This is a genomic window from Bifidobacterium primatium (assembly GCF_002802875.1).
In the GTDB taxonomy this organism is placed as follows: Bacteria; Actinomycetota; Actinomycetes; order Actinomycetales; family Bifidobacteriaceae; genus Galliscardovia; species Galliscardovia primatium.
Genome location: NZ_PEBI01000002.1, coordinates 13,353 through 71,023, shown reverse-complemented (window position 1 = coordinate 71,023; position 57,671 = coordinate 13,353). Strand labels below are relative to the sequence as shown.

The following is a 57,671-nucleotide window of genomic DNA, read 5'->3' as shown; positions in this document are numbered from 1 at the left end:
ATCGTGACCTTGCCGTTGGCGTCGGTGCGCATGTCGGTACGGTTGTAGCCGTCGTGTTTGTCGGCGTAGGCGGCGACCTCCTTGGCGGCGGCGCTGTATTGCGAGGAGGTGAGCTTGCCCCAGTCATGGTCAACGGCCTCGAACCGGGTGTTCGTCTTGAAACCGGCGATGGCGGTGCCGTCGGCGTTGAGTTTCATCTTGGCCACATAGGCCACGGAGTAGGTGTCGCCGGCCAGCGGACGGGCCGAGTCGCCGTCGCCCACCTTGGCGGATATGGTGAGGGACATGCCGCTGGTGGTCGTGGTGGCGTTCGCGGTCGCCCCGAATGGCGCGAGCGCCACCGCCAGCAGCATGACCATGCCGACGACTGCCCCGCACACGGCGACGATGCCGCGCGGCAGACGCCCGAACCCGCGATGAAAGAGGCCGCCGTCGGACCTCGTGATTACGTTATGCACGATGGGTTCCATGCTTCGGTCTCCTTCCGCCACGTTTGGCGTCATGTCCGTTGGTATGTTCCGTATGATATTCGTCGCCGTGCACGGCATCGGCGCTGCCGCTGCCAACGGCTCCGGGCAGCCCGGCACCGTCTCCCGGCCCGCCGCCCGCTCCCGCGGCGCGACGGCGTTTACGAAGTTGATGCGCCACCCCGCCGCCGATGAGCAGCACCGTCAGTCCGATGAGCGGGATGAGGTACTGGGGCGGGATGTGCAGCCCGAACTGGTTCGCCGCCTGCGATTCCATGTCGGGCGTGTAGGGCACGCGGTGCGCGTGCACGAGCAGTCTGTGGGTGTTGACGCCGTAGGGCGTGCACGTGATGAGCGTGGCCTGGTCCTTGCCGGCCGTGATGCCCAGTGACGTGGTGTCGGTGGGGAGCACCGTGCTGATGCCGTCCACCTTGTACGCGTAGGTTTCTTTGAGGATGCGGAAGAAGAACAGGTCGCCCTTCTTCATCTGGTCGAGGTCGGTGAACAGTTTGGCGCTGGGCAGTCCGCGATGGCCGGACACGGCCGTATGCGTCGCTGCCCCGCCGACCGGGAACGATGTGCCTTCGAGATGGCCGATGCCGACCTGCAGCACTTTTTCCGCGGTGCCGTGGTAGATGGGCAGGGTCTCGTGGAGGCGTGGCACGGTGATATAGCCCATCATGCCGTGGCCGTCGATGTTGAGTATGGATTGGTATTGCTTGTCGGATGCGGCCGTGTTGACCGCGCCGGCGAGCGCGTTCGTCGCCCCGCCCGAGGCCTGCTGCGCGAGGTGGGTGTTGTAGTCGCGTGCGGCCTGCAGCACTTTGGCATACTGTTCGTCGCTCATGGCGTTGACGGCGGCGTCGTAGCTGCCTACGGCGCGGCTGGCGTTGCGCATGATGAGCATGTTGCTGATCGTCGGATAGAACAGGACGAGCAGTCCTCCGATGATGACCAGCACCGGCAGTATGTCACGCAGTTTCTTCATGGTCGGGGTTTCTTGAGGTGGATTGGGTGGTGAGTGGTGAGGAGAGGTGGCGGGTGCGGAGGTGCATTCCTCGCGCTCGATGAATCGCGCTCGCATCGCCTACGGGCAGTCCACTGGACTGCCCGCTTAACGGCTCAGCCCCCTGATCTCCAGGGGGAGCCAAGTCACACACCTCTCGGCTTTGGCTCCCCTCATGATTGAGGGGAGCTATCAGCGAAGCTGACTGAGGGGAGTTGATTACCCGCGCTTACGCACCCGTCAGGCGCGCTTGCGGCGGAGGGCCCAGGCGACACCGAAGGCGACGATGAGCACGCCGACCACGGTGAACGCGACGGTACCCATGCCACCGGTGCCGGGCAGCGTCACGCCGGACTCGTTCTTCACCGGGATGATGGTCTTCTGGCCTTCGGCATCCGTCTCGGCCGATTCAGTGTAGCCGTCATTACCGGCGTTGTTGTCGTACGTCACGGCGACGGTGGCCTTGGCAGGATTGCCCTCGCCGTTGTCGCCTTCGATCTTGATGCCGATCTTGTTGGCGAGCTTGTTGTAGTCCGTCGGGGCGTCGGTCTCTTCGAGCAGGTAGTTGCCGTTGGCGAGACCCTTGAAGGTGAGCTTACCGCTCTTCGGGGTGGCGATTTCGGTGGCGGCGGTTTCGCCGGTCGTTGCCACACGGTAGACGGCGGCGGCGGTGTCGCTGCCTGCCGACTCCTGCACGACCTGGATTTCGGTGCCCTTGGCGTCCTGCAGCTGGAACTTGGCGCCGTCCAGACGCTTGGCATTGTCACCGTACGTGCCGGTGTACTTATCGATGGTGAAGCCGTAGGTGTACGTGCGCACGGTGCTCGGCTGGGAGTCACCGAACTCGGTGTTCTCCGGGTTGGTGGTGTAGTAGACGGAAGCGGAGTTGGTGTTGCCTTCGCCGGCGACGACGGCGTACTTGTTCAGCGTGGCCTTGTAGGTGACGGTGATGGCCTTGCCGGCGTTGGCCTGCTGCTTGGTCTTGAAGTTGGTCATGGACACGGTGAGCTTGTTGCCATTGTCCGCGGTCGGCTTGGTGACGGTGTAGTCGGTGTTCTCGACCAGAGCCGCATCGACGCCTTCGACCTTCACGGAGTCGATGGCATCGAAGGTGAGGCCTTCGGACAGCGTATCGTTGAAGTCGAAGGTGTAGGAGTCGTAGGCGCTCATGTCGGGGATGGTGGATTTCAGCGTGAAGGTGAGCTGCTGGCCGACCTTCGCGTCGGTGGCGTCCTTGTCGCCGTCCACCTTCTTGGTGACGGTGGGCAGTTCGCCTTTGATGGTCTGCTCCGCTTCCGCTTCATGCACGGAGACGAGCGAGGCGTACTTGCCGTTCGCGTTGACGACGGAAGCGCCCGGCACGGCGACCACGTAGTAGCCGTAATCCAGCCCGGTGAACTTGGCGGTGTACTTGCTGTCAGTGGCGGTTTCGGAAATCTTGGGAGCCGAAGCCACAGCCGCGATGCCGTTCTTCTGCGCCCAGTTGGAGGCCTTCTGAGCGAAGGTGTCGAGAGCGGTATCCTTCAGGCCCTTCACGTAGTCGGAAGCGCACTGGTCGAGGGCGTCGTTGTCGGAGCAGTCCGTCGCGCCACTCGTGCCTTCCGTGGTGGTGGTGGTGGTGAAGAACGTCTTCCAGCGGGTGTCCAGCTTGTAGGTCACGACCTTGCTGGAGCCGCTGCCGGTCACGCTAGCGTCGAACATCTTGTAGGCATTCACGGTCTTTCCGGCGAACTTGGCGTCGGCGGTGCTCACCGTCAGGGTGGCTTTCTCGCCGGCCGCGTTGGCGGCTGCACCGGTTGCGGCGGCCAGGCCGAGCGCCGTGGCAGCGGCCGCGACGGTGGCGATGGCCTTCTTCATCAGTGAGTTCATCACTGTTCCTTTCTTCTTGATGGACATATTGGACAGGGGGAAATCTTGTTATTGAGGGGTGGGGGCTGTGGAGGTGTCGAATCCGACTTACGTCACCGAATCGAACCCCCTCAGTCCGCCTTCGGCGGCCAGCTCCCCCTGATCTCCAGGGGGAGCTAAGTCACACACCTCTCGGCTTTGGCTCCCCTCATGATTGAGGGGAGCTGTCAGCGAAGCTGACTGAGGGGAGTTGAACCCGCACGGCTACGGTCAACATCGCAACGGTCGGAGGCCGATTCCGCTTCGGTTACGCGGCATGGGCGCCTCGCTTTCTGCCGCCTCCGGCTCCCACACCGCCCGCGACGTACCTGTTGCGCAGGTACCAGGCGCTGCCGGCGGCGACGAGCAGCACGCCGAGGAGCAGCAGCCACATCACGCCTTCGCCGCCGGTGTTGGGCAGCGGCGAGGAGTTGGTAATGGTCGCCACGTTCTCCTTGGTGTCGTACTGCACGTCCACCGCATACCCGGCTTCGGCCGGTTTCCTGCTCGACCCGTCGGCGAACGTCATGCCGACCTCGGTGACGGTGTACGTGTAGTACCGCACGATGTCGTCGCCGTTCGCGTCCTTGCCGTCCACGAACGCGACCGGCAGCTTCTTCGAGATGGTCTTGCGCCACGTGTCGCTCCACAGCGACCCGTCGCTCGAATCCATGGTCTCGTGCAGCGGCATCTCAACCTCGCTGGTGGAGCAGTCGGCTTCGTAGCAGTCGATGGTCTTGGCTTCCACGCGCTTGCCGTCGGCGTCCGTGTAGTAGGCGCGAATCTCCAGTTCGATGGATTCGGGCTTCTCCAACGCACCGTTCTTCCATACCTTCTGCAGAGTCAGTTCGGTGGTCTTGCAGCCGTTCTCACCGCACGGGTCCTGGCCGTCGTCCGGCTCGGGCGTGTATCCGCCGGTGTTGTCGGACGCGGCGGCGTCGAGCATGAGCACGGCCTTGGATGCGGAAACGTAGGCACCGAGCGACTTTGACGAGGCATCGCCCGTCGTAACGGTCGCGTCCTTGATGCCCACCCAATCGGTCTTCGCATCGCCGGCCGCGTCACTGCCCGCCGTGGCGGCGTCGTACGCGTTGACGACCTTGTAGTAGTCCACGTCCCAACGGTCGAGTTTGGTCGCGTCGTCGGTCGTCTTGTCGGAGATCTTCGTCGCCTTGCCGTTCACGTCGACGTTCGCCGCGCCGGCCTTGCCGTCGGCCGTGCGATACACGCTATACGTGTTGTATCGGCCGTCATCGTCCGGTCCCACGATCTTCTTCATACTGTTGAAGTTGTAGTTGGATGCGAGCGTGGTGTTGCCGAACGGGTCGACGAGTTTCGTGGTGCCGCGGATGGTGTCGGCGTAGGTCATGTGGTCGTTCTGCAGGACGCCTTCGGCGTTGAGGCCGGCGAAGCCGCCCGCATAACCGGTCGAAAGATTCGCCTGGCCGTCGGTCGTCTGCGTGGCGCCGCCGCCGAACACGTCGTATCCGGCCGGCGCGATGCCGGTGACGGAGGAGTCTACGGCCTTGGTGCGGTTGCCCTTGATGAGCTGCACCTTCAGGTTCTCGCGCGTGTTCTCGTCCTGGATGATGCCATCCTCGTTGCACGGCAGTTTGATGACGGAGTCGCCGATGGTGATGATGGCCACGTCGGTCTGCTGCTGGTTTTCGGTGCTCTTCTTGGAAAGGCTTACGCCGATCTTGAATCCGAAGAGGTTCACGTACAGTACGTCGCCCTTGGAAAGCACCTTGAGGTTGAAGAGGCTGTCCTTGCCACCAAGCTGCGGGAACCATGAACCCAGGTCAATGACGTCGATCTTGTTGAAATACAGCGCCTTGACCAGCAGGTTGACGATTTGAAGCACCAAATCGATGAGCGGCGAGCTGGCGTCGAGGTCGACGAGGTACGCGTGCGTGGTCTCGCCGACGAAGCCGCCGGCGATTTCGGCGCTGGACGTCTTCTTGAGGTTCGTCACCGTGGAGTCGGCGATGCGGGCGAGGTCGGCGTAGCCGGCGAATCCGCCGACGACCTCGCGGCCGGTGGCCGAGTCGGTGCCCTTGGTGTTGGTGTATTGCCGGTCTCCCGCGTGGGATGCGTCGACGGTGAAGCCGGCGGCGATGCCCGCGACGGACGAGTGTTCGGCGTGGGAGCCCCAGATGTCGAGCACGCCGACGGATGCGCCGAGCAGCTTGGAGACGCTGGCGTTGTCGACGTCCACGGTGCCGGCCTTGCCGAGGTGTCCGACGAAGCCGCCCGCATAGTTGACGCCCTTGACGCTGTTGAGGTTGGTGACCTTGCCGTAGTCGACGGTGCCGTTGATGAGGCCGCCGCCGAAGCCGCCGGCCGCGCCGGTGAACCGCTTGGAGTCGAGGATGCCCTGCTTGCTGGCGTCGTGGGCGCGGATCTGGATGCCGTCGGCCACGCCGTTCACGTTCGCATGGTGGATGAACGTGCGGAAGGCGTCGAGCGCGCTGATGTTGCCGGCCTTGATGAGGCCGAGCAGGATATCGGTGCTCTGGTCGGTGGAGCCTGCCGTGCCGTCGGTGCCGGCCACGGACGCCACGGACGTGGTGTCGGCCTGGCCGAAGAATCCGCCGGCGTACTGGCCGCCGTCGACGCCGCGCAGTCCGTCCACGGTGAGTGTGTCGAGTGCGGAGGTGCCGCCGGTTTCGGTGCCGGCCACGACGGCCTTCATCGATCCGGCGAAGCCGCCCGCCGCACGGGCGTACTTGGTGGTGCCGCCGCTCTTGTAGGAGCCGTCGACGGTGAAGCCCCAAGCCTCGCCGCTGCCGCCGTCCTTGACGGATGCCACGGAGGCGCCACGCACGGTGGAGACCGTGGCGTCGAGCACGGAGACGAGACTGCTCGGCGTGGAGATCAGCGTATCGAGCAGCTTCTGCAGGATGCCGTCGGTGGCGTTGGTGTTGGCTTCGGCCATGCCGGCCGCAGTGATGAGACCCGCGTAGCCGCCGACAGTGTTGGTGCCGGAGACGCGACGCAGGTTGGTCACGTGGGCGCCGGTGGCCTTGGCGCCGGGGTGCGTGGCGGTGAGGGTCCAGCGGTCGTTGGCGTTGGGGTCGGTGTTGACGTCGAAGGTCTTGTCGCCCCAGATCTGCGCGCCGGAGGCGTAGCCGACGTAGCCGCCGGCGAAGCCGTTCATATGCGTCAGGTCGGTGCCGGTGGCCGTGACGGTCATGCCGCGACGGTAGCCGGCTACGGACGACGTCTTGACGACGGGCACGAACACGTCGAGCGCGCTGACGAGCTTGCCGAGGTTCGCCTTGATGATGCCGAGCACGTTGACGCTGCCGAGTTCGACGGCGCCGCCGGATTCCATGCTGCCCGCGAAGCCGCCGGCCGCGCGCATGGCCTTGACCTGCTTGGTGTCCTGCGTCTGGCCGTTGGTGATGGTGCCGGCGCGCATGAGGCCCACGTGGCCGCCGGCGATGCCGCCGTCGGACGTGTTCGCGCCGGAGGCGTACGAGGAGCGGCCCGCCACCACGTTGGTGCCGTAGATATAGGTGTCGATGGCCTTGTTGAGCGTCTCCTGATCGGTGATGGTATTGGCGTTCTTCAGGAGTTCGGCGAATTCCTTGCCGTAGCCGCCGCGGGAGCCGACGGCCTTGGCCCAGGCCTGCCAAGTGGCGTAGTCGAGGTTGCGCAGCGGTCCGGTGACCTGCGTGTTCTCCTCGGTCGGGTAGCTCACCTGCAGTGCGCCGAGCAGGTTATCGACCGAAACGAGGCCGAAGATCAGGCTGAGGCTGCCGGTTTTGGCGGTGCTGGCCGCGTGCATGAAGCCGGTGTAGCCGCCGGCCATCTCCGCGCCGTAGACGGAGCGGATACGCGCCGCGAACGCCGTGCGCTGGGCGCCCGTGTAATGGTGTTCGCCGTCGTTCTCGCTCTTCCATGAGGCGTTGTTGTTGCCCCAGATGTGGCCGCCTTCGTTGTCGCCCACGTAGCCGCCGGCCACGCCGCGCAGCGTGCTGGGGTCGGAGGCCGCCTGCGCGCGGACCACGCCGCCGCAGGGCACGGCGTCGGTGGACGAGTTGCGCACGGTGGGTACGAAATCCTGCAGCAGCGAGGCGAGCGTGCCATTGGTCTTGATGAGCCCGCCGAACAGACTGCTGTCATTGAGCACGCTGGCCACGTCGCCGGGGGCGATGCCGCCCGCGTAGCCGCCGGCCGTCACCTGGCCGATGATGTGCGAGAAGCTGTGCGCGTTGGAGTCCTGGATGTGGCCGCCCTTGACGCTGCCCGCGAAACCGCCGGCCTCGCCGATGGCGTTCTTCGCATCGCTGGTGTCGCTGGCGATGACGGCGTAGCCCGCGGCCGCGCCGGTCACGTCGGAGTGTTCGATGGTGGAGACCACCACCGACAGGACGTCGGTGATGTTGGCGAGCTTGAGCGCGTTGCCGAAAATCTTGAGGCCGCCGCCCACGGATGCCGCGGAACCGATATCCATGCGGCCGATGTAGCCGCCGGCAAACCGCTTGGCCGTCACCGCGTACGTACTCTTCGCCGCATCGAAGTAGGGGCTGCCGTCGGTGCCTTCGAGCGCGTTCGGCTCCTTGACAGTGGTGTGGCGCAGCTGCGTCACGTCGGAGTCGGAGACCTGCACGCCGGAGCCGTAGCCGATATAGCCGCCGGCCGAGCCGGACTGCGAGTCGGTGTCCGCGATTTTGTCGGCCGTCACCTTGAGTCCCGGATTATTGGGGTCGGAGGTCTTGCGGCCGCTGGTCTTCTCGACGGTGGTGTCGTCGGAATGCACACCCGCGCCGGCAATCACCGGCACGTAGGCGCCGGCCACGCTGACGAGGTCCTCCACTTCCAGATTCAGCTGGAGATTATCCAGTCCGCCGAGGATGCTGATGCCGCCGTCGGAGGCCGCGAGCGCGCCGGATCGTGCGCGGCCGGCGAAGCCGCCCGCGTAGGCGCCGCCGTTGACGGTGTCGATGTTGGTGATGGCCCAGCCGCTGCCGCCGGAGGCTTTGGAGTCGTCGATCTTGCCGCTTTGCAGGTCGCCGGCGAAACCGCCCGCCATGTTGCCGGTCACGCTGCCGCCGTTGACGAAGGCGACGTCGGCGTTGGTGTACTTCGGCACCATGTAGCCGATGGCGGTGATGAGGCCTTTCTTGCCGCCAAGGCTGAGGATGTCCTTGAGCGCGCCATCGTCGTCCTTGGGCAGCACGTCGGCGAGGCCGCCGGTCACGGAGACGCCGACGAAGCCACCGGCGTTGCCGGTGGTGCCGTCCGCGGTCACGGAGGCGAGGTTGGTCACGTGTGCGTCGGTGGCCTGCGTGCTGTTGGACTGGCCGACGAAGCCGCCGGCCATGTACTGCGTGGATTCGCCGTCGGCATGCTTGCCGGTGGCCGCAACGCTCATGCCGGACGGAATGCCGGAGACGGTGACGTCGTTGGCGACGATCTTGACGCCGGCCACCATCGTCAGCAGTCCTTCGAGCTTGATGAGGCCGAGGCCGAGCAGGTCGATGCCGCCGGCGCTGAGCAGGTCGCCGGGGCCGGAGACGCCGATGAAGCCGCCGGCACGGTTGGTCGCGGTCACGGATTTCACGTTGGTCACGGCCACGGCCGCGGAATCCGGGACGCCCGCGTCGCCGTAGGCCGTGGTGGCCTTGCCGATGTTGCCGCCCATGGCAAAGCCGATGCCGCCGCCCGCGTACTCGCCCTTGGCGCTTACGGCGAAGCCGTCGCTCACGCCGGAGACGGTGGTGGAGCTGACCTCGAACGGCAGGTATTCGCCGACGCCGGCGGTCTGGTTGATGAGTCCGGTGATGGAGGCGGTGCTGAGCTTGCCGGCGATGCCGCCCGCGTACGAGCCGGTGGTGCTGACCGACTTCAGTCCGTCGACGCTGTTCGTACGCGCGGTCGGCACATCAAGCTTCGTGTGCTTCCAGAACGAAAGCTTGTTCACGTGCGTGGTATCGGATGCGGCAATCATGGTGCCGTCGCCACGGCCGATGAGTCCGCCGGCATAGTCGTTGCCTGATTCCACGGTGATGGATCCGCTGGTGCGGATGCCGAGCAGCGCCGATTCCTCGATGCCCACGAGCGTGAGCAGGTTCTGCGCCGTGGCCGGGTCCTTGGTGAGCAGTTCGCCGAGCAGGTTGTTCACGCCGGTGAGCAGGTCGGAGTTCTTCGACTCCCCCGCGCCGAGGTCGGACACCCAGCCCACGGCGGCCACGCCGGTGAATCCGCCGGCGAGCGCCTTGGTGCCTTTGTCGTCCTTGATGCCGCTGGCCTTGACCGTGATGGTGCCGGCGAGCGTGTCGTTAATGGCGTAGCTGTTGGCCATGGCGCCGGCGAAGCCGCCCGCATACGTGCCGGCCTGCACGGTCGCGTCGGCGTTGACCGACGAGTCGACGGCGGTGCTTTGCGGCTGGGAGAGGCGGATGAGCTCGACGCCGACCTCGCTGAGCGCGCCCTTCATCACGTCGTTGCGCATGAGGCCGGAGAAGCCGCCGACGTAGGCGCCGCCCTTGACGGTGTAGGCGTTGGCGCTGGTCACGCTGGAGTTGGTGATGATGGTGCCGATCTGCGAGCCGACGAAGCCGCCGGCATAGTCCTTGTCTGCCGCGCCGATGACGGTGTCGGCTGTGAAGTCCTTGACGGAGCTGTTGCTGATGGTCGGGTTGTTGTATCCGCCGGGGACCAGATCCCCCGCGTTGATGATGTTGCCGTCGAGCAGCAGGGTGATGAGGTCGCCGATGCCGATGCCAGGAATGGCGTTGAGGATGTTCGCCAGCAGTTCCACGACCCGGCCGAGCCCTTCGGTGACATACCAGGTCTCGCCTTGCGCATGGCCGACGAAGCCGCCGGTCGTGGCGGCCACGTTGGAGACCGTCACGTTGGTGCTCTGGCATTTGTCGATGGTCACGGAACCGATGGCGCGGCCGGCGAATGAGCCCGTGGCCAGCGACGACGGGTCGGCCTTGCGAATGGTCAGCAGGTTTCGATGAGCCCCTTGAGATCGATCTTGCCTCCGGTCAGGCCGCTGATCAGTCCGCTGATAATGCCGCCCACGATGTCGCCGAGACCTTTGAGGACGGCGCTGATGAGCGTCTGGTCCACACGCACTTCGGTGGTGTCGTTCCTCACCGACACGTCGTTGAGTTCGATGTTGCTCACATAGGCGGGAGTGGTCTTTCCGAGGGGGTCCTTCTCGTCGAGCTTGTTGGAGATGGTGCCGAAGAATCCGATGCCGGTGTATTCGCTCACGTTGAGCGCTTCGGTCTGATGCACCTTCACGTTGGAGACGACCGGTCGGGCGGCGGTGTCGTTGGTGCTGACGCCGTCGGTGCCGATGCCGCCCCACAGCGACCCGGCCGCGGCGTTGTCGCTTCCGGCCACGCCGAGCATGACGCCGGAGAACATGAGCGGCGTCCATGCGGCGCCGGATGTCGTGCCGGCTTCGGCGTCGGAGGAGGCGTCGATGTTGCGGAACACGATGTAGTTCGCGTCGGAGGAATAGGTGATTCCGCTGACAACCGAATGGTTGTCAGCACCGAGCAGACCGGTTTTCGCAGTCACTTCCTTGCCGTTGTCATCCACCGTCACATAACGCAGTCGGGTACGTCCTTCTACGGCCGTGCCGATTTCATCGGTTTTCGCACTATTCCCCTGATCGAGTTTGCCTGTGGCGTCGAGGTCGGCATCGCCGGCATAGATTACCTTCTTGGAGTCGGCCACATCCACCCAATGGCCTCCCAGCAGGCCGGTTTTCTCGTACTTCTGGGTAATCGACCATACCGGACGGGTCACGGCCTTCCCCGTACCGATGGCGCGCAGCTGCTGTTCGTTGCCGATGAGGATGTACGTCTTGCCGTTGATGGTCTTGACGACTTGGCCGTCGAAGTCACGGCCTGCGAGGGCGTCGGTCGCCGTGGCCTTCGCACGCTTGGGCGCGGCCGCCTTGTTCTTCGACGTGGCGGATGCATCGGCCGACTTGCCGGATACGCCGCCGTTCGTCGTCACGGCGTTGTCGTTGTTCGTGTCGGCATCGTCGCCGGACGTGGCCGACGACGTATCGTTCGACGTCGAATCCTTCGACGTAGGCGACGTTGCGGAGTCCTTGGACGTCGTACCGGCCTTGCCATCCGTCGTATTGGTTCTCGATGATTCGGACGGGGGCGGGGTCTTGCCGTCCGTCGCCGATTCGGAAGACGACGAACCGGTGGACGGCGACGTCGTCACCGTGCCATCGGCCGCGGCGCTGACGATAGCGTTGTCGAACGCGGCGTCGGCTGCGGAATATGTCGACGCCGAACCGATGACGGACGCGCCCGACGTGGCGACGCCGTCCGACGTCACGGTGACGGTGCTGGAACCAGTGGATGCATTCGATGCGGGGACCATCATGAATGCCGGCACGATGACGGCGAGCGTGGCCGCGATGGCCTTGCGCGCCGTATGACGCGCATTGCCATTACCCCCGTTATCGGAGGTATGACGAACGTTATGGCTTAGAGGGGTATGTGGAGGCATCGCATCCGCATGGCCGCCGTGGTCGCCGCCACCAAACAGACCGGCCGTATAACGCATAAAACACCGGTAACGATGCCTCATGTCCGTCCTTTCTCTCGTCATATGGCCCGAAATCCGATACCTCGACGTATAACCCCGTCAATCAGACCTATCCCCCTAATCTTCTGCGTTATATCGACAATATCGGTATTTTTGTCGGTATTGAGTAGCGCTAACATTCGTGATATATCACCGCAACACGCCCCCCTTATATTAAGGCACGAGGTCAACGGGGGAATCGGTGGCGACACGGACGGGGGCATGTACCCGAGGCGACGCCGCACCGTCGCGACATCGACACAGACGGATTACATCAACACATGATCGTTGACTGTCTTTTTACGCATCCCGTGGGAGAATGAAAGCGGATCTATCCGTTGCGCCCGACCATCAGACCGGCAAAACCGCCGGTCATCCGGTCGCAAGCGCAGAAAGAAGGGAAAATTCATGACCGATCCGAGCAACCCGCAGGGTTACGTTCCCAATGGCGGCAACGGCAACGCTGCGTTCAACACCTCGCAGAACCCCACAGACGCCTACGGGCAGCAGCCGACGGCACAGGGGGCGGCGCCGGGCAACGAGCAGAACGACGAAACGCAGCTCGGCCAGTTCGGTCAGTCGACGCCGGCGTACGGCACGACTCCCGACTACAGCAGCTACAACGCCGCGCCTTCCTATGAAGCCCCTTCCTACGATGCGCCGCAGTACGAGGCCCCGGCCTACGGTCAGACCCCGGTGGAGCCGACCTCTCCGGCGCCCGCCTACGACCAGCACGTTCCCACGCCGTTCGGCGAATCCGCCGTTCCCGAGCCCACTCCCGTGAACCAGCCGTCCGAACCGGCCGCCGCCGAGTCCGCGCCAAGCGTCACGTCCGCCCCGCAGGGCGCCCCGGCATATGAGGCACCCGCATACGGCACGCCGCAGACGCCGGACTACGGCCAGCAGAACGGCTACGCCGCCCCGGCATATGGGCAGGGACAGCCGGCATACGAGACGCCCTACGAGCAGGCGCAGCCGAACCAGTACGCGCAGCAGACCCCGTACCAGAGCCAGAACGGATATGACCAGTCCGACCAGTATCAGGGCGGTCAGAACGGGTACGGCCAACAGCCACCGCAGCAGCCGTCCGCCGCACCGGCGTACGGCCAGGATCCGTATGCCGCACAGGCCGCCCCGCAGGCTCCCGCATACGGACAGCAGTACGGCGCCTCTTCACAGCAGTCTGCATACGGCCAGCCGTATGGTGCGCCGCAGACGCCGGATTACGGCCAGCAGAACGGCTATGGCCAGAGCGGATACAACCAGCAGCCACCGCAGTACGGCAGCTCCATTCCGACCGCACCGGCCCCGCAGCCCGCATACGGCAATGCCTATGGTGCCCCGACCGCGAACGGCGCCATTCCGCTGGACGCCAACGGCGAGCCCCCGCTGTGGGCCCCGTGGTATGGCATCACGTTCCCGAACGCGTTCCTGCGTGTGTTCAAGAAGTACGCCTCGTTCAACGGCCGCGCCTCCCGCGGTGAATACTGGTGGTGGATCCTCGCCACCGTGGTGGTGAGCCTGGTGTTCAGCATCCTCTCCGCCGCCACGCGCGAAAGCGGCATCGTCTCCCTGCTCGAAACCGTCTGGAGTCTCGGCACGCTGGTGCCGGGCATCGCGGTCGGCGTGCGCCGTCTGCACGACACGAACCGCAGCGGATGGCTCATCCTGTTGCCATACGGCATCGCATTCCTCGGCTTCATCCTGGTGATCGCCGGCATCTTCACCGGTGTCTTCAGCGCCGCCGGCAATTCCTCCGGTGGCCTGGGTGGCGGCATCGCGCTAATCGTCTTCGGCGCGCTGGTCGTAATCGGCGGATCGATTGCCATGGTCGTGCTGATGGCGGCCAAGAGCAATCCCGAGGGCGCCAAGTACGACCGCCCGCAGGCGTAGCCGCGCAGACCAGTCAAATCAACGAAGGGGCTGGCCGTCGGTGGGATTCCCATCGACGGCCAGCCCCTTCTCTATTCGCTCTATTCGCTATCGGATTTGCCGGTCTACAGCTCGACCTCTTCCTTGTTGGGGTCGTCCTTGATGTGGGCGAACTTGGCGGCGAGTGCGGCCTTGCTGCGCTTCTCGTCCTCCTCCTTGGCCTTCTTCTTGGCCTCGACCGGATCCCACAGCACATCGTCATGGTGCTTGGTCCACTCGGGTTTGGAGATCTCCAGCAGCTTGTCCACGAACGCGGCGGCGTTGGCGTCGTCGGCCGGGCCGGCGACGGCGATCGCACGCAGCGCCTCGAGCTCGTCGGCGGTCACGAACACACGCGGAATGCCCAGACGCTCGTCGAATTCATTGAAGTACAGCACCGTCGGCAGCGCGGCCCTGACCGCGGCGGCATCGTCGTCGGCATGCTCGCTGACCTCGGTCAGCACGTCGGCGAAGGCGGCGGCGCCAAGGGCGTATCGCCCGGCGACGTCGTCGGCCGCCAGCGCCGCGCCGGCTGCTTCGGCGGCTTCCACGACCTCGCGCACGGCGTCGGCGGTCGGCTCGTTCCACACATCGCCGAGCAGTTCGGCGGAGGAGACGATATGGCCGGCATCGCCATCATCGGAGAAATCGACGGTCTCGTCGTAGGCGTCGTTCGCGGCGAGCAGCGCATCGACGATGTTCTGCGGGCGGCCGGGAATCTCGTCGGCGCCCTCGTACACGTATTCGGCGTCGGGGACGGTCACATCCTCGCCGGTGAGCACCAGCGCGAACTGCCGCGTGGTGCGCACCTGGAAGGATTCGGCGTACTTCACGTCGTTGTCGATGTGCATGTGGTCGGTCAACGGCCACAGATCGGTCAGTTCCTTGCTCGCGTCGACGGCGGCGACGACGGCCGGCAGACGCTTCAGCGCGTCGGCGGACGAAATCCATGCGTTCTTGCTCATACTCCCAGTATGAGCTCATGGCAAGAGAAAACCGCCCGTTTTCACCGCTTTCGTGACCAACATCACGAAAGCGGAGGGCGGTATGAGGCGGTTATCCGACGATAAAGCGGTGCCGGACGATATCGAACGGCCCCGAACCCCTATCGCACGTTGGCGGCGGGATCGGCGTAGGCGATGGCGATGAGCTCGTGGGTGTCGGCGTCGAAGGTGAACGATGTCACCGAGGCGAGCGCCGTCTTGCGCAGGAACATCCAATGCTCGGCGTGGCCGGTCTCCATAAGATGACGGAACGACCAGATCGGCGATTCGTGGCTGACGACGATCACCTGCCTGCCGGCGTATTCGTCGACCTTCTCATACACGAAGTCGCTCATGCGGGCGCCGATGTGCGCGTAGCTTTCGCCCCACGTCGGCTTGTGGAGGTTGCGGATGAGCTTCAGGTTCTCCGGCCGCCATAGGGCGCCGTCGCCGTGGCCGATGCGCTTGCCGCGGAACTCGTTGCCCGCTTCGATCACACGTTCGTCGGTATGCAGTTCCAGCGTGGGCTCGTCGCGTTCGGCGCGCACGGAGTTGAGGGCCGCGAGAATCTCGCCGGCGGTCTCGCGGGTGCGGTCGAGCGGCGAGGAATACACGGCGGACGCCTGGTTGATGCCGGAGTGAGCGGCGATGTAACGGGCCGTGGCCTGGGCCATGCGTACGCCGCGGTCGGAAAGATGGAAGTTCGGCAGCCGCTCGTACAGCACGTGATCGGGATTGTAGACCTCGCCGTGACGGACCAGATGGATGGTGGTTGCGGGCATCGTCGCGTAGGCTCCTTCGTTGGGACGTCTCGTTTGCTGCGTTCCAGTGTAGTCGATGCCGACGCGTGCGACCCCCGCGCCGGTCGGTGGGGCCGGCGACGAACCGTCTGCGGAAACCCTTGGCAATGCGCGGCCATGCCGCGTGTCGGGCTCCGTGCTGCTATAGACTATCCCCGTCACCTGCACCAACCGAACGGTTGGTGATGGTCGGTCGACAGACGACCGGCTGCAATCCCGACAATCCCAACCCGAACCCATACGTCACGGACGACGGCAGGCATGGCGCGACGCAGGTCCATGCGCATCACGTCGTCACGAGCAGTCATAAAGGAGGAGAACCACATGTCATCATCGAAGCCGACGTCGTCGAAGACGTCGTTCATCCAGGCGTTCAAGGACGTGAACCATCGTGTATTCGGCGGCTATGCGGAGCTTCTCCGGCTGCCGCACACCGCGCGCTACGCCATCGGCTCGGTGATCGCCTGCATGCCGTTCCCCATGGTCGGCATGACCATCACCATCTCCGTGCAGACATACTACGGCAGCTACGGTCTGGCCGGCGCGCTCACCGCAGTGCAGGCCATCGCGCTGGCGATCCTCACGCCGCTGCTCGGCAGGCTCGTCGACAAATTCGGCCAGAGGCAGGTGTCGATTCCGACCATCATCATCTGGATCGTCTCGGCCATCGCGCTGGTCACATGCATCACGCATCGGGTACCGGCATGGATCCTCTACTGCATCGTGCCGTTCCTCGCGTGCATCCCGCCATGGGGTGCGATGAGCCGCGCCCGCTGGACCAACCAACTCAAGGGCGACAGCGAGAAGATCAACCGGGCGCTCTCGCTCTCCGGCGTGTTCGACGAATGCATGTGGGTCATCGGCAACCCGCTGTCGTCGATTCTGGCGGTGATCTCGGGCGTTCTTGCGTTCTCGTTCACCGGCATGTGCGTGGTGGTGGGCGCGCTGATGTTCCTCACCGAACTGACCACCGAACCGCCGTCGCAGACGCAGCTGGCCCGCGCCGCCGGACTGACGCGCAAGGAATACCGAGAGCGCGAGGCCGCCAAGGCCGCGGCGGTGCAGGGCGGCGACGCGGAGAACGCCAAGGACTCCATCTGGGGTCCGGGCCTCCTGGCCGTGTGCGTCACCTGGTTCGGACTCGGCGCGTTCCAGAGCGCCACCGCCATCTCCATCATCGCGTTCGCCAAGGAACAGGACATGGCGCAGTTCACGGGCTTCGTGTTCGCCTGCTTCTCGTTCAGCTCACTGTGCGGAGCGCTGGTCTATGGCGCGAAGAACTGGGTGATTCCGCTGTGGAAGCGCTTCTACTTCTGCCTGGCGGTGGTGAACATCGGCATCAGCTGCTTCGTGCTAGCCAACCACCTGTGGGTCATCATGATCATCTACCTGCTATGCGGTGTCTGCCAGGCACCCACGTGGATCAACGGCAACCAGATCATGCTGCATCTCGTGCCGCCCTCGCGATTCACCGAGGGCGTGGCGTGGATGGGCGCGATGAACTCCATTGGCGCCTCGTTCGGTTCGGCGGTGGCCGGCCAGTTCATCGACCGCTACGGCTCGCACGGCGGCTTCATGACGGTGACGGTGCTGGCATTGGCCTCGCTCGTCATCGCGTTCGTGGGCTTCAGGCAGATCAGGTCAAGCACCGAGACGCCGATTCTCTCCGAAGTGCGCGTGTAGCGTCCTCTCCTACTTCCAGCCGAACGGCGCGTGCTCGATGGACCACATGCCCAGACGATGCGCCACACTGCGCTCGCGCTTCGCGGCCAGCTCCTCCTCGGAAAGCTTCGCGTCGCCGCGGCGCAGACGGTTCATCGCGTTGGTGTGCGTGTCGTCGAGCAGCCACTTGCGGATCACGAAGTTCCACACCATCACCACCACGGTGGCGACGAGCTTGCCGATGTTGGTCCACAGAATGTACTGCGTGTGCATCGTGTACATGGAGTCATGCGGCATCCACGACGTGCTGATCCACACGATCACCTCGTTCATGATCCATCCGATGAACGAGGAGACGAAGAAGATGGTGATCTCCATCCATCGCGCCATGTCGGGACGGTGCTTGAACACGAACTTCATGCTCGCCAGATAGTTGAAGACCAGCGACACGAAGAACGAGATGGACGTGGCCAGAATATTGTGCATGTGCGTCAGCAGCAGCAGGTTCATCAGACCGTAGTCGATGACGAACGCGATGCCGCCCACCATGCCGAACTTCATCAGCTGCGCAAAGAGTTTTCTCACTCGCCCCATTAAACCCCGCAGGCCCATGGGCCGAAGTGGCTGGCGTAAACCCGCCCATCATCTTTACGAAAGTCACGGCGGCGTAACCGTCGTATCGATGGCCGACGACTACGCTGGAGATTGGCGACCGGCCGTTCCGTCGGCCGGCGATACACATCGGCAACCGGTAAAGGAGACATCATGCCCGTCATTCATACGCACGCCAGCACGACCATCAGCAAGGCCCAGCGCGAGGAGCTCAAGTCGCTGTACGGACAGGCCATCACCGCCGTCCCCGGCAAGTCGGAGGGCTGGCTGATGTGCCCGTTCGAAGACAACATGCCGATCTACTTCGGCGGCGACGACGCCAAGCCGGCCGCCTACGTGGAGGTGAACGTGTTCGGCGACTCCGTGCCGCGCGAGAACTGGGAGCAGCTGACGCGCAGCATCTGCGACGCGCTCGACTCGGTGCTGGGCATCCCGTCGAACCGCGTGTACATCCGCGAGACCGCCACGACGAACTGGGGTTGGAGCGGGCGAAACTTCTAAGGGAGACTCCCTTTGCATAGGCAAGCCCCTCGGCCTCGCCGCTCGAACATCGCGGCTCGCGTCGCCTACGGGAAGCCTTATCCCGGCTTCCCGCCAAACGGCGCCGGGGGTTGGAGCGGCCGCAACTTCTAAAGGCCTCCGAAGGCAACGAAAAAAGCCCCGTGATGGCATGGCCATCACGGGGCTTTTGGGCTTAAGCTCAGGTTGATACGCGTACCGAATTACTCGGCAGCAACCACCTTGACGGTGAAGTTGGCGGTGATCTCCGGGTGGAGCTGGACCGTGGCGGCGAAGTCGCCGGTGGTCTTGATGGTCTCCACGGAGATGGACTTGGCCTCGACGGCGTTGCCCTTCTCGCCAAGCGCCTTGGCGATGGCGTCGGCGGAGACGGCGCCGAACAGCTTGCCGGACTCGGACACCTTGGCGGCGATCTCGACGACGGTGCCGTCGATGGCGTTCTTGGCGGCCACGGCGTCCTCGCGGGTGGCGAGGGCGGCGGCGCGGCGGGCGCGCTGCATCTGGGCGATCTGCTCAGCGGCGCCACGGTTCCAGGCGAACGCGAGGCCCTGCGGGATCAGGTAGTTGCGGGCGTAGCCGGGGCGAACCTCGACGACGTCACCGGAGTGACCCAGGTTGCCAACGGTGGTGGTGAGAATAACCTTCGTTTCCTTAGCCATTGTCAAGTCCTCCTATCAGCGGCCGGAAGTGGCGTACGGCAGCAGAGCCATCTCGCGGGCGTTCTTGATGGCCTTGGCGAGCTCGCGCTGTTCCTGGACGGTGACGCCGGTGATGCGACGGGAACGGATCTTGCCGCGGTCGGAAATGAACTTGCGCAGCAGGGCGACGTCCTTGTAGTCAATCTCGGTAACCTTGGCAGCCTTCAGCGGGTTCGGCTTCTTCTTGAACGGCTTCACCGGCGGCTGCGGCCTCTTGCGTGACATATGCACTCCTTAAAAATCTAAAAACTGATGGTCTCGAATCCCGATTCCCGATTCATGCGGGACGGGCGAACGATGCAAACGATGCGATCAGAACTCCGGCTCGTCGCTGCCGCCACCGAAATCGTCGGTGGAGCCGAACGAACCGAACGAGCTCGAACCGGCGTCGGGCGAACCCCACGGATCCGCGGCGGGCTGCTGGGCCGGCTGGGAAGCGGCGGGGGCGGAAGCGCCACCCGAGTATCCTCCCTGATAGCCACCCTGGTAACCGCCGTTGCCGCCCTGGTATCCACCTGCGGCGGGCGCGGCATTACGCTGGGCTCCGGCGAATCCACCACGGGAGGCGTTGCCGCCCTGGTATCCGCCGTTGCCACCGTTGTTGTTGCGCGTCACCTGTGCGGTGTTGCGGCTCAACGCGGGGCCGATCTCGTCGACGCGAAGCTCCACTACGGTCCGGTTCGTGCCGTCCTGGGCGGTGTACGAACGCTGCGTCAGACGACCCTGCGCGATCACGCGCATGCCCTTCGACAGCGAGGCCTGAATGTTGGAGGCCATGGGGTTGTACTGCGAATCCCATGCCGAGCAACGCAGGAACAGCGCGTCGCCGTCCTCCCACTGCCCCGACTGCCTGTTGTAGGTACGCGGGGTGGATGCGATGGTGAAGTTGACCACCGTGGCACCGCTGGGAATCTGACGCAGTTCGGGGTCAGCCGTGAGGTTGCCCACCACTGTGATGACGGTATCTCCTGCCATGATTCATGCCTTCCGTACATTCCCGGGATCATCGGGAATCAATAAAGTTTGGTAAGACAGCGATTCGTTCGGGCTCAGGCCCGAGTGATCACTTGGCGTCCTTACGAAGAATCTTCGTACGGATGATGGACTCGTTGAGGTTCAGCAGACGATCGAGCTCGTCGCTGGTAGCAGGCTCAGCGGTGTAGTTGACGACGGCGTAGTTGCCCTCGTTCTTGCCGGCGATCTCGTAGGCCAGCTTGCGGCGGCCCCAGATGTCGATGTTCTCGACGGAACCCTTTTCATCGGTGACAACCTTGAGGAACTGGTCGACGAGCTTCTTCAGTGCTCGCTCATCCAGTTCGGGATCGGCAATGAGCATCAGTTCGTACTTGTGCGCAGACATCACCCACCTCCTTCGGACTTAAAGGCCATGGACGTTCCATGACAGGAGTGTGTAAGCGCGTGCCCAAAATGGGCAACTCTCTAAAGCTACGCACAGCCATGGACTTTATTTACGCGGGTCGCCGAACCATGCGTTGTAGAGAATGGAGAAGTTGCGGTTGCCGTAGCTCGCGCACGAATCACCCTCGCCCAGCCCCGCCTTGAGCGAGGAGACGTTGGGCTGGTACGGCGTGTAGATGTAGAGCAGCGCGGTCGCGTCGTTCTCTATCCATACGTCCGCGCCGCCGCAGCTTTCGTTCGGATGGTACTGCACGTAGTTGAGCCGTCCGGCGTGGTACCGGTACTGGTCGGCGTGGGCCTGATAGTACTTGAACCGTCTTGCCGCGCCGTACACCTGGTTGAAGAATCCGCCGTGCTTCGGGTCGCAGGGCCCGTCGTCGGGGCATGAGAGTCCGAGCGCCGACTGGTATCGGGCCTCGCTCGGCTCCGTGGTGCTCACCAGCCCCTGCTCCTTTTCGAGCATGACGAGCAGCACCTTCTGCGCGATGCCGCAGCTGCGCGCCGCCCCGTCGATGATCTGCGCGGCGGACTGCCTCTGGCCACCGGTGTAGCCGTCGCACAGGTCGTCCTTAGGCTCGGCGAGCGTGGCCACCGTGTAGTTCTTCAGGCACAGGTCGCCGGAGCATTTGGCGCCGTGTTTGTCGAGGAACTGCTGCACCTCGTACGTGCTCATGGCCTTGGAGTCGAAGAACTGCGCGTCGGAGATGATGTTGCCGGGATCGAAATCGTAGTCCTGCGAGAATTCGGCCTGCCGGTTCTTGGCGGCGGTGATGCTCATCTGCCGGTAGACTACGAGGCACATGCCCAGCAGCATGGCCAGTGCGGCGACCGACGAGACGGACCTCACGATCACCGTCTTGACGAATCGGACGCGTTTGTCGCCGCGATGCAGCCATCGGGTGAACGCGCCCCGCGGCCGGCACGACGACGCGGTCGATTTCGGCCGGCTGCTCTTCGGCCGCGTGGATTTCGATTTCACAGACTTCGTTTTCGTGGACTTCGCCGATTGTGACTTCGCTTTCGCGGACGTCGCCTTCGCAGACGTCGACTTGGTCGATTGTCTTGTTGATTTCGTCATCGTCTCACCCCGTCCGTGCCCAACAATACCGCTCGAATCGGCAGGTCTCATACGATGACAGCGAGTCTGGACGAGGAATCCTCGGTGATGCGCGTGACGCTGATGCGTTCGGATATCTGGTCCTTGAGCAGTCCGACGTGCGATATGACGCCGATATCGCGGTGTCGGCTCATGGAACGCAGCACGGCGAGCACGTCGTCGAGATAATCCTCCGAGAGCGAACCGAATCCTTCGTCGATGAACAGCGTGTCCATGGATATGCCGCCGTTTTCGGCCTGGATGATGTCGGCGAGCGCCAGCGACAACGCGAGGGAGACGAAGAACGTCTCGCCGCCCGACAGCGTGGACGCCTCGGTGTCGAGATCGCTGCGACGGTCGAACACCTCGATGGGCAGGCCGGTTTTGACGGCGCGGCCTTCGTGGGTGCCGAGGCGCAGTTCGTAGACGCCGCCGCGGATGTCCTTGAGGATGTCGTTGGCGCGGTCGAGTACGTCGCGGAAGCGTTCGGTGACGGCGTAGGTGACGAGGGAGAGGCCGTCGCCGGCGGGAGAGTCCGACCGGCCGGAGGCGAGCGACGCCATGTCCCTGATGGGAGCGAAACGCGCGCATGATTCCGACCAGACGCGAACGGCCCGGGTGAGGGTCTTGGCGCGGCGGTCTCGTTCGGCGTCGAGATTGCCGGCCTGCTCTTCGGCGCGGATCGCCGATTCGTGGGCCCGCTCGGCGTCCGTCGCCTGTGCCTGGGCGGCGGCGAGCGCGGCCGGCAGCAGTTCGGCGATGTCCTTGGTTTCGGCGCCGGTCTCGGCATCAGCATCGGTTATCAGCGCACGGCAGGTGGGCGTGCGCCGCAGTTCGTCGAGTTCGCGGCGAACGCGCGCGAGTTCGGCGGCGGCGACCTCCACGTCGGCGGCGTAATGGTCGAGCATGGCCTGCAGCTGTGCTGCGGCCGGCCGGTCGAGCATGGCCGCGCGGGCCTCGGCTTCGGTGGCGAAGCCTCCGGATGCGAGCAGGTCGTCACGCTGCGACCTGGTTTTCGAAAGCTGTTCGCCGAGCGCGGCGAGTGCCGATTCGGTGCGGTCGGCACGCTGTTCGAGCTCTGCACGCCGTGCGATGCGGTGGGCCAGCTCCTCCGCCTTGGCGGCCTGCGCCTCGCATGCGGCGATGTCCTGACGGGCCTGTGCCTCCCGCTGTCGTGCGGTTTCGTCGGTGTATGGCTTGCCGGTTTCGGTGTCGAGGCATGCGGATTCGGCGGATTCGGCCAGTTCCTGTGCGCTGTCGGAGGCCACGGCGGCCACTTCGGCCTGCTGTCTGCGCTGTTTCGCGTCTTCGACCTTCGCGCGGATTTCGGCGAGCTGCTCTTCAAGCCGTTTGCGTTGCACGGTGAGCTGTGCTGCGGCGTCGCGTTCCTCCTGCAGCTTCCGCATGGCCGCTTCGGCGTCGGCTTCGCTGAGCTGTTCGGCCTGGTCGTCCTCGGCGTCGATGCGCTGCTCGCACAAGCGCACGGCGTTCGCGGCGTCGGCCGCCTGCTGCACTGCGGTGTTCAAGCGGTCGGCGAGTTCGGCGAGACGGTCCTCGTCGGGCGCGTCCTTTGGCCTCACGGCGGGCGCGGGGTGTTCGGTGCCGCCGCATACCGGGCATGGCCGCCCGGCGACGAGCCTATCGGCCAATGCGGCTGCACTGGCGGCGAGGAACGCCCGCTGCGCCTGCTCATGGGCTTCTCTGGCTTCCACGCGCTCGGTTTCGGCCTTCTGTGCCGCTGCGCGAAGCCCTTCAAGACGCCGCCGTTCGGCGTCGCGTCTGCGGGCGTGGTCCAATCGTTCGCCTGCTCCACGCAGACGGTCGTCGAGCTGCATCCGGAGCGCTTCGCGACGTACCAGTTCGCGGATGCGCTCTTCCATGCCTTCCGGGTCGTCGAGCCTGGCGAGGGCGGCCTCGGCCGCATCCGCCTCGTCGCGCAGGCGAATCGCCTTCCCTTGCGCCTTCTCGGCCCGTCGCCGTGCGTCGGCGAGCTTGTTGAGCTGTTCACGCAATGCCAGCGCCGATTGCAGCGCGGCCTCGGCCATCGGCCGTCCGGCCGCCTGCAGCAGCGCCTGCTCCCGCGCTTTGACCATAACGTCGGCGGGCTCAAGCCCCGCCAGATCATCGCGGACGTCGGCAAGCGCCCGCTTCTGCCGGGCGATGTCGGCTTCGAGACCGGCACAGTCGTCGGCCGCGCGCACGGCGGGTTCCGCCTTGCGAGAGCGTTCCAGCGCGGCACGGCGCTCGTCCATGGCCGGACGCCGGCCGGCCAGTTCGTCCTGCCGTGCAGCCGCCTGCCGTTCGGCGTCCACGGCCTGGCCCGTCTGCGTGAGCACGGTCAGATCCCGTTGTGCCAGCCGCAATCGTTCGTCCGATTCGGCCACGTCGCGGCGGCAACGACGCAGCACGTTCCGCGCGCGTGCCGCGGTCTCGTTCATACGCTCGTCGAGCCGTGCGACGATGTCCTGCGGCTCAAGCGCCGGCTCGGCCACGTCACCGTCGTCGCCAAGACCCCATGTGGCGGCATCGGCTTCGACATTAGCTATGCCGGCCACATCATCACCGGCATCAGCCACAGCACCACCGACGCCGCCAGACGCCTCGCCGTCGCCGGCCAACGCATCGACGCGTTCGGCGACGTCGCGCATCTCATGGATTGCGGCGCGCAGCTCCCGTCGCTGCCCGTCGACGATGTCGGCATGCTGCTTTCGCATGGTATCCAATGTCTTTTGAATCCGCTCATATACACCGGCGGAGAACAGGCTCTTGATGAGCTGCGTGCGTTCCTCCGGCCGACATTTGAGGAAGCTGGAGAACTGGCCCTGCGCGAGCATCACGGTCTTCGAGAACTGGTCGCGGGTCAGATGCAGCAGTCTTCCGACCTCGATATTGGTGTCGCGCGCCTGCGAGGCCAGCGGCTTGGCGTGGCCGTCCGCTTCGGCGTAATCGAAATACACGGCCGCCGAACCGTCGGACGCGGCGTCGCCGATCGAGTCCTTCGATGCGGCTATCACGTCGGCCAGTCCGCCGTCGATCTCCCATAATTTGCCGGTGGCGTTCTCGGCTATGGTGCCTTCGCCGCGCTTCTTGCGACGCGTATAGGCCGGTTCGCGACGCACACGGTAGTATCGTCCGTTCACCGTGAAGATGAGGTCCACGAACGACGGCGTCTGCTGCGTATCGAGGAACCGAGAGCGCAGACGGTCCTTGCTGGCGTCGTCCACGGAGACGCCGCCGTACAGCGCGAAGCTGATGCAGTCGAGGATCGTGGACTTGCCGGAGCCGGTCTCGCCTTCGATGAGGAACATGTGGGAGCGGTTCAACGCCACGAAGTCGATGGAAAACTCGCCTTCATACGGACCGATGCCCATGAATCGCATGCCGATGAGTCGCATCAGTCACGCCCCTTTCCCGCCGGCTTCCCCGCAGCGGTTTTCGTCGCCGAACCCTTCGCCGCCGAACTCTTCTCCGCCGAATCCTTTACCGGCCCGTCGTCAGTTTCGCCGAGCGTGCGTTCGACGGCCTGCCGCAGCACCGCCGTCTCATCGACGGTCGGGTCGCGGTGCAGCGTGTATCGCACGAAGTCTTTGAGCACGTCGATCTCGCTGTGCGCCTCGTGCAGGTTCGCCATCGCACGGTCGCCGCCGTCCGTCCGCGAACGCCGCCGGATATCGAACCTTTTCTCCAACGCGTGGTCGTATGCGGCGTCGATCTTCTGATACATGCCGTGCGGATAGGCGTCGCAGACCACGGTGACCGACACCCAGTCGCGGGCATGCCGTTCGGCGAGCGGCCCCAGCAGCTCGTCCGGCGTGCCACGCAGCTGCACGAGCGGAGGCTCGCCGGATTCCACGTCCAGCGTACGTATCGAAGGCTCGGCGGCATCGGCATGATTGTCGTCCATATCGACGATGACCACGCCTTTGCCGTTGCCTTCGCGCGGCGGCACGCATCCTTCCGAGAACGAATACGCCAGCAGCGAGCCGGAGTACCGGGCGACCGGCGTGCGGCCCGCACCGCCGGCGCCTCGGCCGTCCTGCGGAATCGTCACCTTCTGCGCGCGATGCAGATGTCCGAGCGCCAGATAGTCCAGCCCGCTGCCGGCGAACATCGCGGCCGGCACGCTGTCCACGCCGCCGACGGCGATGCTGCGTTCGGAATCGCTGGGATTCGCGCCGGAGACGAACGCGTGGGCCATCATCACGGTCCTCATACGCGGGTTGCTCGCCCGTCGGCGCGCGATGTCGGCGCGGATCAGCGACATCGCGGCGCCCATCACGCCTTCGTGCGACCGCAGAATCGACGCGGCATCGGCATGCGCGTCGGTCAGCATCGCGCGCAACGTCGGCCGCGCGATGTCGGGATCGAGATACGGCACGGCGTACACGGCGAGCGTCTCGACGGCCGTCGAGCCCCGCCTCCCCCCTACGCCGTTCTCCCCCGGCGCGCCGTCGGCCGCTGCCGGCGACGCCGTGCGCGGCCGCGTGACGACCACCGGCGTCGCGATGTCGTCGATGGAGCAGCGCAGATGCACGTTGTCTCGCATCATATGGGCGCCGAATCCGAGTTTGCGCGCCGAATCGTGGTTGCCGGGCGTCACGATGACGTCGACCGCCGGCCGGCCGGCGTCGTCGACGATGGACGACAGCCGCGTCAGCGCGTCGTCCAGAATGTCGACCGACGCGGCCGACGGCATGGGCGAGTCGTAGACGTCGCCGGAAACGCATACCACGTCGACGTGTTCGCGTCGCACGACGTCGATGAGCCAGTTCAATGCGCGACGCTGGTATTCGGCGAGGTCGACGCCTTTGAAACGCCGTCCGATATGCCAGTCCGAAGTATGCAGAATCCTCATGCCCCCAGCATAACGAGGGCGGACGGAAACTATTCGATGACGAGCGCCAGTCCGACGAGCGCGATAAGGAAGACCACGTTCATGCCGGTGTAGACGCCGAGATAGCGGCCGCGATGCTCCGGATACCTCGCCACGACGCCCTTGTACGAGATGAGCGACGCCATGGAGGCGATGAGCGTGCCCATGCCGCCGAGGTTCGTGCCGATGATGAGCTCGCGCCACGCGTCGGAGAAGCCGGAGAGCAGCAGCGTGGTCGGCACGTTGCTGATGACCTGGCTGAACGCGACGCCCAGCTCGAGCGGATGGCCGCCGACCAGCGACTGCGCCAGTTCGTAGAACGCCGGCACGCGGCGCATGTTGCCGATGAAGATGAAGAACATGCAGAACGTGAGCGGCAGACCCCAGTCCACGATCTTGAAGGCGCGGCGATCGCAGAACAGGAACGCCACGACGACGATGGCCACCATGAGCCACAGCGGCAGCACGCCGCCCACGCCGAGCAGACAGATGACGAACAGCAGCGAGTAGACGACCGTGCGCCATCCGCCATATCCCGCGCCGTAGCCGGTGATGCGGATCTCGTCGGGCTGCGGCTGCGTGGGGTTCGGCGCGAGCACGCCCTGCTCGATGCCCTCGGCGCCGAGGTTCTCGAACTGCGAGACCTTCGCATCGCCGAATACGAACCAGATGATGGCGATGAGCATCACGGCGGCGAGCACGGAATACGGCGCCATGATGAGCAGGAACTCGGGCGTGCCGATGCCGGAGACGGCCTTGAGGTAGAGGTTGTGCGCGTTGCCGATGGGCGTGAGCATGCTGCCGAGGTTGGCGCCGAGCGTCATAAGCGTGGCGACCAGGCAGATGCGGTCCTCCATGCCGGCCATGATGAGCACGGCGAGCGCGAACGGGATGAACGTGACGAGCGCCACGTCGTTGGTGACGAACATGCCGCTGAAGAACGGCAGCGCCACAAGTGTGATGATGAGCCCGCGCGCGGTGCGTACGCGGCCGAGGAGTTTCGCGCCGATGATGCGGAAGACGCCGATGCGCTGGAATCCGCAGACCACGAGCATGAGGCACACCAGCTGGGAGATGGTGTTGACGTGGATGTAGCCGGCGTACTGGGCGTCCGGTGGAACGATGAAGCAGGAGATGATGGCGAGGATGGCGGCCACGATCAGTACGGTCTCTCGTTTCAGCACATTGATGACCCAGCGTTGCACTCTGGTTTTCCTCCGGCGATTCCACGGTGAATGGGTGTTCTCGCATGACCGGCCGCGGTCCGTCACGGCACCGGCGACATGGTCACGCATTCAGGAATTGAAGCAACCGTACGACGTCCAGTCGGGGAACCGACAGTGCAGCGACGCCGCACGGCGCATTCCCTATACTACGTCAGGAAACGCCGTCGCTACGTAGTTTTTGAGAAAAACGAAAAACTACGCGGTTCGGTGTAGAAAGACCCCCATCCCCTTCGGCCTGCATGACGGCGATGGGCCGGCGGCGGACTCGCGCGGGCTCGCGCAAAAGACGCTTCTACAATGAAAACCGTAATTCGCGCAATTGCTTCAAGGAGGAATCATGACGAACGACGTTACGAGGACGGCGGTGGTGACGGGAGCGTCCAGCGGCATCGGCGCCGCGACGGTACGGACGCTGACCGCCGAGGGCTGGACGGTGTTCGCGCTGGCCCGCCGCGAAGGGAAGCTGGCCGCGCTGGCCGAAGAGACCGGCTGCACGCCGGTCGTCGCCGACATCACCGACGAGGAGTCCACGTCGGCCGCGGTCGAGACGATTCTGGCGGCCGGCCCGGTCAAGGCGCTGGTGAACTGCGCCGGAGGGGCAATCGGCAAGGACCCGGTGGCCACGGCGAATCTGGACGACTGGCGCGCGATGTACGAGCTGAACGTGCTCGGCACGCTGCGCATCACGCAGAAGCTGCTGCCGGCGCTCAAGGAGTCGGCCGGCACGGTGCTGGTGATCTCCTCGACGGCGGGCATCGAGCCGTATGAGGGCGGCGCCGGATACTGCGCCTCGAAGTTCGCGGAGAAGGTCATGGCCCGCGTGCTGCGTCTTGAGCTGATCGGCGAGCCGGTGCGCGTGGTCGACATCGCGCCGGGCATGGTGCAGACCGACGAGTTCTCCATCAAGCGCTTCCACGGCGACGCCGCGAAGGCGGCCGCCGTGTACGCCGGCGTCCCGGACCCGCTCAAGGCCGAGGATGTCGCCGAATGCGTGCGCTGGGCGCTCGATCAGCCCGACACGGTGGACGTCGACAACATCGTCGTGCGTCCGCGCGCCGAGGGCTCCTACACCAAGGTCCATCGCGAAAGCTGAGCCCAGCCTTCCGCCACCTACGCCGCCTGCGCCTTCCAGATGGTGTAGGCGGCGAGGGTGATGCCGTCCATGATGCTGCCGGACGCGATCATGTCGTCGATCTCGTCGACATCCATCCACGCCAGACGCGAGTCGCCGTCCTCGCCGAGCCGTGCCTGCGCCCGCTCGACCTCGGCCAGCTGCGCGTCATCCACACGCACCTCGACCACGGCCACCGAGCCGCGAATCTTGCAGGTGTCGGCATGTATGAGCTGCAGCAGCCGACGGGACGAGGACGCCAATCCAGCTTCGGTCTCCAGTTCGCGTTCGGCGGTGCGGCTCACCACCTCGCCGGGCTCGCCCATGCTGCGCGGGAACTCCCATTCGAACGAGTCCGTGGCGATGCGCCAGTGCCGCGCCAGAAGCAGGCGGCCGTCCGAACGCACGGCCACGCATACGGCGCTCGGCTGACCGCCGCGCACCTGCGCGAAGAGTATCGGATGCGTCCGCACGCCCTCCGCCACGTCGACGACTCCGTCGCCGTTCACATCCTGCGGTCGGCCCTTGACGCTCACGTCCGCCTGAATCACCGTGAACTGCGATTCGTCGTCCCCCTGGAACACGACCCTCTCGTCATGTACGACGAGCTCGGACTCCAATCCCGACCTGATGGCAGCCACGTCGTCCGCCGCGTCCGCCGCATTTGACGCGTCCGTCCCATTCACCATGGCGCCGTCGTCGTCAGTCTTCATTCCCTTGCCACCTCCGGATACCCTAGTCGGGCGTTCGGCATTCGGGCCTGTACCTTCAGACCCGTCTTGACATCGATATGAGCGCCACTCTACCCCCGTACCCCCATACCGCGCAAAACCGATGAAGGCGGCGGAGGCAAGGCCCCCTGAGCCGGTCGACCGCACTAGGTCCCGGCACCGGTCTCGCACACCGATCGCCCACCGAGTCCACCACAATTCCGACCGGCCGCCAATCCCACCGCAGCGCACCGGTCAATCATCCCGGTCCGCGACGGAATCAACGAACGGCCGCTTCACGTTCCGCCCATATCCCCGCATCACAATCGCCCCTTCCAAGTCGCCGCCACGAAAATCCCCAAAATTATCCCGATTTCGGGCTTTTCCTCGGGAAAATGTGGTTATACTATTTAGTTGTTATTCGTAAGCAGTGGCGCCCTCTAACTCCATTGCCTATGAGGAACACGTGGGTCTCGGTTTGAACACCCCACGTTGAAACCGAAGATGCACACCCCTAATACATAAGGAGAGCCGTTTTGGCAACCAAGATTCGTCTGAAGCGCCTGGGCAAGAAGCACTACGCCTTCTACCGTGTCGTCGTTATGGATTCCCGCAAGGCCCGTAACGGCAAGACCATTGAGGAGATCGGTACCTACGATCCCAACAAGCAGCCCTCGCTCATCCAGATCAAGTCTGACCGCGCTCAGTACTGGCTCGGTGTCGGCGCCCAGCCGACCGAGGCCGTCTTCAAGCTGCTGAACATCACCGGTGACTGGCAGAAGTTCAAGGGCCTGCCCGGTGCCGAAGGCACCCTGAAGGTCGCCGCCGAAGGCCCGGATGCGGAAGCCCGCGTGGCCGCCGCCGCCGACGAGGCCCAGAAGCTCAAGGCCGCCAAGGCCGAAGCCGAAGCCAAGGCCAAGGCCGAGAAGGAAGCCGAAGAAGCCGCTGCGGCTGCTGAGGCCGAAGCCCCGGCCGAAGAGGCCTCCGAGGAGAAGGCTGAGTAATCATGCTTGCTGAAGCCGTCGAACACCTGATCAAGAACATCGTTGATTTCCCGGACGACGTTTCCGTGAAGTCCCACGAGAACAACCGCGGCGAACTGCTTCGCGTGCGGGTGAACCCGGAGGACATCGGTCGCGTCATCGGCCGTGGCGGACGCACCGCCAACGCCATTCGCACCGTGGTGCAGGCGCTGGCCGATCACAAGGTCCGCGTCGACATCATGGATGTGCGCTGAATCATCCGCTCGGGCAACACCCGCGAGGTTTCGGCGCGATCGGCACGTCTTGATTACCTACTAAAGTCAAGACAATGACGATGGCAGAAAAGCATAGTGCAGACCCTCAGCAGCTCACGCTGCTGAGGGTCTGTCGTATTGGTAGGGCCCAGGGACTGAAGGGCGAGGTCAACGTTCGCGCCTTCACCGACGAGCCGGAGGAGCGCTTCGCGCCCGGCTCCGTGCTGCTGACCGAGGACGGCCGCGAATTCGAGGTCGTACGGTCGCGAAAGTTCAAAGAACGTTGGATCGTGCTGTTCAAAGGCGTGGCCGACCGCAATGCGTCGGAGGCGTTGAACGGCACGATGCTCTATGTGGAGCCCACGTATTCCGATGACGGGGACGACGAGGACGACGGCTTCTACGCCGAGGATCTCATCGGCCTCGAGGCGCGCATCTATGAGGATAAAGACACCGACGGCAACACCGATTCGGACGCCGATGGCTCCGACAACGATGGCTCCGATGCCGCGTATGTGGTCGCCGGCAAGGTCACCGACGTGATGGAATCCCCCGCGCAGTGGCTTCTCACCATCACCGAGCCGAGCGGCGCGGAGTCGCTGGTCCCGTTCGTCGAGGAAATCGTCCCCGAGGTCGATCCCGACGAGGGATATCTCGTTCTCACTCCCCCGAACGGACTCCTTCAGGACCGGTGATTGTTCACGAATCGGTAGATACGGGCGATGTGAGCGTTAATTCACCGCGTATCCGCCGATTCGTGAACCGATTATGCCCGGCCGGTGGATTCGTCGACGAATCTGCGCACGTAATGCAGGGCGGCACCCAGCGTGCTTTGCCCGGCGACGCCGTCCGTCTGCGCCACGCTTCTGCGCAGACGGACGGTGCTCGTCGGGAACGGATCGAGCCCCCGTACACGCCGTGTAAGGTCCACAAGCTCGGCATCGGTGAGGAACCGAGCGATATCGCCGCCAAGAATCACGTCCACGCTTAATACCGACCTCATGTTGGCGATCGCCTGCGCCAACGCGTCCATGTAGTCGTCGAACGACTTCGCGCACGATGCGTCGCCCGCATGCAGCCGACGGAAGAACTCCTCGACGCTCGAAGCACCACCGGTCGCGCGCCCCTCCCCCAGCAGCGCCGCACGGGAGCAGTACGCGTCCACACAGCCTCGACGCCCGCAATAGCAGGCGCGCCCACCGGGCATAAGCGTCATATGCTCGCAGTTCCCGGTGCGCAGGTCGGCTCCCTGCCGCACACGACCGTCCATGATCACCGCGCTGCCTACATGTTCGTTGAGATACAGGCAGAACGCGTCCCCCACGCTCGGGTCGAACCACACCTCCGCGGTCGCCGCCGAATAGGCGTCGTGGATGAACTGGCAGGGGAAGTCCAGGCGTTCGGCGAACGGCCGGACGGAAAGCCCCGTATTGCCGAGGATCCCCCCGAACGTGATCTGGTCGCCATCCGGCGAGACACGACCCTGCACCGAGAATGCGATGCCGAGAATGCCGCGCGGATCGACATTCTCGCGGTCCACCGCATCGGTAACGAATCGCAGAATCGCCGTGCAGGCGTTGTCGTAGAACATATCGGTGTTTTCATAGGTCAGGTCGATATGCGAGGAATCCAGACGACGTCCGTCGAGATCGACCGCGCAGATATCCATGCCGTCGGCGAATATCGAGACACCGATGCCCACCCGGGCCTTCGGCACGAACGCGTAGTTCTGCGGTTTGCGACCGCCCGTCGACGTCAGGAAGCCGGTGCGGCGGATCAGGCCCTCGTCCTCCAGAACGGCGAGATTCTGCGCGATGATCGGCAGACTGCACGGCACTGCGGCGGCGATGTCCTGCCGCGACCCCTTCTTATGGGTGTACATGTAGTCGAGAATCATCCGGCGTTTGGCGAGCTTCGTGGTCGCCTTCCCCGACGCCGCTCGTTCCGACGTCGATTCGGTCAACGTCGCCATCGCCGTTGATTGCATGTTCATGCCAAACGCTCCTTTGTCGGTACTGCCACTTCATTGTACGGGACCGGAAAACGCCGGTCGCGCGGTATGACAATACGTGATACTCTTTTTAAAACTACTTTTTAAAGTTATTTTAAAATAAATGCGGCGGTCAGGCAAATCGCTGTATACAGCCGATTTCCCTTCCGTACCAACCACATTCGAATGGCGGTGATGCGCGATGACGCACATGACAACGGCATACGGCAACGAAGCGGCACTCGGCAAGGAAGCCGGCGACGATATCGCGATCGGAGCCGATATCGACTTCGGCAAGCGCGAGCGAGACGACCACGCCGCTTCCTACATGTCGCCCGGCGACGAACTCGTGCGTCACGCATTGGCGTACATCGACCGGAACATCTGCACTCCCATCGACGTGGCGTCGGTGGCCCGCGCGGTGAACGTCAATCGCAGCTACCTTTCCCGCACGTTCCACGCCTGCGTCGGCATGACCGCGAAGGCGTACATCGACGCCAGGCGCATCGAACGGGCCACGACCATGCTGACCGAATCGAATATGAGCATCGCCCGGGTCGCCAGGCGCTGCGGATATGCGAGCGCCGACGTGTTCACCCGACGCTTCCGCGCCGCGCACAACACCACGCCGGCACAGTGGAGGCGAGGACAACGCCCATAATCACGCCGGCGAAAGAGCCGGCAAGCCATCCATCGACAATGCCGGCCGCGATTCCTCCCAATCGGCAAAGGAATCGGCACAGGAATCGATAAAAAGGGCGGCTTCTCCCGATTCCGAGGGAAGCCGCCCGCACTGCGCTTGGAGGCAAAGTCGCCAAACCGTCGACTCGGCCACACCCGTTACGCCGCTTCGGTGAGCTTGCGTACAATCTCCTCGTGATACTTCACGGTGATCTTGAACTTCAGCTGGTAGATCAGCATGCTGAGCAGCACCAATGCCACCGGCACCCCGCACATCACCGCCTTGAACAGCAGTCTTCCGCCGGAGGCGATGTCGGCGAACGTGGCCGAGCCGGTCATGCCGCAGGCGATGGCCACCAGGCCCACGATGCCGTTGGACAATGCGCCGGAGAACTTGTCGAGCATGGGTCGCAGCGCGAGCGTGAGGCTTTCATGCCGCTTGCCGGTCTTCCACTGCCCGTATTCGATGGTGTCGGTGAGCGCGAGCGTGAGCGACGCCCAGATGATGGGCTGCGGGAACAGGAACAGCACGGATGCCACGATGACGACGCCCATGCTCGCCGGCGCCATGAAGAACACGACGAACGACAGCAGCATCACGCCCATGGCGGCGAACAGTATCGGCTTGCGTTCGAATCGCTTGAGCAGCGACGGATAGAACGCGATGGACACGATGGCGGAGAGCGTGGCCGGGCCGAAGATCATCGAATAGCTGGCGGCGTCGCCGTAGATGTACTGGAAGTAGTAGGTCATGAGCGCGGCGGTGAGCGCCAGCGCGAAGTAGTAGCACAGGCTGGAGAGCGAGAGCCAGGCGAGCTGGTCGTTGGAGAACACGATGCGGAACACGTCTTTGAACTTCGTCTTCTCGCCGGTCACGCGCAGCGGGGAGTCGACCTCCTTGATGCCGAACGTGGTGAGCAGTACCGACGAGATGACGAACAGGAACACGAGCACGGAGAAGAACAGCCAGCCGTTGTGTTCGCTGCCGAACATGCCCTCGCCGAGCAGCACGGAGGGGATGACCATGGCGGTGACGATCATCTGGCCGAGGCCGGCGCCGAGACGACCGACCGACGTGGCCATGCTGCGGCCTTCGGCGGTGTCGGAGAGGGCGGGAATCATCGACCACATGGAGATGTCGTACAGCGAATACGAGCAGTCCATGACGAGGAAGAACACGGTGAACAGCACCACGTACAGCATGGGATTGTCGATGTTCGCGCCGCCGAACGAGGTGAACAGCATGACGAAGCTGCCGGAGCCGACGACGCCGCCGAAGATGATCCACGGCTTGAATTTGCCGATGGGCGTCTTGGTGTTGTCGATGAGGGTGCCGAGGAACGGGTCGAGTACGAGTTCGATGATGCGCACCACGATGATGATGCCGGAGATGAGGGCGACCATGCGGTCGTCGTAGGCCTTGTCGCCGCTGTCGAACAGCGGGCCGGTGATGAATTTGATGAGATAGAGGGAGAAGCCGAAGTAGAAGACGTCGTGGCCGATGAGGCCAAGCAGATAGAACACGAAGTTGCGGGTGTTCCGCGGTTTTGCGGCCGGGGTTGATGCTGCGGATTGCGGTGCCGTGGGTGTTGTTGAAGTCATGATTCCTCGTTGGGTCGGACGATGTTGCGGGGCCTCGCGGTTTCGTCGTTGAATGCGGGCCGGGGGCCATGGGCTGCGTCGCCTGTGGCCGTAAGTGTGCGCCGGCGGAGGCATGGGGCCTCGCCAGCGGTCCGTCATCTGAAGGTCGCCCGTCGGACGGCCGTCGTCACCACTGGGCGTCGGGGTAGACGAGATCCTCGTTGAGGTCGAGGTTCCTGCCGACGAGGCCGACGTAGGCGCCTTCGGCGGCTTCGGGCGAGTCGGGGTGTGCGAGCAGCCACTTGTTGCGCGCCCAGAGGATGCGGTCCTCCTCGTTGCCGGGGCGGATGATGGGTTTGTCGGTGTTGGTGCCGTCGACGAGCACGATGGCTGTGCGGAACGTGCCCTTGGTGGTGGCGGGCGCGTAGTGCATGGTCGTCTCGTAGTAGAGGACGGCGGTGCCTGCGGGTACGAGGAACGCTTCGATGGTGCCGGTGTCGAGGCTGTAGTCGCCGTCGTTCATGACGATGTTCTGCTTCTTGCCGAGCATGAGCACGATGTCGTCGGCGGCGACGAGCACTTCGATGCCGCGGTGGCATTCGAGGGCGTTGAGCGTGGTGTTGGTGCCGTTACAGTAGCCGGCCTGGATGGTCAGGCCACCGAAGATGCGGTCGCGCAGGTCTGCGAAGACCGGCAGGCCTTCGAGCTTGTCAAGGCTCGGCACATACACGACGCCGTCTTCGGGGGCGTCGGTGTTGTTGTTCAGCACGTCGATGACGGACGTGAAGTCGTAGTCGGAGGGCAGTACGCGCCCGTACGGCGCGAATGCCTCGGGCTCGGTCAATACGTTATGGAGAATCATGGTGGTCTTTCTCGACAGCGGATTCGAACTCCCCTCAGACCGCCTCATGGCGGTCAGCTCCCCTCAACCTTGAGGGGAGCCATTATGAAGGGCAAACAGGTCATACGGGAAAAGGAGGCGAAGATTGCTCTCCGCCTCCTCATGGAAGGGACGGCTGGCAACAGCCGACAGTTACTTGAGCTCCTCGTCGAAGCAGACCGCGACCTTGCCGCACTTGCCGCTGGCCATGAGCTCGTAGGCCTTGGACGCGTCGTCGATGGAGAATCGGTCGGTGACGAGGTCCTCGGGGTGGATGCCCCAGGCGACGAGGTTCTCCACGAGGGTCTCCATGCGGGCCACGCTGGTCACCCAGCTGCCGTAGATGGTCTTCTGGCCGTGGAGCATGTCGGGGCTCGGGTTGAAGTGCACGGTGCCGCCTTCGCCGACGAAGGCGATGCGTCCCCATGCGCGGGTGGCGCGCACGGCGGTGGCGCGGGCCGCGTCGGCGCCCGAGGTGTCGATGGCGCGTTCGACGCCGTGGCCGCCGGTGAGGTCGAGCACTTCCTGCACGTTGTTCTCGCTCGGCGTGAGCACCACGTCGGCGAGGCCGAGCTTCTTGGCGAGCTCGATGCGGTACGGGTTGGATTCCACGCCGATGAGCTGCTTGGCGCCGAGGCTCTTGCACAGCATGAGGGTGGCGAGGCCGACCGGGCCGAGGCCGGTGACGAGCAGGGCGTGGTTGCCGGAGACGCCGATCTTCTCGATGGCCTCGTAGGCGGTGCCGAAGCCGCAGGCCACCTGGGCGCCGTCGGTGTAGGTGAGTTCGTCGGGCAGGGCCACGAGGTCGCGCTCGTCGCAGACCACGTATTCCTCCATGCCGCCGTCGCGCTGCCAGCCGTATGCGGCGCGCTGCTCGGAGGAGCAGGAGATCTGGTAGCCCATGCGGCAGTCGTGGCACAGTCCGCAGCCGTGGATGTGGTAGACGATGACGCGGGAGCCGGTCTTGAACTTCTGCACGCCGGGGCCTTCCTCGACGACCTGGCCGCAGGGCTCATGGCCGGCGACCTTGTTCTGGTAGCCTTCGGGGCCCTTGCCGGTGTGCTCACGATAAATGGCGCGGATGTCGCTGCCGCAGATGGTGGAGGCCTTCATCTTGACGAGCACCTGGCCATACCCGGGGTGGGGAATCGGGATCTCTCGCAGGTCGACCGTGCTGTTGCCGGGGAGGTAGGCTCCCTTCATCATTCCTTCCATTGCAACTCCTTTGTCGGATGGTTTGTGATGGTTCATCATTTGCGCTTTCATCAGCCGTTAACGCCGGTATCACCCGCCGAATCCTTGTGTTTCCAACGGTTTCAACTTTTGTTATTAACTTTTAAAAGCTGTTTACGGAAGTAACTATATATCGGTTCCCGCCGTCTGCAAACCCGAAAACCCGACGATTTGTGCGGTGGTTCCGATGATTTGTGAGGTGCCTCCATTCACGAATCGCGAGATAGGCGGAAATTTAGCGCTCACATCACCGGTATCTATCGATTCGTGAACTCGCGAACCGCGTATGCGATACGCTGGAACCTATGCATATCGACATCGTTTCCGTATTCCCCGAATACTTCGACGTATTGAAACTCAGCCTATTGGGCAAGGCCCAACAACGCGGATTATTGACCGTCACCGCGCGGAATCTGCGCGACTGGACGCATGACGTGCATCATTCCGTGGACGACACCCCGGTCGGCGGCGGCGCCGGCATGGTGATGAAGCCGGAGATCTGGGCCGAATGCCTTGACGATCTGACGGGTCTCAAGCCCGTCGATTTCAGCGCCGAAGGCGAGCCAATCCTCTCACGCGACTTCCATCTGGTGCCCAGGCCCGGCAATGCGCCGACCGAGGCCGCCACACCCGCCGGCACGCCCGTTCCCGACGCAACGACCTCCGAGGAACGCGCCGACGCCGCGGCCTCCGAAAAACGCGACGCCGCCCAGCATCTGCTCGGCGAGGCGAAGGACCCCGACGAACTTGTCGCCGCATTGGATTCGCTGTTCGACGAAGCCCCCGGCTACAACGTGCCCATCGACCATCCGGCGGCCACCGGATCCTCCATCGACACGTCCGACGCCGCCAGCGCGAACGACCCCAACGACCCTGATATGCAGGCCAAGCCGATTCTCATCTTCCCGAACCCGTCGGCGCCGCTGTTCACGCAGGCCGATGCCACGGACCTCTCCCACGCCAGGCGACTGATCTTCGGCTGCGGCCGATATGAGGGCATCGACGCGCGCGTGCCGGAGTATTACGCCAGGCAGGGCGTCGAAGTGCGCGAATACTCCATCGGCGACTATGTGCTCAACGGCGGCGAGGTGGCGGTTTCGGCCATGATCGAGGCCATCGTCCGCCTGATTCCGGGATTCATGGGCAATCCCGAATCCATCGTGGAGGAATCCTACACGGGCGATCCGCTGCTGGAACACCGCCAGTTCACGCGCCCGACAGCATGGCGCGGCATCGCCGTCTCCGACGTCCTGACCAGCGGCGACCACGGCAGGGTCGACCGGTTCCGCCGCGACGAGGCGCTGGAACGTACGTCGCGCATCCGTCCGGACCTCATCGAACAGCTGGACTGCAAGGCCCTGAGCAAGGCCGACCGCAAGACGCTGATGCTGCTCGGCTGGGAGGTCTCCGGACATCATCCGCGCCGTCTGCCGCCGGAGCATCTGCCCGTGCGGTATTTCTGACGCCTACTCCAAGCAGCGTTCGAAGTAGAACACGGCGGTTTCGCCGTATTTGCGCGACTGGGTGATCTCCCACCCCTCGGGAGCGGTTGGCTCGTCGGAGCGTGCCGACCGCTCCAGCATGATGACGCCGCGTGAGTCGACGATCTTGCCACTCACCAACATTTGCATCAAGGCATTGCAATCGTTGGTCTCGAAGGCATACGGCGGGTCGATGAAAATCAAATCGAACGATTCGCCGCGCACGCCTTCCCCCTGCATGCCAACGTATTTCTCGGCCTTCGTCCTGACCACACGGGCACCCATATCGGGCTCCCACGCCTTCGACTTCTTCAGCCGGGCGAACGATTTGCCCAGCATCGAGGCGGCCGGGCCGGCGGCCTCCACCGCCACCAGCGACTTCGCCCCGCGGGACAGCGCCTCGATGCCGAGCGCGCCCGTACCGGCGAACAGGTCGAGCACGCGCGCGTCGGGAAGAATATTGATGGCCATCAGATGGGAGAAGATGGCCTCCTTCGTACGGTCGGTCGTCGGCCGTGTGCCGCTTTTCGGCGTCGTGATCTCAAAACCCTTGAATCGTCCCGCAATAATACGCATAGATTCCATTATGCACGCGAGCCGAGCAGCCACGCGACGAAGGCGCCGGCCCACACGTCGCACGGTCACGTACTGGTGATGAACTGCTCGTTGCCGCGCGTGAAGTCGAGCACGGCGCCGGCCAGTTCGACCTCGCCGCGCAGGTCGGGATCGGCGTCGAGCAATGCCTGCGCCTGTCCGCGCGCCTCGGCGATCATATCGGCGTCCTTGACCACGCGCAGCAGTTTCAGCGACGACCGGCCGCCGGACTGCGCGTCGCCCAATACGTCGCCGGCGCCGCGCAGCTCGATGTCGGCCTGCGCGATGTCAGCGCCGTCGGTGGATGTGCGGATGACCTCCAGGCGCTGCGCGGCCAGCGAATCCGGCTCGGCCCGTGAAACCAGGAACGCCCAGCTGTTCGTGCCGCCTCGCCCCACACGTCCGCGCAGCTGATGCAGCTGCGAAAGCCCGAAACGATCGGCGTCGAAAATCACGATGCAACTGGCCTGCGGCACATCCACGCCGACCTCGATCACCGTGGTCGCCACCAATACCGGCGTTCGTCCGGATGAGAAATCGTCCATCACCTGGCGCTTGGTCTCGTCGTCGTCGCGACCGGTCAGCGTGGCCAGCTCGATGCCTTGGAACTGCGGCAATGCGGCCAGTCGGGCCACGATCTCCTCCACGGAGTGCAACGGCGGTTTGGGAGCCGTGCCTTCCGCGTCGCCGCCATCGTCGAACGGATCGTCGATTATCGGGCCGTATTCCTCGGCACGGTTCGCCGCCTTCGACCGCTTCGATTTCGACGCCGCTTTCGACGCCGGAGCCGCCTCACCGTCGTCCTCCGGATGCTCGTCGATGCGCGGGCAGACGATGTACGCCCGCTCCCCCGCATCCACGCGCGTTCGGATATGCGCGAACATGCGCGCCATCGTACGGCCGTCCGCCTCGGGCACCACGATCGTGCGAATCGGCTTGCGACCGCCCGGCAGCTCCGTCAGCCATGAAATGTCGAGGTCGCCGAACCATGTCATGGCGGCGGTACGTGGAATCGGCGTGGCCGTCATGACCAGAAGATGCGGCGCATGCTCGGATTTGCGACGCAGCGTCTCGCGCTGCTCCACACCGAACCGATGCTGTTCGTCGATCACCGCGAGCGCCAGATTCGGCGCCTGGAACGTCTTGGAGAACGCGGCGTGCGTGGCCACCACGATGCATGGTTCGCCGCTCGCGGCCTTGGCGAGCACGCGACGACGGACGGCCAGCTTCATGCCGCCGGTCAGCAGCAGCACATCGATGCCCTGCTTGGCGGTCATCCGCCCGATGGTTTCGTAATGCTGCTCGGCCAGCACCTGCGTGGGCGCGACGAGCACGGCCTGATGGCCGGCGTCGATGGCCTGCAGCATGGCCGCGAGCGCCACGACGGTCTTGCCGGAGCCGACCTCGCCTTGCAGCAGTCGCTGCATCGGTGACGTCTTGGCCATGTCGGCGGCGATGTCGTCGATCACCGTCTGCTGGCCGGCCGTCAGCGAGAACGGCAGGGATGCGATGAACCGTTCCTTGAACGAATCGTCGGCGTTCTCGGGCGAGGGGCACGGGAACGCATCAAATGTGGCGGCGTGCTGTCGTGCCTCGAGCAGCGCGGTCTGCGCGACGAACGCCTCTTCGAAGCGCATGGTGCGAATGCCGTCATGGAACTGCCTGACCGATTCGGGGCGATGGATGGCCAGAAATGCCTCGGCCCTGTGCATCAGACGGTTCTGCCGACGCACGGTTTCGGGCAGGATGTCGGGAATCGCATGGATGAGCGACGACGCATCGAGCGGCGTCGGCTCGGCCTCAAGACCGGTGATGCCTGAAGCGCCGACGTCGGCACCGGTCTTGTCGCTTCCGCCGTTCCCAACACCGCCGTCGTTCCCAACCTCGCCGGCACTTTCGACATTTTCAGCTCTTTCGGCGGCCATCATCCGCAGGAATCCAAGAATCGATTCGTGGATATGATCGGTCGAGATGCGTGAGCTCGCATGATACACCGGCTGTGGCCGCGACACCTTGGCAAGCGCTTCGTCCACGGAATCGATTTCCGGCGGACGGCCGCCTACGTCGCGTACGACGATGACGTCGGGATGCGTGAATTGCAGATTGTTGTTGAACACCGTCGGCTCTCCGGCGATCACGACGACGTTGCCGGCACGCAGACGCATGCCCATCCAGTCCGTGTAGCCCTTGTTGCGCGAGAAGAACACCAGTCGCGCCACACCGGGCGTCGTGTTCGGCATCCCTCCGCCGAAACCATCGCCGCCCACGAAGTCGGCGTCGTCAAGCGTGGCCTCCACGCGGAATCCACGCCGCGCGTTCATCGGCACGACGCGCATCTGCCGCACGGTGGCCGCGAACGCCACCTTCACGCCGACCGTCACGCTGCGAATCGGCTTGACGGGCACGGGGTCGGTCACGCGGAACGGATAATAGGTCAGTGCCTCGCCGACCGTGGTCATGCCCAGGGATTTCAACGCTCCGATACGTCGTTTGTTCGCCATCAGCGACGAGATGGCGGTATCAAGGGCAATGGTCATACGCCCCATTGTGACCGCCCGCGTGGACCGTCGGACTTCAGGAACCCGCAGACTCCTGCAATGCAAAAAAATCCCGCGAGTCGGAACTCACGGGATTCTACGTTTACGCGGCTCTACCGCTGCACTTGCGCGAACCAATCAGGCGACGCGCTGGACCTTGCCGGCCTTGATGCAGGAGGTGCACACGCGCAGGCGAACGTTCTCGCCATCGACGCGGGTGTGAACCGACTGCAGGTTCGGCAGGAAGCGACGCTTGTTACGGATATGCGAGTGAGAAACGGTGTAGCCGACCTGCGGGCCCTTGCCGCAGACTGCACAACGAGCTGCCATGATGACTCCTCTAACTTACTGTTTGTTCAAGTCTTTCCCGTGTCCCCGTCGGGAAGGCCCCGGCCTGAACACACAACTTCACGATATTAGCGTGAAATGCGCGATATTGCAAATAAAGCGGGTATTATATCGAGTTTTTTACGCTACCGTCACGAGAACGCGGCGATGACGGGCGCGCCGAACGTTGCCAGAACGGTCAATGTCACGAACACGATCATACCGGGATTGCCGAGCATCACACGTACGCGGTTGCGCGGTGCGAGTTCCAGTTCCGACTGCTTGATGAAGAACTCCTTGCGCTTGGCGATGAGCAGCACCAGGCCGGTGATGGCCAGGCCGATTATGGCGAGGAGGTACACGCCGATGACCGCGAGCGCCGGCGCCGATCGGGCGAGCGCCTCGACTGCGGCCTGCGAGTCGTTCCAATCCACGTTGTCGAGCGCCGATGTGTCCAGATTCATCAATATCAGCGGTCCGATGACGCCGCCGACGAGATTCGCGGATGAATGCAGGGCGATGTTATAGCGGAGCCGGCCGGTTCGCGTGTAGATGTAGGCCCAGATCAGGCCCCATCCGAACGTGTAGAACGTCTGATACGTGTTCGTATGCATGAGGCAGAACAGCAGGGCCGATGTGAATATCGCGATTTTCTCGCCGTATATGCGCAACCGGTCGATGAGCATCTTGCGGAATATCAGCTCTTCGAAGCATGGTGCGAGGATGACGACCACGAGGGATTGCACGGCGAAGTCGACCGCCCCCGTCGTGCCGCCGGCATCGCCGGAAAGGTCGTCGAGCACGTTGGAGTATTTGCCCATCGACAGCAGGTTCGAGACCAGCTGGCCGATGATGCTTCCGCCGTACATGATGGGGAAGCCCATAAGGAACAGCATCAGCCATCGTTTGATGCCGGGACGGGCGTCGGGCTCGTCGGGCCTGGGCTGCGGCGGGTATTGGGGTGCAAGACGGAAGAGCAGCAGGCAGAGCGGCACGCCCACGCCGTATTGGGCGAGGGACGCCAGCAGCAGGCTGGCCGCCGAACCGGAGCTGTCGGTGATGCCGGGGCTTATCTGCCTGGCGATGATGCCGATGATTCTGGCGGCGACGCCGGTGGCGATAAGGAATGCGAACAGCGCCCACCCGACGCGGTTGAACGCCTTGCGGGCATCGCGAAGATTGACCGCCGGGAAGAAGCGGACGGGCTTCGCCGGCGCAACGGCCACTGGGTATGGGCCGGCAGGATATGTGGCGACAGGGTATGGGGCCGCCGGATATGGAACGGTCGGATACGCCGCAGCAGGATAGGTCGCGACGGAATACGGGGATGCCGGATACGCCGCGGCGGGAGACGGATAGGCGGAATGCTGATGTACATCGGCAGGAAAGCCCGTCGCGGGACCGCCGGCCGACATGGTCGCCGGATGGACGGGGTACACGGTGTACGGATTCGTTTCAGACCGCTGCGGATATGCGCCTGACTGCGTATATGCCGCATATGCCGCCGTCGGCTGCGGAGGCGACACCGCCTGCTGGGACACCGCCGGCTGCGGAGGTGCTATCGATTGCGGAACCGTCGGCTGCGGAAACACCGTCGATTGCGGCGGAGCCGGATAGCCTTGCGAAGGCATCGACGGGGCGTATGACCGGGATGACGACTGAGGAGGGGCAACGGGAACGGCTGCAGGGGCCGCATGCCGGCCGACGCCGGTTCGACCGTCATGGGCTCTGGCACTGGCAGCAAATTCATGTTCAGCCAAGGGCGCTCCGCCGGCAGCCCCATGACGTGGTCTCTTTTCGGAATATGAATCTCCACGCCCCTCGTCAGGCCGTTCGTCGCCGGCATCGCCGGTATGCTCGCTCATCGCCGCCCCTTTCCGGGTGAACCGCATCGTCTGCTGCCACTCTAGCAGCCGGGCGACGTCCGACGCCGTTTTGCCTCGCCCCGTCCCAGCCGCCAATACGCAGAAAACCATAAGAGCGTCCGGCAATTCATCATGCGTTCATATTCAGGGGTGCCGTCGCGAAGAATCCACCGTTACCATGAAAGCTGAATTCGATGCGAGGAGTATTATGACCGACCACTTCGGAGCCGATGCCGCGAACGACACCCCTGCCAGCGTCACCACTACCGGCGACGCCGCGGATTCCCCCGCCACCGGCGCCACCGGCACAACCGCCGACACCGCGAACCATGCCGGCGCCATCAAGGGGCAGGATGCTCCGGAAGCCTTGGCACGCGGCAAATTCCCGACTCCCCCGCGCGGCCGTCTTTCATCCCGCGAGAAGAAGTGGATCGTCTACGACGTCGGCAACTCCGCATTCGTGCTACTCTCCACCGCGGTCATCCCCATCTACGCGAAGTCGCTGATGCCGGCCGACGGCAACATCGTCTCCGCATGGGGCTACGCGCAGACCATCGCCTCGCTGGTCATCGCCCTGCTCATGCCGCTGCTCGGCTCCATCGCCGACGTGCAGGGCATGAAAATCAAGTTCTTCCTCGGCTTCTTCGGCACCGGCGCGGTCATGTGCGCGGCCCTCGCTCTGCCGCTCACCTGGCTGCCGTTCCTCATCGTCTATGTGCTCGCCACCATCGGCCTCAACGGCTCGCTCACGTTCTACGATTCCATGCTCATCGACACCACGTCGAACGAGCGCATGGACAAGGTATCCTCGCACGGCTACGGCTGGGGCTATGTCGGTTCCACGATTCCGTTCATCGCCTGCATCGCGCTGATCTTCGGCGGCCCGGCCCTGGCCGGCTGGTCCACGGTGGCATGCACGCGCGCGAGCTTCGTCATCACGGCCGTCTGGTGGGCGGCGTTCACGATCCCGCTTCTCACCAGCTACCGTCAGGTGCATTACCGCGCCACCCGCGAGCATACGCGCGAGGCGGTGCGCGGCACGTTCACCGAGCTTGCCGGCACCTTGCGCAAGCTTGTGCGCAACAAGCCGCTGTGGATGTTCATGGTCGCGTTCTTCTTCTATATCGACGCCGTGAACACGGTGATCTCGATGAGCACGTCGTATGGCACGCAGCTTGGCATCGATTCCACGCAGCTGGTGGTGGCGCTGCTGGTCACGCAGTTCGTCGCGTTCCCCTGCGCGATTCTTTACGGTCGTCTCGCCGGCCGCTTCGGCTGCAAGCCGATGATCATGGCCGCCGTCGTGGCGTACATGGGCATCGTGTTCTTCGCCACGTTCTTCCTCAAGACGGCCGTGGAGTTCTGGATCCTCGCGATTCTCGTCGGCATGTTCCAGGGCGGTATCCAGGCGCTCTCCCGCTCCTACTACGGCAAGATCATCCCCAAGGACCACGCCAACGAGTACTACGGCCTGTACGACATCTTCGGCAAGACGGCCTCCATCCTCGGCACGTTCCTCGTCGCCACGACGACCACACTCACCGGCAACGCCAGCCTCGGCGTCCTCTCGATCGCCATCCTCTTGGTCGTCGCCCTCGTCTTCCTCACCCTCCAAAAGGACCCGACGAAAACGGCATAGGCCTCTATCCAAGTGACAACCTAGGTATGATTGTCCCTACCGAAGGAGGCCGTATGACAGAGCGGGAATCGCGCGCAATCGGCGTGGCCGAGGTCATCCATTCCGCGCATATGGAGGGCGGCGACGTCACGCCGGCGTTCCTTGCCGACGCACGCGACTACGTCGAGGAGAAAATCGACGTGCGTGAGTTGCTTAATCGCACGCGCCGTCGCTATGGGCTGGAAACCGTATGATCGAGCTACCCGATGCCATTGATCCGTATCTGATTCCCGGGACCGGCGTTCTGCGCAATCTAGTAGGCGCCAAAACCGTGGAAGACCTCGAAGCAGCCGAAAACGACCTCGTATCCGTCAGGGCATTGGAGCTGCGCGCGAATCCTCCAAAGGCATCGGGAACACTCGAACAGCTGCAATGGATTCATCACCAGTTGTTCCAGGACGTCTATGATTGGGCGGGACAGATCAGAACGGTGGACATCGCCAAGGGGGACGGGCAGGTCTTCCAGCCGCTCGCAGTGTTCGACATGGGTGTTCGGTATTCCGAACAAGTACTCAGGGAAGATCACCTGCTGCGGCACATGGATCGCGCAACCTTCATCAACCGGCTCAGCGCAAACTACGATAACTTCAACATCCTTCACCCATTCCGCGAAGGCAACGGCCGCACCCAACGCATGTTCTGGGATCTCATAGCCCACGACGCGGGATGGCGTCTTGACTGGAGCGCAGTCTCCAAACAGGAAAACGACAAAGCATCGCAAATCGCCCGCGATTCGGCCAATGAATCGTCACTGGTCGTCATGTTCTCAAAAATCGTATGCACTCCTGATGAGTACGAGTCACGATCAACGAAAAACATCACCGCTCACCTGCAGGATGCCGGATACACCACCGTTCCGAACATCTATCGCCCACTCACCCGATCGGAAACCGAGGAGGAGCTCAAGCGGAACATCTACCGACGCATGACCGATTAGCGGCCGTACGGTGCGAATCAGCGGTCAAGTCGGTCCTTGAGCAGGCTGATGACGATGCCGGCGACCGCGCACAGCAGTCCGCCGACCGGCCACGGAATCCAGAAGTCGTCGACGCCGAAGAACAGCAGTCCCAGCCCGACGATCGTGGCGACGAGCATGATGATGCCGGACACGGCCCCGGAAAGCCTTGCCGAAAACGGCAGGGTGCCGTCACGTTTGCGACGTTCGGTCTCGACGTCCCGGTTATAGCCGGCGATATTCAGCATGGACCGACGGATTCCGCAGTAGACGAAGCCGAATACGGCCGCGGCGTCGAGCAGCAGCATGATCATGTTCGGCCATCCGGCGTCGACGCCCATCACGTCACCCGCATACACGGCGACCGCGATGCCCACGAGAATCGCCGCGACGCCCGCCACCACGCCGACGGCCAGCAGACGCGACTCACGACCGTAATCATCCTCGGTATAGAAATCCTCGACGTACGGATGACGCCGTTTGAAGGCGGTATGCGACGCGACGGCCGGAATCAGCAGCGCCAGCCCGACGACCACGCCCATGCAGATGCATGCGAACGTGAGGAAATCGTTGAGCGGGGAGGCGCCAAGCATGGAATGTTCGGAATCGAACAGGTTCGCGACGGCGACGCCCGCGATAATCGCGGCGACGCCGGAGGCGAGCAGCAGCGCGAAACGACGGCGATGGTCGTCGTAGCCGGTCAGATCCTTCGGCAGCGTTGTAGGTACGGGAGACGCATCGGATATACCGCCCGCCGCCGGTGCCGAGGCTTCCGGCCGCGCCATAGTCCGCGAGCCTCGCGACGCCACGGACTTCTCGGCGGCCTCCGTCCCGTCGCCTGCCGCCCGCCGGTCCGTTCCGCCCTGCGTCTCGGCCACGGCGTCGTCACCACTGGCACTGTCAGAACCACCGGCCACACCGGCGCCAGCACCGTCGCCGCCACCGGCCGCACCGGCACCGTCGGCACCGCCACCGGCAACAGTCCCCGGCCGGCTTACGTCACCGAGCACAAGGTCGTCGAGCGTGCATCCGAACAGGTCGCAGATGGCGAGCAGCTTGTCCATTTCGGGATACGCCTTCTCGGATTCCCATTTTGAGATCGCCTGCCGCGAGACGCCGAGCAGCATGGCCAGCTGCTCCTGCGTCATGTTGCGTCGCGAGCGCAAATATTGCAGATTGGTGCGGAAAGTCATCGTCGTACCCCTTCTGTAGCGGTTCCATCATGTCATGTCCGGACGATGACTTCACTATCGCATCACGGCACCGCGACCCGCCACCATCTTGCGGTTGCATGGGCGAATCGCAACCGAAAATCCTCCGCAACCGCCACGCAACCACTGGTTGCATCGTTGCGATTCCAACGTTTTCCCGTGATTCATGGTGCCAAATGGTCGTTTTTCGCGGCGAAAACGACCATTTGGCACCATGAATCAGAAGGTTCGGGTGTTTCGTACGGGAATCAGACGGCGACGGCGACCGGCTTGCGGGCCGTGCGGCCAAGCAGCCAGCTGGAGACGAAGGCGGACGCAGCGACGGCCATGCCGACCGGCACGAAGAACGTGATCGGCGCTTCGGTGAGTTCCATGACGAGGCACACGGCCATGAGCGGGGCCTGCTGCGAGGCGGCGAGCAGTGCGGCGGCGCCGATGAGCGCGCATGCCGTGACCGAGTCGGCGGGGAACGCGAGCGTCCACACGAGGCCGAGCATCGCGCCGAGCGTGGCGCCGAGGGCGATGCCGGGCTGCAGTACGCCGCCGGACGCGCCTGAACGGATGGTCAGCAACGTGACGACGGCCTTCGCGGCGAACGTGACGGCCAGGATGGCGAGCATGAGGCCGAGATGCTGCATATCAAGGCTGGACACGGTGTGCGCGGCGGCTGCACCGGAACCACCGGCACCGGCCGACGCTGCGGCACCTGAGCCGCCCACGCCCGTGCTTGCAGTGCCGCCGAATCCAAACCCGCGCAGCCACCCGCCGAGCGCATCATTGCCGTCGGCCAGCTGCGTCCACGGCGAGGCGGCCGCCGACGCAGCCGACTGCACGGCACCCGACGACGACTCCACGCCGGAAGCGCCGACGAACGTGCTGAACCCCAACTGCGCGGCGGCACGACCATTGCCCATCACCTGCGGCACGGCGATGGCGACCACGCCGGTCAATACGCCAGCCAACGGCATCTGCCACAGCAGCCCGCGAGCGCCGTCTCCGGCCGGTTTATGCGATTCCGCCCACGACGAGCCGCGACGGAACAACGCGCCGGCCACGCCGCACGCCGCGCCACACAGCAGTGCGAACAACATCAGGCTCGGCGTCTCCCCCGGCTGCATGGCCGTGATGTCGTAGAACGCATGATGACCTTTAATCAGCGAGGCCACGTAGGCCGCCACGGCGGACATGCCCAATCCGAACGCGATGGTTTCGATGGAGATGCTGGCGAGCAGGATCTCCGCGGCGAAGAACATGCCGGCCAGCGGTGCGTCGTAGACGCCGCCGAGTCCGGCGCCCGCCGCCACGGCGACGATCATGCGCCGGTCCGCGCGTTCGAGATGGAAGACGTCGCAGAACCGTTGCGCGAGCATGGCGCCGAGTTCGCGCGGCGCGACCTCGCGGCCGATGGACGCGCCCGATCCGACGATGAAGATCTGCAACACCACGTGCACGACGGTCTGCCACCATGGCATCCGTTCGCCGGCGACGGCCTTCTTCACCGACGGCACCTTCGTGGTCCTGGTGCGCAGCAGATACCAGATGACGGCGGCGATGACCAGGCCGGCCGTCACCGAAATCGCCCGTCGAATCCACGGCACGGCGAACGGGCCGGGAACCGACGGCCCCTCGATATAGCCGAGCATCACGTGTTCCACGCCGTACAGCAGCAGCGTGAGGAGTCCCGCGCCCACGCCGATGATCGCGCCGAGCACGAGCGTCGCCGCCGCGAGCCATCCGATGCGTCGCCAATCGGTCGTCGTGGTCTTGTTCGGCGTGGCCTTGTTAGACGGTTCTTCTTCCGCCGGCCCCTTTTCCGCGTTCGCCTCCGTCATGCCGCTCTCCTATCGTCACGCTCCTTTTTCGCCGTGGATATCCTAGTCCGCGCCATTGCCAATGCCGCGGTCATGACCGAATCGCGCAACAATACGGGCGCAAACCCCCGTCATCGGCAATGTATGGTGCCGAATGGTCGTTTTTCCGGCGGAAAACGACCATAAAGCACCGCACATTGCCGGTTTCGGCGGCTTGCGCCCGTATATGCCCGTATATTCGGGAATGCCGGCCGGATGTCAGGCGACGTCCGGCATTACACGAAGTCTGGCGTCACTCGTTCTTGGTCGAGACCAGCAGCAGAATGCCACCGATCAGGCTGCAGAACAGCAGCGTGCAGATGCCGAACGCCATCGTGTTCGGCTTCGTGCCCTTGTAGATGCCCCAGCTGCGAATCGTCATCGGAATCATCCATGCCATCGGGATGATCAGCCAGAACGTCGCCGCGATGCTGATGATGTTCAGGATGAACGCGACCATGCGCAGCGTACGGTCGGAATCGGTCATCGGATAGATCGCGCCGTTCGCAGCGGTGGCGCCATACTGCTGCTGATAGCCCTGCTGCTGGTAACCCGTCTGATACGGCTGCTGGTAGCCGTTCTGCTGAGCCTGCGGGTATCCCGGCTGCTGGTAGGCGCCCTGTTGATATCCTGCGGCACCGCCATACACCGGCTGCTGACCAGGCGTCTGCTCCACCTGCTGGTAGCCCTGATAGCCGGACTGCTGGCCGGCCTGGTATTCGGGCGACTGGTAGCCGCCATTCGCAACCTGACCGTTCGTGCCCGGAACATTCGCGGCCTGATATTCAGGCGTCTGGTAGCCCTGGTATCCGGACTGGTAATCGGCGGATTCCGGCGCTGCGGAAGATTCCGGCTGCGAAGTCGACGCGGCATCATACGTCGGAAGCGGCACTGCAGGCGCCTCCGACTGACCGGCCGCGTCGTTCTGCGACAACGGCTCGACGACCGGCTGCTCGACGACCGGCTGTTCAGCAGCCGCCTGAGCAACACCCGCCTGAGCGACATCCGACTGCGCGGCCGCCTCGGACGAAACGACCGGCGTCGACTCGGACGCCGACTGCGCAGCCGGTGCGGCCGCATGCTGCGCCGGCATCACGTTCTGCGTCCACTGCGTGCCATCCCACCAACGAATCTGCGTCGGGTCACCCGACGGATCGGGATACCATCCTGCCTGCGGCGAAGGCATCTTGTGCTCCATTTCTCGCGTTTCTCTAAACTCTGCTTCTCGATAATCGATGCGAATACCGAACCCCTTCCACTCTAGCCTCATACGCGCGCCAAGTCAGCACTGCCACGCACGCTCGTAGGCTTGGAAACGTATACTGTTCGGGGCTGTCTTACCGGCAGCCGAACGAATGGAAAACGGAACTTTACAGCATTTGAAGAGAGCATCATGAGCCAGTCCGATACCGAAACGGCAGCGCGCACCGGCTCCCCGGCCGACGAGAACGGCGGGGAGCAGCCGGGTACGCATCAAAAGCACGCATTGCATACGAATCTCAAACGCGGCATGGAGGCGCGGCATCTGCAGATGATCTCGCTGGGCGGCGTCATCGGCACCGGCCTGTTTCTGAGCTCCGGCTATACGATCCAGCAGGCCGGACCCATCGGCACGATCCTCGCCTACGCGATCGGCGCGGTGATCGTGTACCTGGTCATGCTCACGCTGGGCGAGCTTTCGGTGGCGATGCCGGTGACGGGATCGTTCCATGTGTATGCGGAGAAGTTCATCGGCCCCGGCACGGGATTCGTCATCGCCATCCAATACTGGCTTACGTGGACGGTGGCGCTCGGCTCGGAGTTCACGGCCGCGGGCCTGCTGATGCAGCGATGGTTCCCGCATACGCCCACATGGATATGGTCGGCGGCGTGCATCGTGCTGATCTTCACGCTGAACGCCCTCTCCGTGCGGTTCTTCGCCGAAGCGGAGTTCTGGTTCGCCTCCATCAAGGTGTTCGCGATCTGCGCGTTCATTCTGATCGGCGCGCTTACGATCTTCGGCGTCATCCCGATGAAGGGGTACACGCATGCGCCGATGTTCGACAACCTGTTCAAGGACGGCATCTTCCCCAACGGCTTCATGCCCGTGTTCGCCACGATTCTGACCGTGAACTTCGCATTCTCCGGCACCGAGCTCATCGGCGTGACGGCGGGCGAGACCCGCAATCCGGAGGTGGCGGTGCCGAAGGCCATCCACACCACGCTGTGGCGTCTGGTCCTGTTCTTCATCGGCTCGATCGTAGTGATGAGCGCGCTGATCCCATGGCGTCAGGCAGGCGTGGGCGAAAGCCCGTTCGTGCTTGTGCTCAATTCGGTGGGCATCCCCTACGCGGCCGACATCATGAACTTCGTGGTGCTCACGGCCGTGCTCTCCGCCTCCAACTCCGGCCTGTACGCCTCCACGCGCATGGTGTGGTCGATGGGCAACGAGGGCATGATTCCCCGCTGGTTCGCCAAGACGAACCGCCGCGGAGTGCCGATGCTGGCCCTGTGCGCGGCCATGGCCGGCGGTTTGCTGGCGCTGCTGTCGTCGGTGGTGGCGGCGTCGACCGTGTATCTGGTGCTCGTGGCGCTTTCCGGCCTTTCCGCCGTGGTGGTGTGGATTGCGATCGCATACTGCCAGATCGTGTTCCGCAAGCGCTGGATCGCCTCCGGCCACACGGTCGGCGAGCTCAAGTATGCGACTCCCGGCCATCCGTGGACCTCGTGGGGCGCGTTCATCCTGTGCACCGCCTCGTTCCTGCTGGTCTTCTTCGACAAGGAGCAGCGGTTCGCGCTCGGGGCCGAGCTGGTGTTCATCGTGCTTTGCTACGGCGCCTATTTCGTGCAGCAGTGGTGGCGCAAGGCCCATCCCAAGCAGCCGGTGCAGCTACCGTAGAAGCCGCGTACGGCACAAGACCGGCCCGAGTGCCATAAGACCGGCCGCAGGCATTGCAAAACCGGTCGCAGGCATCACCGAATCAGCTGCAAGCACTGCAGGGGCATCGGGCATCTTGGGATTTATTCTTTCGCAACGGCGCCAAAGAGTGAATCCCAAACGCTCGTCTTTTTTCTCATTACCGAACATGGCGATCGGCCACATACCAAAGAATTTCCGTTCTCTTGAGAATCATTCTCGTTCACTCTTTTCAGTCCCCGCCAAACGAGTGAATCCCAAATACCCCGCGCGCCCCGTACACCACACAGCTCGAGAAACCCGTCCGACTGGATTTGCGAGCCCAGCCAATCAGTAAACAAAAAATCCTCCGAAGCCGAAGCTTCGGAGGACTGTATCCGTGGAGCTAGGGGGATTCGAACCCCCGACCCCCTCCATGCCATGGAGATGCGCTACCAGCTGCGCCATAGCCCCGTATTTACTTATCTGCGGCAGATGCAAGACCTGCACACATCGTGGGTGATGCAGGAATCGAACCTGCGACCCCTTCCGTGTGAAGGAAGTGCGCTAGCCGCTGCGCCAATCACCCGACGCTCCCGATATCACTATCGGTTTCACCGAACGAATCGGCTCAGTGGGCGATACAAGATTCGAACTTGTGACCCCTTCCGTGTCAGGGAAGTGCGCTACCTCTGCGCCAACCGCCCGGGTCTGCGAGCGGACAACGGGACTCGAACCCGCGGTCTCGACCTTGGCAAGGTCGCGCTTTACCAACTAAGCTATGTCCGCATGTCGCTTGAAGCAACGAGTAACTACTATACACAGATATTTTGGTTTGTCCAACCGAAACATCATAAAAACTCGAAAAGCATTGGAATCATTGGGATTTGCAATAAAAATCCGGGCGTGTCGCAAATAGGCCACGAGCACACCGCAGACGCATCATGGATGCCTTCCGAACGGACAACCATGGTTCCGTCCCAGACACGCGGTCAATACACGCAAACATGTCACGGACATCTCGCGGAAACCGCAATGCACCGGCAATACACTGGAACCGGTCATCCACCAAATCTATGGAAGGGAACGAAATCCATGTCCACCGGAATCCTGCTGTTTCATCCGAACTATGCCGCATCGAAAGTCAACCGCCGACTGATCGACGAGCTGAAAAGCCGTCATCTCAGCAACGTCACCGTGCGCGACGAATACGCCCTCTACCCCGATTTCAAGGTTGACAAGGCGGCCGAGCAGGCGTTCGTGGAGTCGGTCGACCATCTGGTACTGGAGTTCCCGTTCTACTGGTACAGCGCGCCGGGCCTGCTGCAGCAGTGGAAGGACACCGTGCTTACGCCGGGCTGGGCGTACGCCGGCGGCACCGCACTCGACGGCAAGACCCTGCAGCTCGTGGTCACGACCGGCTCGCCGGCGTCACGCTACCAGACCGACGGCGAATACAAGCACACGATGAAGGAGCTGCTCAGCCCGTTCGAGCTGACCGCGTTCCGCGTGGACCTTACGTGGCGCGAGCCGATTCTCGTGCAGAACACGTCGGCGATCACCGAAGAGGAGCTGGACGCCGCCGCCAAGGCGTACGCCGACGCATTTACCGACTGAATACCAGTCGTGAGCCCGCGGACCGATCCCACGAACTGAAAGCATTGGCAGGGAATGTTCTTATCCACCGATAGTGCGTTCTCTGCCACGTTTTTGCGGCAGAGAACGCAAATTTTCCGCAATGGATATTTCCCTGCCAGATCTATCGTCATTCATACGGCAGGACGCGATTACATACGTTGATATTTCAACGATTATGGAAAGCGACGTTCCGCCATCCGCCGAAGACGCTGCCACGGAATGGCATAAAGACGGATTCTCGTGCTCCATGGCACGAATTCGTGGCGCGGAGCACACAGCATGACCTTTCTGACGCTCCATGACATAGTCGTGTGGCACGGAACGTCAGAAATGATATCCATTGCGTTCCATGCCACAAAGGCAGTCGCCCAGTCAGCGGCATTCGTCATCGACGCCCGCTGATTCGGCGAACATGCTATCGGTCAGCCCATAACCGCGGCACCGATCAGGCAGTAATCGAACCATCACCGACCGTATTGTCGGAGAGATTGTAGGACGAGCTGCCGCTGGTCGAGCCGGAATCACTGCTCGACGAGCCCGAGCCGCTCGAATTGCCGGAGTTGCCCGACGACCCGGAACCGCTCGAGTCAGAGCCGGAGGAACCGCTGCCGTTCGAGGAATCGCCCTGTCCTCCAGGACCGCCCTGGCCACCGCTCGGCGGCTGGCCCATGCCTCCGCCATTGTTACTGCCGTTGCCATTACCGCTGTTCTGGCCGCCCGGCCCCTGCTGCATCTGCTGGCTGCTGGCCCCACCAGCGATCTTCGTCATCGCAAACGCACCGCCGGCACCGCCCGCAAGACCGCATACCAATGCCACGGCGACGATCAGCGCCCACGTCTTGCCGCCGAGACCCTTGCGAGCACCGACCGCACCCTTGCCACCGGCAGGACCGTTCACGCCATTGCGATGACCATTACCACGTGGGTCGCGAGCGCCGCTGCCGTTACCGCCACTGCCATTGTTCGCGTTGCCGCCATTCGAGCCGGGGTACGAAGGAAGCGGTCCCGAACCGCTGCCGCCGCCAAAGCCGGAGCCGCCGTTCCCACCAGTCGAGCCGAGACCACCGGAACCCGAGCCGCCGGCACCGTAGCCGCCGTCAGAGCCGGAACCGCTGCCACCGGAGAAACCGTAGCCCTCCTGCAGCATGATTCCTGCGGACCGTCCGCTTCCAACGCCGCTAGAATCCGACGAACTACTGATACTTCGCGCAGAACGGACGTTGACCGACCGAGCGCCCGACGCCCGAGTATTCGACGTCGCGGCACTGGTTTCGGCCGCACGTCGATCGCCGCCAATCGCCCCGAAGCCGTGCGACACCGACGCCATGATGTGCTTCAGCGAAAGCGTCTTGCCCTTGGTGGCCACGGTGCCGTAATTGGTGGGCACGAACTTGGTGCGCTCGGCGCATCCGACCGTTGCGGTGCCGAAGAGGCTGGAGTTGAGTGTCTGCGTAGTCATGATGATTGTCCTTTCACAAGGTTGCTGATTGTTGCTGATTGCAATTGCGTGCCACTGGTTGCCGTTGATTATCAAGTCGTCGCCCTATCGAGCGATTCGCGCACCGACCTGCATCCACCGAACCAGTTCCTCGGAACGTCTGCGCCCAGCACCTCATATCACCCCATGCTCCATGTGGTCGAGGTGCCGAACTGCTTGTCGAATGCGCTGCGGTCGATGAGGTCGTCATCGCCCGCGAGTTCGGTGTCGGAGCCGGCTTTCACGGTGGTGGAGTAGCTGCCGGTCACCGTCACGGTCACGCTGCCGCTGCCCTGCACCACGGTCTTGCCGCCGGCCACGATGGTCGCGGTGTTGCCGTCGGAATCGACCACGCGCCCGCCGGAGGCCACGTTGAGCGCGGATATCGTAGTGTTCTTGGTCACCGTCCAAGTGGAGGTGCCGTCCACGTTCACCGTTATCGGCGCATCGCTGGTGCTCGAATCGGAGGCGGCCGAGTTCTTCGTTATCGTCGCCGAACCGCTCCACGAGGATCCGTCCAGCAGGTACAGGTTCACAGTGGAGATGGTGTCGGCTTTCACGTCGCCGGAGAGCTTCTGCCCACGGCCGGTGAAGTTCACCGTGGCGCCGTTGGAGCCGGCCTGTCCCCAGTTGTTCGAGTCGTTGCCGGCGGCGGTGATGAGCGCCGCCTTGGAGGAGTCGAAGTCCAGCGTGGTGTTGCTGAGCACCACGTCGGCCGTGGTGTTGGTGAAGTAGAACATCGATCCGGATTCGATGGCCGATTTCAGCGTGGAGTCCTTGGCCTGGAACGTGGCGTGTTCGCCGGTGCTGGCTTCGGCGTCGCCCGATGTGCTTTGGTAGATGATCACGCCGTTCGCCACGGGATCGGAGGCGGTTTTCGACGTGATGGTGCTTTCGAGCGTGGAGTCGTTGATGAGTATGGTGTTGAGGCCTTCCATGCCGGCGATCTGGCTGCCGGTCGCCACGCCTTTCACACCGCTCGCCTGCACGTCTCCGGTGGAGTAGAGCAATGGCGAGCCGGAGCCGGAGGTTTTCAGGGTCGAGTCGGTGACGGATACGCTCCCGCCACCGCGGTCGGTGGCCACGGTCGCGCTGTGGTCGCCCGACGTGGTGGCCGTGATGCTGCTCGCCACAATCGTGCCGCCGTAGGTGGCGTCGAGGCCGCGGGAGTTGTCGGCCGATGTGGTGATGGTGGTGTCGTTGACGAGAGCCGTGCCGGAGTCGGTTGCGAAGACGCCGTTCGAACCGGAGCTTGTGGCGGTCAGATTGCTGCCGCTGATGATGGATTTGGATTTCTCACCGACCGTGAGCACGATGGAGTTCGTGCCGTAGAAGTTGTCGTTGTCGTCGTTCGTGCCGTCACCGGACTTGTTCAATGTGGCGTCGGTGAGGGTGAGCGTGCCGCCGTTCTGCGCCAATGCCACGTTCCGGTCGGTCTTGGTTGCGGTCAGCGTCTTGCCGTTTGCCGTGGCGGTCTTGCCGTCGGCGGTGAGCGTGGCGGAATATGAGCCGGTGTAGTCGTAGCTCATGGTGTTCGCGCCGCCTGCGCCCGGAGGCGCGCCCATGGCGGAGGATCCGACGCCGTATCCGAAGTGTCGTGCCGCGAGTACGCCACCCGTTCCGGCGGCGAATCCTCCGGCGAGCGATACCGCGGCGACGATGGCCACGAGTTTTTTGGTCGCGACTATGCGCTGCGGGTGCGCCCCGGAGCCCATGGTCTCCGGCGCACGGAGATGTGCCGGTCTTTGCGCTTTCATGATCATCCTTTCGTTCGGATGATTCCATGAAACCGCCCTTGCCATAAGGGGGCCTTCGATGTAGCGAAAGACCGGCTTTCAACCCCGGTGGAGATTCTTGGAAGCTTGCTGGATGCAAGCTGGATGTCACGCGGCCAGTGCGCCGCGGTTCACATCTGTCGGCAGGGCCGCGAACGGACTGTCACCCAATACGGCGGCACCGTCATGATTGGACGACAAACCCGTGGTTTTCGCTAGTATCGAATGCGTGATAGGGGGGGGGGG

The 57,671-nt window shown here is 64.0% G+C and carries 43 protein-coding genes, 4 tRNA genes and 1 pseudogene (1 of these 48 only partly in view); 15 read left to right on the top strand and 33 right to left on the bottom strand.

What is annotated here, in order from left to right; genetic code table 11:
• The 4 genes and pseudogenes from CS006_RS04160 to CS006_RS04145 all read right to left on the bottom strand — a co-directional run.
• Positions 1-458, bottom strand: the 5' portion of a protein-coding gene (locus CS006_RS04160; RefSeq protein WP_133119526.1) for an isopeptide-forming domain-containing protein. The gene continues 358 nt to the left of window position 1, outside the view; 458 of the gene's 816 nt are visible here — the first part of the coding sequence; the start codon lies at positions 456-458; the stop codon falls past the left edge of the window.
• Entirely contained in the window at positions 451-1,455 is a 1,005-nt protein-coding gene (locus CS006_RS04155) for a class C sortase (RefSeq protein WP_100510544.1), read from the bottom strand. Before CS006_RS04155 ends, CS006_RS04160 begins: the two co-directional genes overlap by 8 nt.
• A 258-nt stretch (positions 1,456-1,713) precedes the next feature.
• Positions 1,714-3,342 carry a SpaH/EbpB family LPXTG-anchored major pilin gene (locus tag CS006_RS04150; RefSeq protein WP_100510543.1) on the bottom strand — a complete coding sequence of 543 codons (1,629 nt, stop codon included), beginning with the start codon at positions 3,340-3,342 and terminating at the stop codon, positions 1,714-1,716.
• Positions 3,343-3,628: 286 nt separating this feature from the next.
• Positions 3,629-11,208: pseudogene (locus CS006_RS04145) on the bottom strand (LPXTG cell wall anchor domain-containing protein).
• An 82-nt stretch (positions 11,209-11,290) separates the two neighbouring features.
• Between CS006_RS04145 and CS006_RS10950 the strand changes: the two are divergent.
• Together CS006_RS10950 and CS006_RS04140 are read left to right on the top strand one after the other, a co-directional pair.
• A complete protein-coding gene (locus CS006_RS10950; RefSeq protein ID WP_165777240.1) occupies positions 11,291-11,791 on the top strand; it encodes a hypothetical protein in 501 nt (166 codons plus the stop codon).
• A 557-nt stretch (positions 11,792-12,348) separates the two neighbouring features.
• The gene (locus CS006_RS04140) at positions 12,349-13,833 is read left to right on the top strand and encodes a DUF805 domain-containing protein (protein ID WP_100510542.1); all 1,485 of its coding nucleotides are present in this window, start codon (positions 12,349-12,351) and stop codon (positions 13,831-13,833) included.
• 104 nt (positions 13,834-13,937) lie between these two features.
• On the opposite strand, the gene CS006_RS04135 is transcribed toward CS006_RS04140, so the two are convergent.
• The gene (locus CS006_RS04135) at positions 13,938-14,816 is read right to left on the bottom strand and encodes a hypothetical protein (protein ID WP_100510541.1); all 879 of its coding nucleotides are present in this window, start codon (positions 14,814-14,816) and stop codon (positions 13,938-13,940) included.
• 140 nt (positions 14,817-14,956) lie between these two features.
• Entirely contained in the window at positions 14,957-15,616 is a 660-nt protein-coding gene (locus CS006_RS04130; protein WP_100510540.1) for a histidine phosphatase family protein, read from the bottom strand.
• 342 nt (positions 15,617-15,958) lie between these two features.
• Between CS006_RS04130 and CS006_RS04125 the strand changes: the two genes are divergently transcribed.
• A complete protein-coding gene (locus tag CS006_RS04125) occupies positions 15,959-17,317 on the top strand; it encodes an MFS transporter (protein ID WP_100510539.1) in 1,359 nt (452 codons plus the stop codon).
• 9 nt (positions 17,318-17,326) lie between these two features.
• On the opposite strand, the gene CS006_RS04120 is transcribed toward CS006_RS04125, so the two are convergent.
• Positions 17,327-17,881 carry a GtrA family protein gene (locus tag CS006_RS04120; protein WP_243386732.1) on the bottom strand — a complete coding sequence of 185 codons (555 nt, stop codon included), beginning with the start codon at positions 17,879-17,881 and terminating at the stop codon, positions 17,327-17,329.
• 180 nt (positions 17,882-18,061) lie between these two features.
• On the opposite strand from CS006_RS04120, the gene CS006_RS04115 reads away from it, so the two are divergent.
• The gene (locus tag CS006_RS04115) at positions 18,062-18,409 is read left to right on the top strand and encodes a tautomerase family protein (protein WP_100510537.1); all 348 of its coding nucleotides are present in this window, start codon (positions 18,062-18,064) and stop codon (positions 18,407-18,409) included.
• Between the two features lie 221 nt (positions 18,410-18,630).
• Here the strand turns inward: CS006_RS04115 and rplI are convergent, their stop codons facing one another.
• The 8 genes from rplI to CS006_RS04075 form a co-directional block, all read right to left on the bottom strand.
• On the bottom strand, positions 18,631-19,086 hold the full coding sequence (rplI, locus tag CS006_RS04110; protein ID WP_100510536.1) for a 50S ribosomal protein L9: 456 nt from the start codon (positions 19,084-19,086) through the stop codon (positions 18,631-18,633).
• Positions 19,087-19,101: 15 nt separating this feature from the next.
• Positions 19,102-19,350 (bottom strand): 30S ribosomal protein S18, encoded by a 249-nt coding sequence (gene rpsR, locus CS006_RS04105; protein ID WP_093961239.1) that lies wholly within the window; start codon positions 19,348-19,350, stop codon positions 19,102-19,104.
• 87 nt (positions 19,351-19,437) lie between these two features.
• A complete protein-coding gene (locus CS006_RS04100) occupies positions 19,438-20,100 on the bottom strand; it encodes a single-stranded DNA-binding protein (RefSeq protein ID WP_100510535.1) in 663 nt (220 codons plus the stop codon).
• 88 nt (positions 20,101-20,188) lie between these two features.
• Complete coding sequence (gene rpsF / locus CS006_RS04095; protein WP_100510534.1) at positions 20,189-20,485, bottom strand: 30S ribosomal protein S6; 297 nt, start codon at positions 20,483-20,485, stop codon at positions 20,189-20,191.
• Between the two features lie 105 nt (positions 20,486-20,590).
• A complete protein-coding gene (locus tag CS006_RS04090; protein ID WP_243386729.1) occupies positions 20,591-21,523 on the bottom strand; it encodes a hemagglutinin in 933 nt (310 codons plus the stop codon).
• Positions 21,524-21,669: 146 nt separating this feature from the next.
• Positions 21,670-25,035 (bottom strand): AAA family ATPase, encoded by a 3,366-nt coding sequence (locus tag CS006_RS04085; protein ID WP_100510533.1) that lies wholly within the window; start codon positions 25,033-25,035, stop codon positions 21,670-21,672.
• Positions 25,035-26,495, bottom strand: coding sequence for an exonuclease SbcCD subunit D (locus CS006_RS04080; protein WP_100510532.1), 1,461 nt, complete (start codon positions 26,493-26,495; stop codon positions 25,035-25,037). Before CS006_RS04080 ends, CS006_RS04085 begins: the two co-directional genes overlap by 1 nt.
• Positions 26,496-26,524: 29 nt before the next feature.
• A complete protein-coding gene (locus CS006_RS04075; protein WP_100510531.1) occupies positions 26,525-27,718 on the bottom strand; it encodes an SLC13 family permease in 1,194 nt (397 codons plus the stop codon).
• A gap of 358 nt (positions 27,719-28,076) precedes the next feature.
• Between CS006_RS04075 and CS006_RS04070 the strand changes: the two genes are divergently transcribed.
• Entirely contained in the window at positions 28,077-28,832 is a 756-nt protein-coding gene (locus CS006_RS04070; protein ID WP_100510530.1) for an SDR family oxidoreductase, read from the top strand.
• 17 nt (positions 28,833-28,849) lie between these two features.
• On the opposite strand, the gene CS006_RS04065 is transcribed toward CS006_RS04070, so the two are convergent.
• Positions 28,850-29,563, bottom strand: coding sequence for an NUDIX hydrolase (locus CS006_RS04065; protein WP_100510529.1), 714 nt, complete (start codon positions 29,561-29,563; stop codon positions 28,850-28,852).
• Positions 29,564-30,096: 533 nt separating this feature from the next.
• Here CS006_RS04065 and rpsP point away from each other — a divergent pair.
• The 3 genes from rpsP to rimM all read left to right on the top strand — a co-directional run bounded on the left by rpsP (position 30,097) and on the right by rimM (position 31,492).
• Positions 30,097-30,564: a 30S ribosomal protein S16 gene (gene rpsP, locus CS006_RS04060; RefSeq protein ID WP_100510528.1), complete on the top strand. Its 468-nt coding sequence runs from the start codon at positions 30,097-30,099 to the stop codon at positions 30,562-30,564.
• Between the two features lie 2 nt (positions 30,565-30,566).
• Positions 30,567-30,797: an RNA-binding protein gene (locus CS006_RS04055; RefSeq protein ID WP_100510527.1), complete on the top strand. Its 231-nt coding sequence runs from the start codon at positions 30,567-30,569 to the stop codon at positions 30,795-30,797.
• Positions 30,798-30,871: 74 nt separating this feature from the next.
• The gene (gene rimM, locus CS006_RS04050; RefSeq protein ID WP_165777239.1) at positions 30,872-31,492 is read left to right on the top strand and encodes a ribosome maturation factor RimM; all 621 of its coding nucleotides are present in this window, start codon (positions 30,872-30,874) and stop codon (positions 31,490-31,492) included.
• Positions 31,493-31,563: 71 nt separating this feature from the next.
• On the opposite strand, the gene CS006_RS04045 is transcribed toward rimM, so the two are convergent.
• Positions 31,564-32,790: an ROK family protein gene (locus CS006_RS04045; RefSeq protein ID WP_100510525.1), complete on the bottom strand. Its 1,227-nt coding sequence runs from the start codon at positions 32,788-32,790 to the stop codon at positions 31,564-31,566.
• Between the two features lie 208 nt (positions 32,791-32,998).
• Here CS006_RS04045 and CS006_RS04040 point away from each other — a divergent pair, with 208 nt between their 5' ends.
• A complete protein-coding gene (locus CS006_RS04040; protein ID WP_165777238.1) occupies positions 32,999-33,448 on the top strand; it encodes a helix-turn-helix domain-containing protein in 450 nt (149 codons plus the stop codon).
• Positions 33,449-33,627: 179 nt separating this feature from the next.
• Here CS006_RS04040 and CS006_RS04035 read toward each other — a convergent pair whose 3' ends face one another.
• From CS006_RS04035 to CS006_RS04025, 3 genes are all read right to left on the bottom strand, one after another.
• Positions 33,628-35,070: a glycoside-pentoside-hexuronide (GPH):cation symporter gene (locus tag CS006_RS04035; RefSeq protein ID WP_165777237.1), complete on the bottom strand. Its 1,443-nt coding sequence runs from the start codon at positions 35,068-35,070 to the stop codon at positions 33,628-33,630.
• 166 nt (positions 35,071-35,236) lie between these two features.
• Positions 35,237-35,911: a DUF4867 family protein gene (locus CS006_RS04030; protein WP_100510522.1), complete on the bottom strand. Its 675-nt coding sequence runs from the start codon at positions 35,909-35,911 to the stop codon at positions 35,237-35,239.
• A gap of 171 nt (positions 35,912-36,082) precedes the next feature.
• Positions 36,083-37,144, bottom strand: coding sequence for a zinc-dependent alcohol dehydrogenase family protein (locus tag CS006_RS04025; RefSeq protein ID WP_100510521.1), 1,062 nt, complete (start codon positions 37,142-37,144; stop codon positions 36,083-36,085).
• 323 nt (positions 37,145-37,467) lie between these two features.
• On the opposite strand from CS006_RS04025, the gene CS006_RS04020 reads away from it, so the two are divergent.
• Positions 37,468-38,625, top strand: a complete 1,158-nt coding sequence (locus CS006_RS04020) for a tRNA (guanosine(37)-N1)-methyltransferase TrmD (RefSeq protein ID WP_100510520.1) — start codon at positions 37,468-37,470, stop codon at positions 38,623-38,625.
• Positions 38,626-38,628: 3 nt separating this feature from the next.
• Here CS006_RS04020 and rsmD read toward each other — a convergent pair whose 3' ends face one another.
• The 4 genes from rsmD to CS006_RS10740 form a co-directional block, all read right to left on the bottom strand.
• A complete protein-coding gene (rsmD, locus tag CS006_RS04015) occupies positions 38,629-39,219 on the bottom strand; it encodes a 16S rRNA (guanine(966)-N(2))-methyltransferase RsmD (protein ID WP_100510519.1) in 591 nt (196 codons plus the stop codon).
• A 65-nt stretch (positions 39,220-39,284) separates the two neighbouring features.
• Positions 39,285-41,774 carry an ATP-dependent DNA helicase RecG gene (locus CS006_RS04010; protein WP_100510518.1) on the bottom strand — a complete coding sequence of 830 codons (2,490 nt, stop codon included), beginning with the start codon at positions 41,772-41,774 and terminating at the stop codon, positions 39,285-39,287.
• 138 nt (positions 41,775-41,912) lie between these two features.
• Positions 41,913-42,104, bottom strand: a complete 192-nt coding sequence (rpmB, locus tag CS006_RS04005; protein WP_100510517.1) for a 50S ribosomal protein L28 — start codon at positions 42,102-42,104, stop codon at positions 41,913-41,915.
• A gap of 149 nt (positions 42,105-42,253) precedes the next feature.
• Positions 42,254-43,327, bottom strand: coding sequence for a CPBP family intramembrane glutamic endopeptidase (locus tag CS006_RS10740; RefSeq protein WP_165777236.1), 1,074 nt, complete (start codon positions 43,325-43,327; stop codon positions 42,254-42,256).
• Between the two features lie 847 nt (positions 43,328-44,174).
• On the opposite strand from CS006_RS10740, the gene CS006_RS03995 reads away from it, so the two are divergent.
• The 3 genes from CS006_RS03995 to CS006_RS03985 are packed head-to-tail and all read left to right on the top strand — an operon-like array spanning position 44,175 to position 46,581.
• Positions 44,175-45,605, top strand: coding sequence for an MFS transporter (locus CS006_RS03995; RefSeq protein ID WP_243386727.1), 1,431 nt, complete (start codon positions 44,175-44,177; stop codon positions 45,603-45,605).
• A gap of 53 nt (positions 45,606-45,658) precedes the next feature.
• Positions 45,659-45,838 (top strand): antitoxin VbhA family protein, encoded by a 180-nt coding sequence (locus tag CS006_RS03990; RefSeq protein ID WP_100510515.1) that lies wholly within the window; start codon positions 45,659-45,661, stop codon positions 45,836-45,838.
• Entirely contained in the window at positions 45,835-46,581 is a 747-nt protein-coding gene (locus tag CS006_RS03985; RefSeq protein ID WP_100510514.1) for a Fic/DOC family protein, read from the top strand. The genes CS006_RS03990 and CS006_RS03985 overlap by 4 nt, the downstream gene beginning before the upstream one ends.
• Before the next feature lie 17 nt (positions 46,582-46,598).
• Here CS006_RS03985 and CS006_RS03980 read toward each other — a convergent pair whose 3' ends face one another.
• The 3 genes from CS006_RS03980 to CS006_RS10945 form a co-directional block, all read right to left on the bottom strand.
• Positions 46,599-47,792, bottom strand: a complete 1,194-nt coding sequence (locus tag CS006_RS03980; protein ID WP_100510513.1) for a helix-turn-helix transcriptional regulator — start codon at positions 47,790-47,792, stop codon at positions 46,599-46,601.
• 266 nt (positions 47,793-48,058) lie between these two features.
• On the bottom strand, positions 48,059-49,549 hold the full coding sequence (locus tag CS006_RS03975; protein WP_423734830.1) for a chloride channel protein: 1,491 nt from the start codon (positions 49,547-49,549) through the stop codon (positions 48,059-48,061).
• Between the two features lie 364 nt (positions 49,550-49,913).
• The gene (locus CS006_RS10945; protein ID WP_243386725.1) at positions 49,914-50,846 is read right to left on the bottom strand and encodes a DUF2510 domain-containing protein; all 933 of its coding nucleotides are present in this window, start codon (positions 50,844-50,846) and stop codon (positions 49,914-49,916) included.
• Between the two features lie 207 nt (positions 50,847-51,053).
• Between CS006_RS10945 and CS006_RS03960 the strand changes: the two genes are divergently transcribed.
• The gene (locus tag CS006_RS03960; RefSeq protein WP_100510511.1) at positions 51,054-52,538 is read left to right on the top strand and encodes an amino acid permease; all 1,485 of its coding nucleotides are present in this window, start codon (positions 51,054-51,056) and stop codon (positions 52,536-52,538) included.
• 398 nt (positions 52,539-52,936) lie between these two features.
• Here CS006_RS03960 and CS006_RS03955 read toward each other — a convergent pair.
• The 4 genes from CS006_RS03955 to CS006_RS03940 form a co-directional block, all read right to left on the bottom strand.
• Positions 52,937-53,009: transfer RNA gene (locus tag CS006_RS03955), tRNA-Ala, on the bottom strand.
• A 42-nt stretch (positions 53,010-53,051) separates the two neighbouring features.
• Positions 53,052-53,124, bottom strand: a tRNA-Val gene (locus tag CS006_RS03950).
• A 46-nt stretch (positions 53,125-53,170) separates the two neighbouring features.
• A tRNA-Val gene (locus tag CS006_RS03945) sits at positions 53,171-53,242 on the bottom strand.
• Positions 53,243-53,251: 9 nt separating this feature from the next.
• Positions 53,252-53,324: transfer RNA gene (locus tag CS006_RS03940), tRNA-Gly, on the bottom strand.
• A gap of 306 nt (positions 53,325-53,630) precedes the next feature.
• Here CS006_RS03940 and CS006_RS10735 point away from each other — a divergent pair.
• Entirely contained in the window at positions 53,631-54,152 is a 522-nt protein-coding gene (locus tag CS006_RS10735; protein WP_165777235.1) for an NAD(P)H-dependent oxidoreductase, read from the top strand.
• Positions 54,153-54,618: 466 nt separating this feature from the next.
• On the opposite strand, the gene CS006_RS03930 is transcribed toward CS006_RS10735, so the two are convergent.
• Positions 54,619-55,632 (bottom strand): hypothetical protein, encoded by a 1,014-nt coding sequence (locus tag CS006_RS03930; RefSeq protein ID WP_100510509.1) that lies wholly within the window; start codon positions 55,630-55,632, stop codon positions 54,619-54,621.
• A 158-nt stretch (positions 55,633-55,790) separates the two neighbouring features.
• Positions 55,791-57,407, bottom strand: coding sequence for a beta strand repeat-containing protein (locus tag CS006_RS03925; RefSeq protein WP_243386723.1), 1,617 nt, complete (start codon positions 57,405-57,407; stop codon positions 55,791-55,793).
• Positions 57,408-57,671 lie beyond the last annotated feature (264 nt).

Excerpts from the sequence above, each read along its gene's own strand:
- CS006_RS04155 (WP_100510544.1), bottom strand. The coding sequence starts at position 1,455 with ATGAAGAAACTGCGTGACATACTGCCGGTGCTGGTCATCATCGGAGGA.
- CS006_RS04150 (WP_100510543.1), bottom strand. The coding sequence starts at position 3,342 with ATGAACTCACTGATGAAGAAGGCCATCGCCACCGTCGCGGCCGCTGCC.
- CS006_RS04140 (WP_100510542.1), top strand. The coding sequence starts at position 12,349 with ATGACCGATCCGAGCAACCCGCAGGGTTACGTTCCCAATGGCGGCAAC.
- CS006_RS04135 (WP_100510541.1), bottom strand. The coding sequence starts at position 14,816 with ATGAGCAAGAACGCATGGATTTCGTCCGCCGACGCGCTGAAGCGTCTG.
- CS006_RS04130 (WP_100510540.1), bottom strand. The coding sequence starts at position 15,616 with ATGCCCGCAACCACCATCCATCTGGTCCGTCACGGCGAGGTCTACAAT.
- CS006_RS04125 (WP_100510539.1), top strand. The coding sequence starts at position 15,959 with ATGTCATCATCGAAGCCGACGTCGTCGAAGACGTCGTTCATCCAGGCG.
- CS006_RS04115 (WP_100510537.1), top strand. The coding sequence starts at position 18,062 with ATGCCCGTCATTCATACGCACGCCAGCACGACCATCAGCAAGGCCCAG.
- rplI (WP_100510536.1), bottom strand. The coding sequence starts at position 19,086 with ATGGCTAAGGAAACGAAGGTTATTCTCACCACCACCGTTGGCAACCTG.
- rpsR (WP_093961239.1), bottom strand. The coding sequence starts at position 19,350 with ATGTCACGCAAGAGGCCGCAGCCGCCGGTGAAGCCGTTCAAGAAGAAG.
- CS006_RS04100 (WP_100510535.1), bottom strand. The coding sequence starts at position 20,100 with ATGGCAGGAGATACCGTCATCACAGTGGTGGGCAACCTCACGGCTGAC.
- rpsF (WP_100510534.1), bottom strand. The coding sequence starts at position 20,485 with ATGTCTGCGCACAAGTACGAACTGATGCTCATTGCCGATCCCGAACTG.
- CS006_RS04085 (WP_100510533.1), bottom strand. The coding sequence starts at position 25,035 with ATGCGACTCATCGGCATGCGATTCATGGGCATCGGTCCGTATGAAGGC.
- CS006_RS04080 (WP_100510532.1), bottom strand. The coding sequence starts at position 26,495 with ATGAGGATTCTGCATACTTCGGACTGGCATATCGGACGGCGTTTCAAA.
- CS006_RS04070 (WP_100510530.1), top strand. The coding sequence starts at position 28,077 with ATGACGAACGACGTTACGAGGACGGCGGTGGTGACGGGAGCGTCCAGC.
- CS006_RS04065 (WP_100510529.1), bottom strand. The coding sequence starts at position 29,563 with ATGAAGACTGACGACGACGGCGCCATGGTGAATGGGACGGACGCGTCA.
- CS006_RS04055 (WP_100510527.1), top strand. The coding sequence starts at position 30,567 with ATGCTTGCTGAAGCCGTCGAACACCTGATCAAGAACATCGTTGATTTC.
- rimM (WP_165777239.1), top strand. The coding sequence starts at position 30,872 with ATGACGATGGCAGAAAAGCATAGTGCAGACCCTCAGCAGCTCACGCTG.
- CS006_RS04045 (WP_100510525.1), bottom strand. The coding sequence starts at position 32,790 with ATGAACATGCAATCAACGGCGATGGCGACGTTGACCGAATCGACGTCG.
- CS006_RS04040 (WP_165777238.1), top strand. The coding sequence starts at position 32,999 with ATGACAACGGCATACGGCAACGAAGCGGCACTCGGCAAGGAAGCCGGC.
- CS006_RS04035 (WP_165777237.1), bottom strand. The coding sequence starts at position 35,070 with ATGACTTCAACAACACCCACGGCACCGCAATCCGCAGCATCAACCCCG.
- CS006_RS04030 (WP_100510522.1), bottom strand. The coding sequence starts at position 35,911 with ATGATTCTCCATAACGTATTGACCGAGCCCGAGGCATTCGCGCCGTAC.
- CS006_RS04025 (WP_100510521.1), bottom strand. The coding sequence starts at position 37,144 with ATGGAAGGAATGATGAAGGGAGCCTACCTCCCCGGCAACAGCACGGTC.
- CS006_RS04020 (WP_100510520.1), top strand. The coding sequence starts at position 37,468 with ATGCATATCGACATCGTTTCCGTATTCCCCGAATACTTCGACGTATTG.
- rsmD (WP_100510519.1), bottom strand. The coding sequence starts at position 39,219 with ATGCGTATTATTGCGGGACGATTCAAGGGTTTTGAGATCACGACGCCG.
- CS006_RS04010 (WP_100510518.1), bottom strand. The coding sequence starts at position 41,774 with ATGACCATTGCCCTTGATACCGCCATCTCGTCGCTGATGGCGAACAAA.
- rpmB (WP_100510517.1), bottom strand. The coding sequence starts at position 42,104 with ATGGCAGCTCGTTGTGCAGTCTGCGGCAAGGGCCCGCAGGTCGGCTAC.
- CS006_RS03995 (WP_243386727.1), top strand. The coding sequence starts at position 44,175 with ATGACCGACCACTTCGGAGCCGATGCCGCGAACGACACCCCTGCCAGC.
- CS006_RS03990 (WP_100510515.1), top strand. The coding sequence starts at position 45,659 with ATGACAGAGCGGGAATCGCGCGCAATCGGCGTGGCCGAGGTCATCCAT.
- CS006_RS03985 (WP_100510514.1), top strand. The coding sequence starts at position 45,835 with ATGATCGAGCTACCCGATGCCATTGATCCGTATCTGATTCCCGGGACC.
- CS006_RS03980 (WP_100510513.1), bottom strand. The coding sequence starts at position 47,792 with ATGACTTTCCGCACCAATCTGCAATATTTGCGCTCGCGACGCAACATG.
- CS006_RS10945 (WP_243386725.1), bottom strand. The coding sequence starts at position 50,846 with ATGCCTTCGCCGCAGGCAGGATGGTATCCCGATCCGTCGGGTGACCCG.
- CS006_RS03960 (WP_100510511.1), top strand. The coding sequence starts at position 51,054 with ATGAGCCAGTCCGATACCGAAACGGCAGCGCGCACCGGCTCCCCGGCC.
- CS006_RS10735 (WP_165777235.1), top strand. The coding sequence starts at position 53,631 with ATGTCCACCGGAATCCTGCTGTTTCATCCGAACTATGCCGCATCGAAA.
- CS006_RS03930 (WP_100510509.1), bottom strand. The coding sequence starts at position 55,632 with ATGACTACGCAGACACTCAACTCCAGCCTCTTCGGCACCGCAACGGTC.
- CS006_RS03925 (WP_243386723.1), bottom strand. The coding sequence starts at position 57,407 with ATGAAAGCGCAAAGACCGGCACATCTCCGTGCGCCGGAGACCATGGGC.